This window comes from Verrucomicrobiia bacterium (genome assembly GCA_035574275.1).
Classification (GTDB): Bacteria; Zixibacteria; MSB-5A5; order DSPP01; family DSPP01; genus DSPP01.
Map to the genome: position 1 here is coordinate 1 of DATLYY010000060.1, position 57,230 is coordinate 57,230.

Consider the following 57,230-nt stretch of genomic DNA (forward strand, 5'->3'; position numbering starts at 1 on the left):
CGCCCCCGCAACCCCTCCAAAACTACTTTCGCTTTGGTCTTGCCATCAAAGACCCGCTTCCGCATCGCTGAATCCTCCTTGTGAATTCAGCCACAATCTACTCCATTCATCCTACCCTGTCACTAATGGGGAGCAGTATAATAGCCTGCTTTGTCCAGTTTGTGAAGAGCATAAAAACGTGGATATCGAGTCACCCCGGGGTCTTTACAATGTGACTAATCCGTCAACCAATTGTGTATCAGGCAATAATCAATTGGACCTCAATAATCCGAACGATTCTTTGGGAAGCGACAGCTTGGATCAGCAATGTTTCTTTGTGGGAACAGGAGATCGAAGTGGCGTTGGTTCCGGCGGTTTTTTCTGGAATGATTTGACCAAACAGAAATTTAACAAAAGCACCAATCCTTCCACGCGAGCTTATCAGTTTGTGGGCGGGTTGGGGTGGGTGCAAAATCGAGCCACGCAAGTGGCGGTTGAAGGGATAAAAGGTACTGGCGGAAATATGAGTGTTGAGTGGCTGCAGGGCTCCAGCGCTAATCGGGTTTCTACAAATACTACATGGGGCCCAGGGATTGTGCAGATTACCGGCGATTTGCTCGTGGACTCCGCCGTAACCTTGACCCTGCAGCCCGGCACCACCGTCAAGTTTACAAGCGACGGCGGTAATAAGAGCGAGTTAGTTATCAAAGGAACCTTGAGCTGTGTGGGGACAGTGGGAGACTCCATCATTTTTACTTCATCTTCGGCAACACCTGCAAATGGCGACTGGGGTGGTATGATAGTTCCTTTTCCGGGGCGCGCAAACATTGAATTTGCCCGTTTTAGTTATGCAGATACTGCCCTTGCCGTCCGGGGGGACACGGCCACGGTGGTGGTGTACAATTCCACTTTTACGCATTTCAGCAAGGCCGCGGTTTCCAGCCGAAGCGCCAAAACCCGGCTGGGCGGGATTGTGCCGGTTCCCAATCCGCCGGATTGCGGGAGAAACAACTTTTTGATGACCACGGCCACTTCCGGGGCCAAAGCAGTGATAAAGTCATCCTCCCCTACAGGCACTATAAAGGCAGAAGGGAACTGGTGGACACAGGACCCGCCGTCAAGCCCGCCGCCAAGCAGTTGGTTTTCGGGCAGTGTGGACCGCACGCCTTATCTGACGGGTTATGCCACACCCGATTCCTGCAATGCGGGCGGCCAGCAATTTTCCGGGCCGCCGCCCGAGGGACGGGTGGTTGCCATTTCCAGTTTGCCTGTCAGCTTTGAATTGGGACAGAATTATCCCAACCCGTTCAACCCGACAACCACCATTCAGTATGCCCTTCCGGAACCGGCCCAAGTGGAGTTGAAAATCTTCAATATGCTCGGACAGGCGGTTCGGACGCTGGTGAATGAGGAAAAAGGAGCCGGATATTACCAAGTGGTTTGGGATGGAAAAGACCAGACGGGACAGGCCGTTTCATCCGGCATTTACTTATACCAAATCAAGGCCGCGGATTTTGTGGAAACTAAGAAGATGCAACTGGTCAAATAGCCGTTCGCGCGCAAACAAAAAAGCCGCCCACCCTCGAGCGGCTTTTTTGTTGAAGCGACGTTTTTAATCCGGAATCCCAACCCGGTACAAAAGCCCCCACTGGCGGGAGTCGTAGTCGTTCAAGTCGTTACTGGAAAGGACGTGCCCCTTCAAAACATCCACCACCAAGTGCCAGCGGCCGTAAAAGCCGGCGTGGGAAGGGATTTTTATCCAGCCGGAAAAGGAGCCGTCGCCGTTGTTCGTAAACCGTTTGCGGCGGTGACTGGGGAGTGTTCCCATCTGCACGTGGGCGTGCAGGAAGACGGAATCGGTGGGGTCGCCGGTGAAGACCGTCAGGTTGACGGAATCCCCCTTGGCCAATTCGATGATGTCGTGCCGCAAGACGATGGCCAAAATGCTGTCGGCCGTGACCGTTTGGGCAACCGAGGCGGTCTGGATTTTAACCGAATCGATTTTGGCCGTGTTGGGAACAGAGACCAGCTCGACGGCGGAAACGCCGGCCAGAACCCAGCCCCGGTGACGGAAGCGGTCGGGATTGCGCTTTTCAAAATAAAGCTTGCGGGTGGCCACTTCGGTGAAGGGTTTCTGCAGATGGGTGGTGTCGGTCGAGTCGGTCCCCACGATGTGCAGAATTCCCCGGAGGGTGTCGGTCAACGTCACAGTAATGGAAGGAAAGGGATGGGTCGAGTCGGCCGGTTGGCGGACGCCCCAGCCGATAATCCGCCCGCGGCTTACGAGCTGCCGCCACCAAAGCTTGACCGTGTCAACGGCAACCTTGGAAAGGGTCTGGTCTGTGGGAGAGAGAACTTCCGGGCTGGAGTATTCAGGGGTTTCGCCGATTATGCGCAGAATGGCCGACTGGTCGGTGTCGGAACTGACGCTGTTTTCGGAGCAGCCGAAGGCCCCGACCATCAAGAGAAGACCGAGCGCCGCATACCAAAGAGTTCTGTTCATCGTTCCTCCTTTGCTTTCAAGCGTTGGACAAGCCGTCCGGGCCAAGAGTTTAATCTTTTCTCTTTATACAGAAAAAACTTGGGCGGGGTTCGAGCCGGTTGTATATTCCCGGGGCGTGAGAAGAATTTCGCTTTGGTTTTCCGGCCTTCTCCTTGTCGGCGCTATATGGATTTCCCCGGATGCCGCTTTCGCCAAAGTCATTCCGGATACCGTGCGGGAGGGGCAGTTTCTGGCCGGTTTGGAACTGGTGGCCGCGGAACGCTTCACCGAAGCGGACAGCCTGTTCCGCGCCCTCGTCAAGTCCGATCCGGGGGACCCTTGGGGGCATTTTTTCTGGGCGGTGGAAAAGGCCGCCCAAATGATGGATGCCGAGCAGGACAGCTTTTCCCCCGCTTTTTCCATTCAACTTTCAATCGCCCAACAGCTGGCGGAAAAGGAATTGAAGAAGCTGAAGAAGGCAAAACAGCCGGGGGCGCGGCCGGATTTGTTTTTATTGATGGGAAATATCTGGGGGTACCGGGCGATTTACGAACATCGAAGAGGATACTGGGGATCCGGGCTTACGGCCGGGCTGAAGGCCAAAAAGAACTTTGACCGGGCCTTGGAACTGGATTCGAGTTTGTACGACGCCTACAGCGGGCTGGGGAATTACAATTTCTGGAAATCGGCGCGGACGCGGAAGTTTCTAATCTCCGCGTTTTTTCCGGATGAGCGGAAAAAAGGGATCGAACAGCTGATATGGGCCAAGGAAAGGGGATACTTTTCCCGCCCGGCGGCGGCGGCCTCGCTTATGTGGGCTTTGATCAATCAAAAGGATTATGAATGGGCGCAAAAGCTGGCAGATTCCCTGACCGCCGCCTATCCGGAGGCCAAAAGCCCCCTATGGGCCAAGGGGACCATCTATCAGGAAAGACAACTGTGGGACAGCGCCGCGGCGGTATTTTCCGAACTGCTCCGCCGGCTAGAGTCCGACCCGGCGCAGAGCGGCTACAATTTTGTGGACTGCCGCGCCCGGCTGGCGAAGGCCTATTACCAGTCCGGCCGGTACCAGGATGCGCTTTTGGAATGCGAGGCGGCAAAAAAGAATCGTCTTTCTTCAAAGAGCAGAAAAAAACTTAAATCCCGGCTGGACGAACTGGCGGAGATTTCCAAAAAATCGAGACGGGCCCTGGCCCAAAAAGATTCTTGACCGGCGTTTTTCCACTTCAGCACCAAAGCCTTACGAGAACGATTCCTGATCCCGAGAATGAGAACGACTTTTGGTTTCTTTTTCAAATCTCTATATTGACTTGAATGGCTGACAGAAAAATTTTGATCGATAATATCGGACAGCTGGCTACCTGCGCAGGTGGAAAAGTGGGGCCGGTTGTAGGGGCCTTCGAAAAGGCGTTGGGATTGAAAAAGGGGGTTGCGATAGCCGTTCAAAACGGGAAAATCCTGGACATTGGCGACAAAGACGAACTGGCGGGGCGCCTTAACTTGAACGATTACGAGCATTTGGACGCAAACAGGGGGCTGGTCACCCCGGGCTTGGTCGATTGCCACACCCATCCGGTTTTCGCTGGGGACCGCAAAGAGGAATTCGAACTGCGCAATCAAGGGGTTTCCTACGAAACGATTGCCAAAAAAGGGGGGGGGATTTTTTCCACCGTCCGGGAGACGCGGGCGGCTACGGAGGCGGAGTTGGAGAGATTGCTACTACTGCGTTTGTCCCGGTTCTTGGCCGAAGGGACCACCACGCTGGAGGCAAAATCGGGATACGGGCTTTCCTTTGAAGATGAATTGAAACAGCTGGAAGTCATCCGCCGCGTCCGGGAAAGACAGCCCATTGAGGTAGTGGCCACTTTTTTGGGGGCGCATACCATTCCGCCGGAATTCAAGAGCAGGAGAAAGGGATATGTCCGGCTCCTGATTGAACGGCTCTTGCCGGAAGTGGCGAAGCGGAAGCTGGCGGATTTCTGCGATGTTTTTGTGGAGAAAATAGCCTTCAACTATGGGGAGGGGAAGGAAATTCTTTTGGCCGGAAGGAAACTGGGGCTTCGGCCCAAGCTGCATGCCGACCAGCTCTCCAATTCCAACGGGGCAAAACTGGCCGCCGAGGTGGGGGCGGTCTCCGCCGACCATCTGGAATTCATCTCGTATTCAGGGATAGCGGCCTTGAAAAAGTCGGGCACGATTGCCGTCTTGCTTCCATCGGCTTCTTTTTATTTACGTGCCCGTAAAGCGCCGCCGGTGAAAAAACTTTTAGCGACCAAAGTCCCGCTGGCCCTGGCCACCGATTTCAACCCCGGCACCTCCCCCAATTACTCCTTGACCTTCACAATGATGCTGGCCTGTGTGGAATGGGGTTTTTCGGCCGCGCAGGCGCTTTTGGCCGTCACCCGTAACGCGGCATACGCGCTCGGAAAAGGAGACGGGGCGGGACTTTTGGCTCCCGGAAAGCCGGCCGATTTGGTTCTCTGGGAGGCCGAGGATTACCGGGAACTTTCCTACTACTCGGGCGTCCGTTTGACCCGCTCGGTGGTAAAAGGAGGAAAGGTGGTATGGCAAGGATAGCCCGCAGATTTTCCGTTTTTTCCGCCGCCGTTGGTTTGGCGCTTGCTTTTTCCTGCGGGCCGTACTCCTTCAATCCGGGCGGAACGGGGGCCAAAACCGTTGCCGTGCCGCTTTTTGAAAACCAGACCACGCAATTCGGGGTGCGGGAAGCGCTCACCGATTCGGTCTCTTCCCGCTTTCTGCGTGACAACATCCTGAAGGTTACGCCGATGGCATCGGCCGAGCTTGTTTTGGCCGGCACCATCATCCGCTACGAACGGACGGCCCACACTTTTGACGCGAACCAGCAGGTGAAGCAGTACGTGGTGAACATCTGGGCGGACGTTTCGGTGACCAACCAGAAGGACAAAAAAATAGTCTGGGAGGAAAAAGAACTTCTGGGGTTCGGCATCTACGACGCGGGCCTGGAAACGGAGGAGGACGGCAAGGCCCGGGCGGTCTCCAAGCTGGCGGAGGATATCGTCAACCGGACCGTGCGGGGGTGGTAGGAATTTGAGTTGTCAGGGGGATTTTCGGGGTTATATTGTAGGGGTAAAAAAACGGAGCGATAAAATGAAAAAACTTCTGGTCAGCATCCTTCTCCCCCTGTTTCTGTCCGGTTCGGCGCGCGGCGCCTCCAACAACGAAAACGTAGGCACCAAGGTTTACCCGTTTCTTAAAAACGGCATCGGCGCGCGGCCGTTGGCGATGGGAGGGGCCTTCACCGGGCTGGCCGACGACGAGTCGGCCCTGTACTACAACCCGGCCGGAGTCGCCAGCATCCGCACCAAGGCGTTCGCCGCCAGCTACGTGAACTATTTTGGCGACGTCAATTCCGGCTATCTGGGTTTTCTGCACCCCTTGGGGGAAAACCAGACGGCCGGCGCGGCCCTGAACTACTTCAACTACGGCGAGTTTGTGGGGCTGGATTCCGCCGGCAACTTCATCGGCAATTTCACCCCCGGCGATTTGGCTTTTCAGCTTTCCTATGCCCGTCGGCTTCCAAAAGGGTTTTCGCTCGGGGTCACGGGCAAAATCATTTACGAAAAGCTGCAGGACTATTCCTCAAGCGCCCTGGCCTTCGATTTGGGGGTTTTGTACCATTTTCCCAGCGAACGGGGACGAGTCGGGCTCGTGGTGCAGCATCTCGGTTTTCAGATTTCCAGTTTCTGGGAAGCCCCCCGGGAGAATTTGCCCACCGTGGTGAAACTGGGCGGCTCGATCCATCCGGTGGGGCTGCCGATGAATGTCAGTTTGGACGTCGGCTTTCCCACGGACAACGATCTTTTCATCTCCGGCGGTCTTGAATATCTGAATTTAAACCCCGTGTTTGTGCGGGCCGGTTATTCCAGTTTCGGCAGGAACTACAAAGCCGGGCTGGAGTCCGGCAAGGATAATCTGGCCGGATTTTCCGGCGGAGTGGGGGTCGTCGTGCAGAAATTTCAGGTGGACTATGCGTTTTTACCTTATTCAACCTTGGGTTCGGCTCACCGATTTTCGGGCGCCTATCGGTTTTGACTTTGGAACTTTTCCCTTGCGCGGATTGTTCGTTTTTTTTCTTTTTGCGGCGGCCTGCACCGGGGTGGTCCCGGACCGGGCCGTTTACACGTTCTTTGACGCAATGACCCAAGGGGATGCCAACCGGATGGCGGCCGTTCTGGACTCTTCCGTTTTTCTGGGCCGCTCGGGCGCACCGGAACTGGATTCCCTTTTTCCGGGACAGCCGTTTGAGGCCCGGCGCAACCGGGTTCTTTTGGAGCTGACGGGGGGGAATCTGAAGGGGTTGTGGCTGTCCAAGAAAATCATCGTGGGACGGACAGAACGGCGGGGAGACACGGCTGGCGTGGAGGTCTCCTTTATCGACCAGGAGACGGACAAGCAGTATTTCACCCGCTTCCGGCTGGCAAAGAAAGCCGACGGCTGGAGGATTATCAGCTTCAAGTCGGAGTAAAAATTTTTAGGGGGCAAAGCTTGTCGAGCGCATCGATTCAACAATGAGCAAAAGCAAAAGAGGTGGAAGATGAAAATTTGTAACGTATGGAAGCTGAGTGCTTTGGCCAGTCTATTCTTTTCTCACGCCGCCTATTCCCAACCGGTCGGCGAGGTTCCAAGCGGGATGAGCGCGGCCGAAGTGGAGAGCTATCAATCCTCCAAGCCCTATAACGAACTCTTGCCGGCGGAGACTTACGGTTATCCCGATCCCCGGCGGGTTGTGGAGTGGCAGATTCAGCTGGAATTGACCGATGAGCAGTTGAAAAAGCTCCGGCCAATGGCCAACCGGATTGGAAGAGAGACGGCCCTCTACGGCAAAAAAATCATCGCCAACGAAAGGCTTCTGGATGATTTTTTCCGCAAAGGAGAAACCGACCCGATGGCTTTGGCCAACCGGGTGGAAAACATCGGGCTTCTGCGCTGGCGGCTCCGGTTCAACCTTCTTTCCATTTGCGTCAGCGCCCGCGCGATTTTGACCGAAGCGCAATTGAAAACCTACCGGGAACTACGAAACTCATCCCCGGGCGGTGGCGCCGCGAAATGAAATTTAGGGGCCGGTAGAATTTGGGCATGGGCCGGACCGATGGCGGATTCCGGCCCGGATACGGAGGCGTGTTTGTTGAATCAGATAGCAGGTCTGGCGGTCCGCCGTTTTACGGAATACCCGGTCACCAGCGTTTTTGTGGATATGCGCCCCCGCCGCACGCGCCGGCCGGGGTTGGTCTTCTTGAAAAAGGCGCTGGCAGGCCTGGAAAAATTAGCGGCTGCGCGCACGGCGGAAGCGAAAGCCGTGGCGGCGGACCTGCGCCGGATTGAAGCTGCGGCGGAGGAAGCCCGGCGAAAAGGGGCCAATCAACTGGCCGTTTTCAGTTCGGCCCGGGAGGATTTTCTGGAAAAATTTTTCTGGAATCTGTCGCCGGAAGCGGAGCTGCAGATCCCCCACTCGTTTGTGCGGGGTTTTCGTCCCCACCTGTATCCTGTGGCGCTTTTGCTGGATCGGTTGGAGAACTTCCTCCTTCTGGTGGCCGGTTTGCAGAAGGGGGAGCTTTTCCGGGTGGAGGCGGGGCAGGTTACCGAACGTTGGGAAAAAGAGGCCCCCCTTCCACAGGAAACTCGGCGGGAAAAAAGGGGAGCGTTTGACCGCCGGACGGGAAACATTCATACCACCTTTACCAAACGGGTGGAGGAGCACCTGAAAGTGCATGAGGAAAAATTTTTCAGGGTATTGGCGGAAAAAACAGCTGGCTGGGCGAAATCCCACGGCATCCGCTCCGTCATTCTGGGGGCCGATTCGGTCGCGGGTCCTCCGATAAAAGAGAAAATTCTTGAACAAAACAGCCGGATAGGGGTCGTTCTTGCTCCGATTGACGCCAAACTTTCACCCGCCAAAAAGTTGGCGCTGGGGATACGGGTCTTCCGCCAACGGGAACGGGAAGCTTCCCACCAGCGGGTGGAGGAGCTTTTATCCTCCGGCCGGAGGAAAACCACCTTCGGTGCCGTTCCTGTCCTCCTTGCCCTGCGCCAGTCCGTGCGCGGCGCGGTCCTTGTTCTGGACGAAGCCTTTCATCTAACAGCGCCCATCTGCGGACGCTGCTCGGCTGTGGCGGTCAAGCCCGAGTCCTGCCCTGATTGCGGGGGAGGGACGCAACTTTCGTCGCTTGAAAACGAGCTGATATGTTTGGCAGCCGCAACCGGTACAGAAATTGAATTTGTGAAAGATTCCGAGGCCCTGGCCCGCAGGGGGGGTGTGGGGCTTTTGATTTAGACTTTGTTGGATAAATCGGGGGGACGGATTATATTCTTCGGCCGGGAGTTTGCGTGGATGGATTTGCGCGGTTAAAAGGATACCTTTCCAAACATAAAAAAACGCTGTACAGGGGGCTTTTGGCGGTTTTTTTGACCAATTTCTTCACACTGCTCCCCCCTTGGTTCGTCAAGCTGGCGGTGGATGAAATCAAAGCAGGAACGACCGTCGGGATGCTTTTTTTGTACGGCTTTTGGATCGTTTTTACCACGGTCGTGCAGGGGTATTTCCGCTACCGGATGCGCCAGACCATCATCGTGGCCTCCCGGCGGGTGGAATGTGAATTGCGCAACGATTACTTCGCCAAACTCCTGCGGCTGCCGAAAAGTTTTTACAACCATTTCAAAACGGGGGAAATCATCTCCCGGGCGAACGCCGACCTGGAGGCCGTGCGGAACATGATCGGCCCCGGCATCATGCAGGCGGCCAACACCGTTTTGACGCTGGTGGGGAGCTTTGCCTTTATGCTGGCCTTGAGCCCCAGGCTTTCGCTTCTCACCCTTCTGCCCGTACCGTTTGTTTCGCTGGCCGTTTTCAAACTGGGAAAAAGCGTCCACCAAAAATTTTCCCGCATTCAGGAGCAGTACGCCCTATTGTCCAGCAAGGTTCAGGAAAACCTTTCCGGCGTGCGGGTGGTGCGGGCCTACGCCCAGGAGGAGAATGAAGTCCGCTCCTTTGAAAAAATTTCGCGGGAGCTGGTGGCGCGGACGATGGGGATGGTGCGGGTGCAGGCCCTGTTTTATCCGGTGCTCTATTTTCTGGCGGGGGGCTCGCTGCTTCTGGTTGTCTGGGTCGGCGGGCAGGAGGTGATTGCCGGCAAAATGACCTTGGGAGGCCTTTTGGCCTTTCTTTTGTATTTGCTCAATTTGACCTGGCCGGCGATCGCGCTCGGTTGGGTGGTGGGGCTCTACCAGCAGGGGAAGGCTTCGCTGGCCCGTTTGGAGGAAATATTTTCGGCTGAAGAGGAGCCGGCCGGCGGCGGCATTAATGTAGAGGAGCGGGAATTTCGCGGGGAGATAGAGTTCCGCAACTTGAGCTTCGGCTACGGGGGGGACAACCACCTCGTTTTGAAAAACATCAGCTTGACCGTACCGGCCGGCAAAACCGTGGCCCTGGTCGGCCGGACCGGTGCCGGGAAGTCCACGCTGGTCAGCCTGATTTCGAAAATCTATCCGGTCAAGGACGGAAAGCTTTTCATCGACGGCACCGACGTTAATTTGTATCCCACCGACCGGCTGCGGGAGCTGGTGGGGTTCGTGCCGCAGGAGCCGTTTCTGTTTTCCGCCACCATCGGCGAAAACCTCGCCTTCGGGCTTCCCGCCGTCGAGCCGGAAAAAATCGAGCGTGTCTCCCGCTTGGCCGGGCTGGAAAAGGATGTTCTGGATTTTCCGCAACAGTATCAAACGATGGTGGGAGAGCGGGGGATCACCCTCTCCGGCGGGCAGAAACAGCGGGCCACCCTGGCGCGGGCCTTGGCCGTCGATCCCAAGATTTTGATTCTGGACGACGCTTTTTCCTCCGTGGATACCGAAACGGAGGAGCGGATCCTTTCCGGCCTTCTGGGGGTGCGGCAGGGGCGGACGGTTATTTTGATTTCCCACCGGATCTCCACGGTCAAGGATGCCGATTTCATCGTCGTTCTGGAGGAGGGGGAAATTGCGGAGCAGGGGACGCACGAGGAGCTTCTGGCCCGAGGGGGGTACTACGCCGAGCTGCATTTAAAACAGCTTTTGGAGGAGGAACTGGAAAAAATCTGATGAGCGAAGCCGCCGGTTTCCACGACGACGATATTTTGGGGAAGGCGTACGACGGGGCGCTTCTGCGCCGGCTTTTGCGCTATTTGAAGCCGTACCGCTGGGCCGTGGTTTGCGGGGTTGCGCTTCTCCTTTCCTCCACCTTTTTGACCTTGAGCATCCCGTACTTGATCAAGGAGGCAATCGACTCCGGCATTGCCCTAGGGGATTCCGGCCGGCTCAAGGTTTTAATGGGGTGGGTGGTTTTGGTTCTGGTGGCCGACTTTGCCGTGCGCTATGCCCAAACCTATCTTGTGCAATGGATGGGGCAGCAGGCGGTTTTCGACCTGCGGCAGGCGGTTTTTTCCCATCTGCAGAAGCTTTCGCTCTCCTTTTACGATAAAAACCCCGTCGGGCGGCTTTTGACCCGGGTGACCTCGGACGTTTCCGTTCTGGGGGAGCTTTTCAGTTCCGGCGTGGTGGCGATTTTTGGGGATCTGTTCACCCTGATCGGGATCGTCGCCTATATGCTCTATCTCGACGTCGAGCTTTCGCTGGTGACTTTCACCGTTCTGCCTTTTCTCATTTACGCCACAATGGTTTTCCGCAAAAAGGCCCGGGAATCGTACCGCCAAGTGCGGCTGGGGATCGCCAAAATAAACGCCTATTTGTCCGAGCATATCGGGGGGATGACGGTGGTGAAGCTTTTTTCCCAGGGGGCGCGCTCGCGGGAGCGGTTTGACGGTCTTTCCGCCGGGCTGCGGGACGCCCACTTGAAATCGGTTTTGTACCACGCCGTTTTCTTTCCGGTGGTGGAAGTAATCGGCGCCGTTTCACTGGCGTTGATCATCTGGTACGGCGGAGGCGAGGTTTTGACGGGGGCTTTGACCTTCGGCACCATTGCGGCCTTCGTGCAGTACGTGGACCGGTTCTACCAGCCGATACGGGATTTGGCGGAGAAATACAACATCCTGCAGTCGGCGATGGCTTCCAGCGAGCGGCTTTTCAAACTGTTGGACACGCCGCCGGAGTTTGACACCCGGCCCGGCGCCCGCAAAATCGAAAACGTGCGAGGGGAAATTCGGTTCGAGAGCGTCCACTTTGCCTACCGCCCGGGGGAATGGGTTTTGAAGGATATCAATCTGACCATCCGCCCGGGAGAGAAGGTGGCGATCGTCGGCGCCACCGGCGCGGGAAAAACCTCACTTGTCGGGCTTTTGACCCGCTTTTACGATTACCAGAAAGGGAAAATCTATCTGGACGGGGTGGAGTTGAAGGAGCTTGACATCCAGTCCATCCGGCGCGCCATCGGGCTGGTTTTGCAGGATGTTTTTCTTTTTTCCGGGGATATTGCGTATAATATCCGACTGGGCGCCGCTTCCATAAGCGATGAAAAACTGGCGGAGGCGGCCCGCCGGGTCAACTTGGAGCGGTTCGTTCAACGACTGCCGGGAGGGTACGGCGCCATGGTGGAGGAGCGGGGTTCGACGTTTTCGGTCGGCCAGAAACAGCTTTTGTCCTTTGCCCGGGCTTTGGCCTTCGACCCGAAAATCTTGATTCTGGACGAGGCGACCTCCTCTGTGGACACAGAAACTGAGCTTTTAATCCGGGACGCTTTGGACAAGCTTTTGGCCGGACGAACCTCGCTCGTGATTGCCCACCGGCTTTCGACCGTGGAGAAGTCGGACCGGATCATCGTTTTGCACAAAGGAGAAATTCGGGAAACCGGGACTCATGCCGAACTTTTGGCGCAAAGAGGAATTTATTACCGCCTCTATTTGCTGCAATACAAGAATGCAGCAAACCAAGTAAAAACCCCGGCTTAGGGAGGACATATACAGAACGAACTGGTCAACCGGGCACTCGTAGCCGCCCAGAAAGCCGCCGTCGAAGCGGGAGCTTTTCTGCTCAAAACCCAGAAGAAGGGGTTTTCCATCGAGCTAAAAGGCGAGATCAACCTGGTCACGTCGGCGGACCAAAAAGCGGAAGCGCTGATTGCCACCCGGCTGAAGAAAGGTTTTCCGGGGTTTGATTTGCTGGCGGAAGAAACCGGGAAGAGCGCCGGACGGGCGGGCTCCGATGCCGTGTGGGTGGTGGATCCTTTGGACGGAACGACCAATTTCGCCCACGGGCTGCCGATATATGCCGTATCCATCGCCCTCTGGGAAAAAGAGAAGCCGGTTTTGGGGGTGGTATATCACCCGGCTTTGAACGAGCTTTTCTGGGCGGTGAAGGGGAAGGGGGCTTTTTTGAACAATAAACGTATGACCGTGTCCCGCACGGCGGACCCCAACTCGGCTCTTCTATCCACCGGCTTTCCATATGATTTGCGCCGGAGCCGTGAAAATAACCTGGATTATTTTGCCGCCTTTGCCACCCGCGTGCGGGCCATCCGCCGGATGGGAGCGGCGGCCCTGGACATTGCCTGGACGGCGGCGGGACGGTTTGACGGTTTTTGGGAGCTGAAACTTTATCCCTGGGATATTGCCGCCGCCGTCCTTTTGGTTGCCGAAGCGGGGGGAAAGCTTTCCGATTTTGAAGGAGAGGAGTTGGGGCTTTCCACTCCCAACGTGGTTGCTTCCAACGGCCGATTGCATACCTTTATTTTGAAGATAATTGAAGAATGCCGCCGCAAGACGCTTTTTGCAGGCGGCGATGAAACCACGATAAAGAAGGAGGTTCGCTCTTGAAACGGTTATTATTGACTTTTCTTGTTTTGATTCTGGGAGCCGGCTCCAGTTTTGCCATCCTGCCCGGCCCCATAAGTGACTTTTACACCCCCCGGCCGGGGGACACCACGGCCGTCGTTTTCGGCACGCGGGGGCTTTTGCCCGCCGTGGTCAAAAAACTGGAACTCTTGGCTCACCGCAACGCCGATTACCTGAAACAGAAAGATCCTTCGCGGATCGTTCAAGTGTATGCCGACACGTCTTTTCCCATGGCACTTTTCGGCCGCCGTTCGCTGGTGTTAATGGGCACCCCCAAGAGCAACACCTTTTTGGGAGAATGGCGGCACGTATTTCCCTTTATACTGCGGGACAGCCGTTTCAACATCAGCGGGCGCAAGCTGTATCAGGGGGAGGATTTGACCCTTTCCGCCATTTTTCCCAACCCGTTGGCCAACGACCGCTACGTCTATTTGCTGGTCGGCAGCGAAACGTGGGCCCAGCCCTCGCTGGCGGACTGGCCGGGGGATTACGATTATTACGTGGCCCAGCGCCATTCCTTCTGGGGGTGGCAGTTGAACCGGGGAAAGTTTCAAAAGAACTCCAGCACCTGGTCGCAGGAACTGGTGGAATACGAACGCTCGCCCCATGATACGACCACGGTGGTGGCTCTGGTTTATCCATACGGGCAGGTGTGGTACCCGGCGCGCTGGGAGGAGGATTCCCTGTGGGATGTTCCCCTCACCGACCGGATCGCGCTTCTGGCCGGTTTGCAAAGTCTTTTCACCGGTTTGGAACGTTCGATCGGGCTGCGCGTGCACGGCAACGTGGACTTTCAGCTTTCAGACCGGTATCCGGCCCCTTCCGCCTACGACCCTTTTGGGCGGGTTTTTCTGCGAACCCATCCGGACCTGATGGATTCATCGGTTTTTCTTTCCTGGGGGGGGCCCTTGGCCCGCGTTTTATTCCCCTGCGCCGACGCCCCCTTGGACTGGGAGCTTTTCGCCCACCGCTATCTTTTAACCCAGAACTTTTTCAAGCAGGCGGGGAAACTCCCGCGCGAGCTTGTGTCTGCCGGCGCCGGGCGGCGTTGGGCGGAGATTTTGACGGAAGGGGATTCCACTCACCTTTTGCTTTTGAGCCGGATGGTGGACCGGGGACTGGCCGGAACGATTGGGGAGATTTTGGATTCGGTTACTGATCGGGGGAAGAAGTACTCCTTTAAAATGAGCGAGTTTACCGCCGTGTTAGGGCGGATGGTTCAAGACACCCAAATTCTGCGTCTGGCCAAGCTCCCCCTGCGCCCCTCCCCCTATGAACGGAAGCCGGCCTTTGATCTTGGGGTGGAGAACATCAGGGAGATGTTCTTGCAAGAGGAGGTACGCGTGGCGGCCATTGGTGGAAAGGGGGCGGCGTTTGCCGCTGGTCTGCGAAAGGGGGATAAGATTATTTCCGTGGATGGTTTTCCGACCAACTACAACCGTTCCCGCGCCTATTTGGCCTGGCTGGGAAAGAAAAAAGGGGAGACTTTGAAACTGGTCATTGACCGCCAAGGGGTCCGGCGAACCTTGGTGATTCCCGTCAGTTAACCCCTTCTGCTTGATAAGAGGCCGGACTCTCATATTTGTTCCGGATTAAGCGCGTTCTACGGTAATAAAAAAACCCCCCGCCGAAATTGCGGGGGGTTTTGGTTTTTCGTCTCTTTAGCGGTTCGTGCTGTTGCTGGTGGTCGGCTTGCCGAACATCAAGGACAAACCGGCATTGGCCGCAATGTAGTTAATGGAGCTCGGATCGGAGAAGATGTTGTGGTAGGCACCTTCCACGAAGACCGAAGCGGTCGGCGAGACCGCAAAGCTCGCGCCCAGCCCGAGGTTCATCCCCAAATCGGTTTCGCTGGCGCTGGTGCCGCCGGAAACCGAGGTTTTGCCGTTGTAGAAACCCAAGCCGGCACGGACGTACGGGGCAATCGTCGGGTTCTGCATTTTGAACATATACTTGCCGAACGCGCCGAACTGCCAGATGTTGAACTTGGCATCGCCGACACCGGTCGTGTCGTCCACTTTGTTCTGGGAATAGGCACCGGTGGCGCCGACCTGAATCTGGTCGGTCACGAAATAACCCACGTTGGCGCCGGCTCTCCAGCCCATTTTGAACGCATCGCCGAAATCACCCATCGGCATCGTCAACACCCCACCCAGGTCCGCCCCGAACATCCCCTTCCGCTCCGTGGCGGACAGGCCGACGGCCAAAAAGGCCACCAAAGCCAAGGTCACGCCCAAGACAAGAAGTTTCTTCATTGCGTTACCCTCCTTTCAGTACCTGTTTCTTTTTTTTCTTGTTTAAATGGGAGTTTTACCCCCCATTCCTGCCCTTTTATTCGCCGGAACCCGTATGGGCCGCCGGCCTTTTTAATTATCGGCAGGCCGTATAAAAACTTAAGCCCCCCGAAAGGGGCTTTGGGAGGGGGTATTCAAAGAGGCATAAAAAAACCCCGCCTCGGAGGGCGGGGTTTCTGAAAAAAGACCGGTTACTCGGTGGTGCCTCCGGAAGACGAGCCGCCGAACATAAAGGCGACGCCGGCAGTGGCCGTGATGAAGTTATATGAATCCGGGTCGGAGAAAACGTTGTGATAGGCCCCCTCCACGAAAACCGCGGCGGTGGGGGAAACCTTGAAACCGACCCCCGCGCCGCCGTTTATCCCCAAGTCGGTTTCACTGGCGCTGGAACCGCCGGGGGCCGAGGCTTTTCCATTATAGAATCCCACTCCCGCCTTCACATAGGGGGCGACTTTTTCATTCTGCATCTTAAACATGTATTTGCCGAACGCGCCATAGTGAAAGATTTTGAATTTACTATCCGCAGGGGCTAATGTGGTGTCATCCACTTTGTTTTCTGAATAGGCGCCCGTAGCACCTACCATAATGTCGTTGGTCACGAAATACCCCACCCCCGCGCCGGCTCTCCAGCCCATTTTGAAGCCATCGCCAAAATCCCCCATCGGCAAAAGCAGGCCGCCCCCCACTCCCACCCCAATCATCCCTTTCCGCTCGGCGGCGGAAAGCCCGGCGGCCAACAACGCCACCAAAGCCAAGGCCACCCCTACGACAAGAATCTTTTTCATTGTGTTACCCTCCTTACTGTTTTTGTTTACCTGTTTACGTTACCGGTTCTTTTTTGCCCCTCAGTTTCTTTCCCGTTGCATCCCTCCTTTGGGGAAAGAGTCAACAAGAGGGGCGAAAATATAGTCACATTCCCGATTTGTCCAGCGTTTTTTCAAAAAAATCCCATATCCAAAACGGGTTAAGCGGGTTACGCTTTGCTTGAGTGATTCAAAACCCCATACAAATTCAAGTTTCAACGCCAGCAGGCAAGTCAAACTGCGGGGCTCCAGCGTGCGGAAGCCGACAGGCGGTAAGAAAGAGTTTTGCGGCCGGATTTAGGCGGGTATATTCCCGCCCGTGCGGATTTTGGGTGTCGATTTTGGCCGGAGGAAAATCGGGCTGGCGATTTCCGACCCCTTGGGGATGGCCCATCCTTTGGGGACGGAGAAGGTGACCGGCTTGCATAATACCGTGGAAATAATTCTGGAAGCGGTGAAAGGGAGGGAAATATCCAGGGTGGTGTTGGGTTACCCCTTAAAGCAGGACGGCACGGTGGGGGAGATGGCTTTGGAAGTGGAAAAACTGGCCGAACTATTGAAAAAGGAGGGATTGGATGTGGTGCTGGTGGATGAACGGTTCTCCTCCGAACGGGCCATCCGCTCGCTGCACATAATGGGTAAAAAGAAGGGGAAGAACAAACAGGATATCGACACGATGGCGGCGGCATTGCTTCTGCAGGAGTATCTCGACCGGAAGTCACGGGCGTGAAAAAAGAACTGAAGCAAATCTTATTTTTGACCGGGGGGCTGGTTTTAATCCTTTTGATTGCCGCCCTACACGTGGTGTTCGGGCCGGTCCGCTGGGAGGGCCCAAAAAAGACCATCGAAGTGCGCCAGGGGGAGGGAGCCCGGGCGGTGGCCGCCCGTTTGAAGGAAGCCGGAGTCATTAAAAGTGCGGCGGCCTTCCGCCGGCTGGCGCGGCTTTCCGGAACGGACAAAAAAATCAAGGTGGGGGCCTATTCCTTCATCTCCGGGATATCGCTCTACGGTGTTATGAAACATATGGCCTCCCCCAAGGCGGGGGTGGTTACGCTTTTTGTGCCGGAGGGGGCGACGGTAAAGAAAATCGGAGGATTGGTGCAGAGTTCGTTGGGAGTGGATTCGGCCCTTTTCGTGGCCTATTGCAAAAGCCGGGAATTTGTGCGCTCGCAGGGGGTGACGGCGACCTCGATGGAGGGATATTTGTTCCCCTCTTCCTACGAGTTTTACTGGAAGGTTCCGCCCGAAGAGGTCATCGAAAAAATGTATGCCGGTTTTACGGCCACCTGGAAGGAGGTGACGGCCGATTTTCCCCGCCGCGACACCCTCGACATCGTCAAAATCGTCACGATGGCCTCGCTGATTGAGGCCGAAACGGGGGTCGACTCGGAGCGGGTTCTGGTCTCCCAAGTTTTTCACCGGCGGCTGAAACTGGGGTATCCATTGCAGTGCGACCCGACCGTCATATATGCGATGGGAGAAACCCGGCGGCTTTTGTCGCGGGAGGATTTGAAGTTCAAATCTCCCTACAATACCTATGTCAATCGGGGGCTGCCTCCGGGGCCGATTTGTAACGTGGGGAAGGCCGCCCTGGCCGCCGCCTTGGCGCCGGCCTCCACCAAATACCTCTATTTCGTGGCCAACGGCGACGGCGGGCATATTTTTTCGGAGACCCTTGACCAGCATAATAGGGCGATTTACCGGTTGAAACGGGAAAGACGGTTGCTGCAGGCAAAACAGGGTTCGCCCCTGCAACAAAATCGTTAGACTTTCTTCAAAACTGCCACCATCTGGGAGGAGCGGCGGGAGTTGTCCAGCTTCCGCCCAAAGTTCAAGTCCCCTAAAAGAGCGGCAATCTTGAAGACGCCGGAGAGCCGCACCAATAGTTTCAATTCCGAAAGCGTGAGCATCCGTTCCGGGGCCACCGAGCGCAAACGGTGGATTTTTCCGTTTTCCCGGACGGTCAGCTCGGCTTTCATCCGCACCACCTGTGAAAGGGGGTCCAATTCCCGGTCGGTAAAGCCGCCCCAGTTGACGGTGACTTTAACCCCGTTTCTGCTGACTTTCCAGCGGGGGCCGAAGGAGATTTTTTCGGTGAAAAAATCGCGTGGATGCAAAAGCTCCAGGACAAAAAGCCCCCTTGGTTTCAAATTGGCGGCCACCGTCTTCAGGTGGGTCAGGATTTCCTCGTCGGTCAACAAATAGGTCAAGGAATCCATCATCGAAATCGCCAGATCCACTTTTTGGGGAAGGCGAAAACGGCGCATATCCTTTTTCAAAAAATGCACCCGGCTTCCGCTCTCCTTTGCTTTCCGCCGGGCATATGCCAGCATTTCCGGGGATTTGTCCAGGGCATAGACGGCCAGACCCCGGCGGCCGAATTCGACGGCGTGGGAGGCGGGGCCGGCCGCCACTTCCACCACGGAGCCGAGTTTCCTTCCGGAAAATTTCCGGACGCAGGCGGCCAGAAAATCGCAGTCCTTTCGGACGTCGCGGATGTCGAAGGCGATGTCGTACCAGCGGGGGTTTTTGTAAATGCCGGAATGCGGGCTCACCTTGGCTTTATCGGCGTGAAAGGGGGTCGGTTTACTTTTTTGGGGGGAGGGGAATTTTGACTTTTTGTTTTTGGGCGGTCTGCCAAGCTTCGGGATACCCGGCGTCGGCATGGCGAAAAACCCCGGTCATAGGATCGTTGGTTAAAACCCGGTTCAATCGCAGGTCCATTTCCTTGGTGCCGTCCGCCACAATCACCTGCCCCGCGTGAATGGCCAGCCCCACACCCACGCCGCCGCCGGAATGGACGGAAACCCAGGAGGCGCCGGAGACGGCGTTCAAAAGGGCGTTCAGAATAGGCCAGTCGGCGATGGCATCCGAACCGTCTTTCATCGTCTCCGTTTCCCGGTAGGGAGAGGCGACCGAACCAGCATCCAGATGATCCCGGCCGATGACGATGGGGGCGGTGATTTTTTTCTTCCGAATAAGAAAGTTCAGCTTTTCGCCAAAGAGGGCGCGCTCCCCTAGTCCCAGCCAGCAGATGCGGGCCGGGAGACCCTGGAATTTCACCTTTTCACCAGCCAGTTTAATCCAGCGGGCCAGCGGTTTGTTTTTGGGAAAGGTTTTCAAAACCAGTTCATCGGTGACGTAAATATCCTCCGCTTTACCGGAGAGGGCAGCCCAGCGGAAGGGGCCTTTTCCCTCGCAGAATAAAGGTCGAATATAAGCCGGAACGAAACCGGGGTAGTCGAAGGCGTTTTCCACTCCCGCTTTTCGGGCCTGGCCCCGAAGGTTGTTGCCGTAATCGAATACTACAGCCCCCTGTTTGAGGAATCCGAGCATCGCCGCGCAGTGTGCGGCCATCGATTCGTAGGAAAGCCGGATGTATTTTTGCGGGTCGGTTTTGCGCAGGGCGCGGGCCTCGTCCAATGAAAGCACGGCGGGGATATAGCCGTACAGCTCGTCGTGGGCGGAGGTCTGGTCGGTGACCACGTCCGGCCGGAAACCGCGGCGCAAAAGTTCGGGCAAAACCTCGGCGCAGTTGCCCAAAACGCCGATCGAAAGGGGTCTTTTTTGTTTTTTGGCTGTTTCGGCCAACTCGAGGGCGTGATCCAAGTTTTCGGCTTTGATGTCGAGGTATTTCGTGTCGAGCCGCTTTTGTATCCGTTCGGGATCAACCTCCACGCAGAGAGCCACGCCGCCGTTCATCGTCACCGCCAAGGGCTGGGCGCCACCCATTCCACCCAAGCCGCCGGTCAAAACCAAACGGCCGGACAAATCACCGTCAAAATGGGTGGCGGCAAGTGAAGCAAAAGTCTCGTAGGTTCCCTGCAAAATCCCCTGCGTGCCAATGTAAATCCAGCTCCCGGCAGTCATCTGGCCGAACATTATCAATCCGAGCTCTTCCAGTTCGCGGAATTTTTCCGCCGTGGCCCAGGCCGGAACCAGATTGGAGTTGGCAATCAGAACCCGGGGGGCCCATTCGTGTGTTCTGGCAATCCCCACCGGTTTTCCGGACTGCACCAAAAGTGTTTCGTCGTTATCCAGTTTTTTCAATGATTCGACAATGGCCCAAAAGGAGCGCCAGTCGCGGGCCGCTTTTCCCCGGCCGCCATACACCACCAGTTCCCTTGGATTTTCGCCGACCTCCGGGTCCAAATTATTCAACAGCATCCGCAGAGCGGCTTCCTGATGCCACCCCTTGCAGGTGATTTTGTTGCCGCGGGGTGCGGAAAGGGGCTTGTAGCCCGGCGCTTCAGCCGATTTGAGCTTCGATTGAGTTAAAGTAGTCATCGTTCAGTTTCTCCAAGGACAGCTCAAAATGGAAAGGGAAGGAAAAAGCCGTGCCGCCAACCGTTCCCAGTTTCAGAAACGGAAGATTTTCCTTTTTGGCCGCTTCCTCAAGCTTGTAAGCCAGTTGCGGTTTGACTTCAACTACGAAACGGGACTGGGATTCGGAAAAGAGAAACAAATCGGGGCGGAGGGTCGGTTTGGCTTCGAGCGTGAAGCCGAACTGCTTTTCGATATTGCCGATGCACATTTCGGCCAAAGCGACGCCCAGCCCGCCGTCCGAAACATCGTGGCAGGATTCAACGATTCCAGCGCCGATTTGGGCAAGCACAAAAATTTGAGTTTTCTTTTCGGTTTGCAAATCAAGAGCGGGAACTTCGCCGGCCACTTTGCCGGTCAGAACTTTGAGATACTCCGAACCGCCGATTTCCGCTTTGGTTTCACCAATCAGATAAACCCAGTTCCCCTCGGCTTGAAAGTGGGACGGTGTGGCCTGGTCGATGTCATCCAAAATCCCCAGCATCCCGATGGTCGGTGTGGGATAAACCGTGCGGGAGGGGTCTTCGTTGTAGAAGCTGACGTTGCCGCCGGTCACCGGCGTATCCAGCGCGCGGCAGGCCTCCCCCATTCCGGCAATCGCCTCGGCAAACGTCCAGTAAATTTCCGGGTCGTTGGGATTGCCGAAATTCAAACAGTTGGTGATTGCCGCCGGGCGGGCGCCGACCGCCACCACGTTGCGAGCCGCCTCGCAGACAGCGATGGCCGCTCCTTGACGCGGATTTAGATAACAATAGCGGGCGTTGCAGTCGGTTTTGACGGCGATTCCCTTCTTCGTGCCGCGGATTCTTAACAAACCCGCGTCGTAACCGGGGCCGAAAACCGTATTGGTGCGGACGGTGGAGTCGTACTGATGAAAAACCCATCTTTTGGAAGCGATGTTGGGGGAGCGTAGCAGGTCCAAAAGCACCTTTCCCGAATCCTTTGGCGCATCCGGAGTTTTGACGTTTCTGATGCCATTCTCAAGGTATGCCGGTTTTTTTGTCGGCGGATGATAAACCGGTGCGCCGCCTCCCAAAACCAAGCTGTCAGCCGGGATATCGGCCACCGTTTGCCCCAAAAACTTCACCACCACCCGGCCGGTGTTTGTCACTTCGCCAATTTTAACGCAATTCAAGTCCCATTTTTCAAAGGCCTCTTCGATTTCCGCTTCTTTCCCCTTTTTTCCGACCACCAGCATCCGCTCCTGCGATTCGGAAAGCATAATTTCATACGGGGTCATTCCCTTTTCGCGGAGCGGGACTTTATCGAGGTCGATTTCAATGCCGGATTTTCCCTTGGCGGCCATTTCGGAAGTTGAGCAGGTGAGCCCGGCGGCCCCCATATCCTGCATCCCGACAATCAAATCCTTTTCGATGATTTCCATCGAGGCCTCGAGCAGCAATTTCTCCGTGAACGGGTCGCCGATTTGCACGGAGGGGCGGTCTTCTTCCGACTCGTTCGTGATTTCCTTGGAGGCAAAGGAGGCGCCGTGGATGCCGTCCCGGCCGGTGGAGGAGCCGACGATGAAGACCGGGTTGCCTGCGCCTTTGGCAATGGCGCTCACCATCTTCCCTTTTTTGGCGAGGCCGACGGCCATGGCATTGACCAAGGGGTTGCCGGTGTAACAATCCTCAAAATAAACTTCACCGGCCACCGTCGGCACACCGAAGGAGTTGCCGTAGTCGCCGATGCCGCGCACCACGCCATCCAGCAAATAGCGCACGCGGGAATCGTTCAAATTTCCGAAACGCAATGAATTCAAAGCGGCAATCGGACGGGCCCCCATCGTAAAAATATCCCGCAAAATGCCGCCCACCCCGGTTGCCGCTCCCTGATACGGCTCCACGGCGGAGGGGTGGTTGTGGCTTTCGATTTTGAAGACGATTACCCGCTCGTCATCCAGCGCCACCGCGCCGGCGTTTTCCTCCCCCGCTTTGGCCACCAAAGCCGCCCCTTCGCGCGGGAGGGTTTTCAAAAGGGCAATCGAGTTTTTGTAGGAGCAATGCTCCGACCACATCACGGAGTAAATTCCCAGCTCGGTATAGGTCGGCGTGCGGCCCAAATAGTCCAAAATTTTCCGGTATTCCTCTTCCGTCAGCCCCAGCTTTTTGGCGAAAGCCAAGTTCACTTCTGGTTCTTTCATCTGAATTAAGTTAGCAAACGGTGGGATATAAGCAAGAGGTTAACAATCTAGTAAAAACCTACGGGTTGCTGCAAATGGAGGTTTGAAGACCTTTGCTATGCTGGAACGAAGAAACTACAGTTCGATTTTGGAGGCGGAGAGGTGGTCGAAGTAGTTCTGCGAGGTTAGAAGCAGGATTTGGTATTCGGAGGCCAGCTTGACCAGAAGCTCCCCGGCTTTCTGGCGGCGGGAGGGGTCGAAATTGCCGAAGGGGTCGTCCAGAATAAGAACCGGTTTTTGGTCCGGGAAGATGAACTTCAAAAGCGCCAGCCGGGCGGCTAGATAAAGCTGGTCGCAGGCGCCGGCGGAAAGGGTTTTGTGCGGGTTGACAAACTCCTCCCGTTCCTCGGAATAAACTTCGAAATTTAGATTTTCCTTGTCGAAACGTGCTTTGGTGTAGCGGCCGCCGGTGATTTCGGCCAGTTGCTTGGAAACCTCCTCGTCCAAAACGTCCGCCGCTCCGGAAAGCACCCGCTTGCGGGCCTCTTCCCAAAGCTCGTAGGTTTTCAAGCAGACAATGAGCTTCCGTTCCAAGTCGGCAATTTTTTTGTTCTCCTCCTCCAGCCGCTCTTCCAGGGCCACCTTCAACTCCACGCCGTCCTCGCTTTGCTCAATACGGCGTGCGATGGCGTTGCGGGCGGTCTCAAGGTTGTGTTTTTCCTCTTCCAAGGCAATCAGCTTTTCCTCCAGCACGTCCAGTTCATCGGAGCCGTGCTTTTTGGCCGGTTTTTCCTTCATCTCGGCCAGCCGGGCCTTGGTGGCCTCCAAATCCGCTTCCAGCTCGGCCCGGGTGTGGCCGCCCAACAAATTCTCGTAGCGCAGGGTGGCCTCGGTTATTTTTTGGGCGCGGGCGCGGGATTGCTCCACTTTGTTCCGCAATTCCGCGGCGGAGGTGACCCGGTAGCGGGCCAAAAGCTCGTTCAAATCCCGCTGGAGCTGCTCCAGACCGCTGATGACCCGCTCTTTTTTCCCGGAGGAACTTACCGCTTCCAGTTGTTTGCGGGCGGCATTTTGGACTTTCTTCAGGAAGGAGAAAACGGAGGTTCCCGTCCAGGCCAGCCCCGCAACGGCCCCCAGCCACCAGATTTTGTCAACCAGAAAGGCCGCGGCCATGCAGCCGAAGGCGGCCACCAGCCCCGCCAGAATCGGGAAGGGGCTGGGATAGCGGGGGGCATCGGCGCCGGCCGTTTCCGGGCCGTCCCGTTCCACTTCCAAAATCCGCATCCGGCCCTCGATTTCATCCAGCCGGGCAATGTCCTCGCGGGAAACATCCCCCCCCTTGGCCGCTTCCTCGCGCAGCAGTTTGACCAGTTCCTCGCTTTCCTCCAGATTTTTCAACCGGGCCGCAAGGTTGGTCTGTTTTTCCTCCAAAAGCAGCTTTTCCCCTTCCGTGGCAGGGGGCTGGCGGGTGGCTTCGATTCTTTTTTTCAACTCCTCCACCTGACGGAAAACGCCGCCGTAGGTTTTTTCAATCTCCGCCAGATCGGTGCGGTGGGCCAAAAGGTTTTTGACCTCCTCGGTCACCAGCGAAAGCTGGTATTCGATCTCTTTTTTGTACTTCCGGGAAGCCCCCAGTTCCCCCTCGTCGCCAAAGCGGGCCAGCCGGGAGGCAAGCTTTTCGGCCACCCCCTGCGCCAATACCTGCTCGTTGCCGCCGGTAACGGCCTCCTCCAGCTTTTCCCGCCAGGTGCGGGGGTTTTCGGAAACGATTGCCAGTTCCCCCTGGCGGATGAAGGAGGTTGACAAGTAGAGTTCCTTTTTGGCCAGCCCCAGATGCTTGGCTAAAATTTCGTCCACTTCGGAAAGCTCCTCCCACTTTTCGTGGGCTCCCAGCTTTTCCAGTTTGACCTGCCCCTTTTCAAAATCCTTGGAAAGCTGCCAGCGTTCGCCGCCGTCCTCCAGTTCCAAAACCAGCTCGAATTTTTTGTCCGAACCCCAGCTTGTCTTTTCCTTCACTTCCCGGCTGACATCCTGCGGGTCGCCGAAAAGCCCGGCCCCCAAGGCCTCCACGAGCGTGGTTTTTCCCGCCTCGTTGGGGCCTTTGACCAAATTCAATCCCGGGGCGAACTCCGCCTTGAAGTTTTTAAGCTTGCCGAACCGTTTGATTTCGCAGCGTTCGATTTTCATCGCTTATTTTCTCGCTTCCGCCGCGCCGGCGGCCAACGAAAGCCCCAAGGAAAGGGCCTCTTCGAGAAGCGCTTTTTCCTCGGCCCCCGCTTTTTTGGCCTGCTCTTCCGCCAGGTACACAAACTGCCCGGCGACGGTCTGGCGGGGGTATTTCTTGGACGGCTGGGTCTTTTTCCGTTCATCCACCACGGTCAGATAGAGGAACTGATCCTTGTATCCTTCGATTACATCCTCGGCCTCCAGCCAGTCGGCGTTCTTTTCGCCGGCCAGCTTGATGCGCAAAAGGCGGTTTTCCCCTTTTTCCTTTTCCAGCAAGTCGGGCAGGTTTTCGGTATTGCTTACCGCAACTTCCTTCCAGACCAAAACCCCGAGCGGCAAAAAGGTGATTTCCAGCGGGTTTTTCTCCAAATCCACCAGCACGACTCCGGCGGATTCGGTGGTGTTGAAATCCTGCGCTTCCGGCGGGCCGGAAAAAGCGTAGGCGGTGTTCTTTGCGTTGCCGCTTTTGAAGACCGGCAGCCCCCCCAAAGCCGCATAGGTGGCGCCGGTTTTGCCGATGTGCGACTCGGTTATCGGGAAATTGATCCCCTCCCAGATGCCGGAGGCGGCGACGACCGTATGGCCGGTTTTGGCCGCCTTGACCCCCTCCAGAAGGGATTCCTTGGATTTCGGCCCGGAGGCCGGATTGGCGATTACGGTCAAGTCCAGATTCTTGAATTCCAGCGTTTCGTTTTCCGCCGTGACCGGGTGCATATTTTCCGGCCGGTCAATCAAATCGAAATGATAGTAAAGGGAACCCTTCCCCAGATGGTCCCGCATCCCGGGGACCAGAATCACGGGCACCTTTTCCAGCCGGGCGATTTCCTTCAACACGAACTCCACCGCCGGGCGGGAGACCTCCGAGGAGTCGAAAAGCCCCCCCGCGACGATGACGGCATCCACCTTTTCGGCCAGGGCCGTTTCGATAATCGCCGTCCAGGCCCGCTTGAGTTGGGCACGGACTTTGTCCCCCGCCTTTCCCAGCCCCAGATATTTGGCCCCCAAACGCAAATCGGCCGTGTGCAGAATTTTTGGCATACCCCTTACAGTTATCGGAAACTTGCTCCAAACCTTAAAAGCCGGGACGGGGTTTAACGACAAGACCGGCCCGGCCTTGAGTAAAGCTTGGAACGGTGAAAGCCGATGATAGAGAATAGAATGCCCGAACCGGCAAAAATTTTGGTGGTGGATGACGACCGCCGCATCTGCGATCTGTTGGTGGAAACGCTCGAAGCAATCGGCTATCAGGCCTCCGGCGCCGGCTCCGCCCGGGCCGCGCTTTCAAAAATCGAGGCCGAGCGGTTCGATTTGGTCATTTCCGACATCGTGATGCCGGAGATGAGCGGCATCGAGCTTTTGACCGAACTGCAGAAGAAAAATGCCGCCCTGCCGGTGGTGATGATCACCGGCAACGCCTACGAGGATGTTTTGAAAGGGGCCCGCTCGGCGGGGGCCAGCGCGCTTTTGACCAAGCCGTTCCGCATCTCCCAAATCGAACAGGCGATGGAAGAGGCGTTGGGGAAGAAGGCGAATGCCTTGGCCGTTTTGGTGGTGGAGGATGACCCGATTTTTCTGGAGTTTCTGGGGGACAGCCTGAAAACCAAGGGATACGCCCCGCTAAAGGCCGCCAACGCCGCCCAGGCAATGAAGCTGGCCAAGGAGTTTCCGGTCTGTTTTGCCATCGTGGATTTGAACCTGCCGGATATCCACGGGGTGGAGCTTTTGAACCGGTTGAAAAAAGACAACCCCTATTTGCCGATAGCCCTCATCACCGGGCAGAGTTTTTCGGAAGCGGAGACCGTTTCCGCCGGGGCGGAGTGGCTTTTGAGAAAGCCGTTCCAGCTGCAGGAGCTTTACCGGGCGATTGAGTCCGTTCATCCGGCCAATTTTCAGCACGGCGAAGACGGCCCAGCCGCCTAACTTTTTCCGTTCAAGTTTCGATTCTTTCTATTGCCATCCAAAACCGCTTTTCTTATATAAATCCTGTGCCGATTAAGCCGGAAATTCTGGAGGCGTTTGAGAACCAATATCCCGGGCGGGACTACACGATTTCCATCTCCTGTCCGGAGTTCACCTGCGTCTGCCCCCGTTCCGGCCTGCCTGATTTTGCGGTCATCAAAATCGACTACGTGCCGGATAAAAAATGCATAGAACTGAAAACGCTCAAGTTTTACATCCAGAGCTACCGGGACGTGGGGATTTTTCACGAAAACGCCGTCAACAAGATTCTGGAGGATTTGATCAAGGTCTGTTCCCCGCGCAAAATGACTGTGGTGGGAGATTTCAACCCCCGCGGCAACATCCACACGGTGGTGACGGCCAGTTATCCGGATAAGGCGTAGGGGCGGTTTACAAACCGCCCTGTGTCTGGAAAATGAAATTCAACCCCGGATTACACTATAGGCGTTCGATTCGCCTACCTGAATATGATTATACGAGAAGCGGCGCCTATTTCGTCACAATTTGCACCGCCAACCGTGAGTGTCTTTTTGGCCAAGTATTGGGGGACGAGATGCACGTCAATGAATTGGGGGCCGCTGTTTTGGAGTGCTGGGAATGGCTTTCAAAGCAGTATACCTATGTGACATTGGATGTGAAGATCCTGATGCCCAATCATCTCCACGGAATTATCATCATTGACGATGATTTGGGAAAGGGCGGTTCACGAACCGCCCCTACAATGGTTTCCAAGAGAAAACCGCTGGGCCGTTTAATTGGTGCTTTCAAAACCGTGTCAACAAAACGGATTAATGAAATGTGCCAAACGCCCGGAGCGATACTTTGGCAGCGCAATTATTGCGAACATATTATTCGCAACGAGGATTCGTTAAACAAGATACGGGATTATATCTTGGGCAACCCAACCGGATGGATTCTTGACCAGGAAAATCCAGATATAACCGCAAATCGAGCAAACCGCGACAAGGCGGCGTGTTACGAGAAAACCTTTTTTGAAGAATTAAAAAAATTGGAATTGTAGGGGCGGTTCGTGAACCGCCCTTTTTGCGGGGAACCCGCAAAATTAAAAGCCCCTCGGCATTTGCCGAGGGGCTTTTTTGTTTCGGTGTATTCGGTTTAGTACATATCTCCGCCGCCGTAACCGCCGCCACCGGGCATCGCCGGGGCTTTCTTTTCCTCCGGCTTGTCGGCAATCACCGCTTCGGTGGTGATTAAAAGCGAAGCGATGGAAGCGGCGTTTTCCAAAGCCGTGCGGGCGACCTTGGTGGGGTCAATCACGCCGGCCTTGATCAAATCCTCGTATTTTTCGCTATCGGCGTTGAATCCGAAGGCGCCGTCCTTCGAACGCACCTCGTTCACCACCACGCTGCCTTCGTGGCCGGCGTTGGCGGCAATCATCCGCAGGGGCTCTTCCAACGCCTTGCGGACGATCTCCACGCCGATTTTCTCGTCCCCCGCCACTTTGACTTTGTCCAAAGCGGGCAGGGCGCGCAGAAAGGCGACGCCGCCGCCGGGGATGATCCCTTCCTCCACCGCGGCGCGGGTGGCGTGCAAAGCGTCCTCCACGCGGGCTTTCTTTTCCTTCATTTCGGTCTCGGTGGCCGCCCCGACGTTGATGACCGCCACGCCGCCGGCCAGCTTCGCCAGCCGCTCCTGCAGCTTTTCGCGGTCGTAGTCGGAGGTGGTGTCTTCAATCTGCTTTTTGATGGAAGTGATGCGCCCCTTGATGTCGGCCTGTTTGCCGGCCCCCTCGACAATGGTGGTGTTGTCCTTGTCGATGGTGACTCGTTTGGCTTTCCCCATATCGTTAATCTGGGTGTTTTCCAGCTTGAAGCCGAGCTCCTCGGAAATCACCTTGCCGCCGGTCAACGTGGCGATGTCCGTCAGCATCTCCTTGCGGCGGTCGCCAAAGCCGGGGGCCTTTACCGCGCAGACCTTCAAGGTGCCGCGCAGCTTGTTGACCACCAAAGTGGCCAAGGCCTCCCCTTCAACCTCCTCGGCGATGATTAACAAAGCCCGGCCGGACTGGGCGATTTTCTCCAACACCGGCAGGAGGTCCTTCATCGAGGAGATTTTCTTGTCGTGAATCAGAATAAGCGGGTCTTCCAAAACCGCTTCCATCGTGTCCGGGTTGGTGATGAAATAGGGGGAGAGGTAGCCCCGGTCGAACTGCATCCCTTCAACCACTTCGAGGGTGGTGTTGGTGGTCTTGGCTTCCTCGACGGTGATGACGCCGTCTTTCCCCACTTTTTCCATCGCCTCGGCAATCAAATCGCCGATGGTCTTGTCGTTGTTGGCGGAAATGGTGCCAACCTGGGCGATTTCGGTCTTCCCCGCCACCGGTTTGGAAATCCGTTTCAGTTCCTCGATGACCACCGCCACGGCTTTCTCAATCCCGCGCTTCAAATCCATCGGGTTGGAGCCGGCGGTTACGTTCTTTAGCCCCTCGCGATAAATCGCCTGGGCCAGAACGGTTGCGGTGGTGGTGCCGTCCCCGGCCACGTCGGAGGTTTTTGAAGCAACCTCCTTCACCATCTGGGCCCCCATGTTTTCAAAATTATCTTCCAGCTCGATTTCCTTGGCCACCGTCACGCCGTCCTTGGTCACGGTGGGGGAACCGAACTTTTTGTCGATGACCACGTTGCGGCCCTTGGGACCCAAAGTCACCTTCACCGCATCGGCCAGCTTGTCGACCCCTCTTTTCAGCTTCTCGCGGGCCTGCGAGTTGAATTCCAACATCTTTGGCATAGCTATTTTCTCCTTTTCGTTCGTTCAATCAGAACGGGATAATCCCGTCTTACTTTTCCACTACCGCCAGAATGTCCGCTTCGCGCAGAATCAGATAGTCGTTGTCCCCGACGGAGATCTCCGTCCCGGAATACTTTCCATACAGCACCTTGTCCCCCTTTTTCACTTCGAGGGAGATTTTCTTGCCGTCGTCGGTAATCCGGCCGGGGCCGACTTCCACAATTTCCCCTTCCTGCGGTTTTTCCTTGGCGGTGTCGGGGATGATAATCCCGCCCTTTTTGACCTCGGTCTCGTCAATCGGCTTGATTACGACCCGGTCAGCTAAAGGTCTTATCTGCATATACCTCCTCCTTTTTAGTTTATCTTGTTGTTGTTCAACAACTTAGTTTTTCTTGTTAGCACTGCCTTTTACCGAGTGCTAACATTATATACAACCAAACGGCCAAAAAATCAAGGGAATTTTTTTAACAATTACCTGTAGGGGCGGGGTTTCCTCGCCCACGGGCAGGGGGACCCCGCCTCTACAAATGGTTTCTAATTCTTGCAAATGAAGCAGAAATCCTCTAATTTCTTCGCCCAATGCCAAAGAAAAAAATTCAGCCGATGATTGTCGTCCACGGCGGGGCGTGGGATATTCCCAAATCGACTTGGCCGGAGCATATCGAGGGTTGCCGGAAAGGGTGCCTTGCCGGGCTGGAGGTTTTGAACTCGGGTGGCACGGCTTTGGACGCTGTGGAAGCGGCCGTCCGTCAATTGGAATCCGACCCCACCTTTGACGCCGGATGCGGGTCATTTTTGAACGAAGACGGGGAAGTGGAACTGGATGCCTCCATTATGGACGGCAAAACGCTAAAAGCCGGGGCGGTGGCCGCCGTGCGGCGGCTGCTCCATCCGGTCAGTTTGGCGCGAAAGATAATGGAGGAAACCGACCATCTTTTGCTGGTTGGAACCGGGGCGGAGAAATTCGCCAAGAAGATGGGGATGAAATTTTCCCCAACCACGACACTCTTGACCGGGCGGGAGCTGGAGCTATGGAAAAAGCTAAAAGGAAAAAAATCGTTTCACGCCAAAACGGTTTTTTCCGGCCATCCAAAGGGTACCGTCGGGGCGGTAGCCCTCGATTCCAAAGGCAGTCTGGCGGCCGCCACCTCCACGGGAGGGACTCCCCGCAAAATGGCCGGCCGTGTCGGTGACACGCCGGTCATCGGGGCCGGAACCTACGCGGATAATTTGCTCGGCGCGGTAAGTTGCACCGGTTGGGGAGAGGGGATTATACGTATCGGACTGGCCAAGCGGGTTCTGAATTATCTCGAAAATGGAGTTTCGGTTTCGAATGCCGTCCAAAACGCCGTTGAAGAAATGCGCCGCCGGGTGGATGGCTACGGCGGAGCGATTTTGGTCACCCCCAAAGGCCAAATCGGCCTTTACCACAACACGCCGAGGATGGCGTTTGCCTATTCGGATAAAACCGGCGACATAAAAGCTGGAATCAAAGTTTAAATTTTTTCTGCTTTTTTTTAGTTTCTATTCCACTATATTATTTACACCCAGCGGGAGAGACAGCCAATGACCCGCCTTTCAAAATTTCCGGCCAAAATCGCCCTCTCCTTTTGCACCCTGTTTTGCCTGTGGCCCTGCTTTGCATTTTCTGACGATGTCGATACCGCCTGGGTACGGCGCTACAACGGGCCGGGGAATGGGGATGACAAGGCCGTGGCAATTGCTGTTGACTCCAGCGGCAACGTGTATGTCACCGGCTCCAGCTTCGACAGCACCACCGGCTATGATTACTGCACCATTAAATATCTGCCGAACGGGGATACGGGGTGGGTGCGAAGATACGACGGGCCGGGGCGACCGGACGGCTTGGAAGGTCAAAATGATTTTGCCGTGGCTCTTGCTTCAGACAAGGAGGGGAATGTTTATGTAACCGGCACTGCTGCTACACCACTTTGCTTGGGGGGGTATGGAAGCTCGGATATTGTTACCATAAAATATTTACCAAATGGAGAGACTGGGTGGGTAAGAAGCACCTCTGCTCCTTTTTGTGATCGTGCCGATTTAAGTGCCTTGGGGCTTGCTATGGATTCTCGCAGTAATCTCTACATTGCCGGTCAGGGCTTTCACCCCTTGTATGGATGGTATGGCTTCGCACTTAAATATGATTCCGCGGGAAACGATATTTGGGGTGCTTCAAGATGGTTTTCAGAACCTTCCAATGTTTTATCACCAATTGCGGTGAATTCAACAGGAAGCAATGTTTGCATTATCGACTATGATGGGATCTTTAAATACGATTCGCTCGGCAACGAGGTTTGGGCGGAATCTTTCCCCGCTCGGTCACGCTCAGTAGCGGTGGACAATAATGGAAACACTTTTGTGGTTGGTGCTGACGACAGTAATTTTGTCGTGATTAAGTATGACCCTTCCGGAGATTCGCTCTGGGTCAGGCGTTCCAACAGCAGGTCGGAAGAGTGGCAAGGTGCGTCGTTTGTTGCCGCCGACAAACAAAACAATATTTATGTAGTGGGTAATTACGCTTCAATTCCCGACGATGTAGCTTGGACGGCGACAAAATACGATTCAATGGGAAACCAATTTTGGTATCGGGCGTATAGAGGAATCAATTTCGGGCAATTACGAGAACCAAGAGCTATGGTTTTGGACACCACAGGGAATCTTTATGTTACTGGGTATGACGCTTGGTTTGCTGCCACCTTAAAGTATGACCCTCAAGGAAATTTGCGGTGGGAGAAAAAATTTGGCGACGCCAATCACCCGGCCGAAATGCGAGGCATTGGGATTGACCAAAAAGGAAATGTTTTCGTTGCCGGTTTCAGCCAGTCGGATTTCCTAACAATAAAATACTCTCCCCTCCCTCAATTAAAAGGGGATTTGAATTTGGACGGGGTTTTGGGGTTGCAGGACGTGATTTATGCGGTGAACTACACTTTTATGGGGGAGCTTCCACCGGCGGCGCCTTCGGCCTGCGACATCAATTGCGATGTGAAGATTACACCGGCGGATGTGGTGGTTTTGCTGTTGATGGTTTTTGCGGAAATACCGGCCCCGTGTTAATAACGCAGGGGCACAATAAATTGTGCCCGTTTATCTAATACGGGAAATCTATTTTAAATGTAGTGCCAACGCCGGGGGTGGAGTCCACGTCAATTCTTCCGCCGTGGGCTTTCACAATGCGGTCGACAATCGCCAAACCCAAACCGGTGCCGGAGTCCTTGGTGGTGAAATAGCGCTCGAAAATCCGGCTCAAATTCTCCGGCGCAATGCCGGCCCCCTCGTCCGAAACGGTAAGCCGGACGCACTTTTCCGCCCCTTTTTCCACCGGGGAAAGCGCAATGGAAATCCGTTTGCCGTCCGGGATGCTTTCCAAAGCGTTCAAGACCATATTGAGAATTAACTCCACGATTTCGTTCTCGTTGACCAAAACCCGCGGCAGCTCCTCCGGCGCGGAAAACTCCAGGCGAATGTTTTTCTTGGCCAAATCCCCCTCGATTAACTTGAGCGCCCGCTTGACCAAATCGGCCAGGTTCTTGGGCTGGCGCTCGTACTTGCGGGGGTTGGAAAAGTCCAAAAGTTCCTTGACCATGTCGGAAAGCCGCATCGCCTCCTGCTCCAGCGAGGCCAGAATCTTGTCCTTTTCATCCAGCTCGTCCCATTTGTCCCGCAATATCTGCAGCCCCCCCCGCACGTTGGTCAAGGGCTTTTTCAAATCGTGCGTTATTTCGGTCATCATGTTCCCCATCGTCACCAAGCGGGCGGCGTTCAAAATGGAGCGCTGGCGCTCGAACACCGTGGCGGCCTGCGAGGTCACAATGGAGGCCAGCCGCTCCTCCTCCTCCGTATAGCGTTTCCGGTCGGAGCGCCCCAAAACCAAAACCCCGTCCAAAAGCTTCGGGCCGAACAGAGGGAGTAAAAGAAAATGCATCTCCGGCCCGTAGGCCTTCTCGATTTTTTGCGAAAGGGTGGCATGGGACAACGTCCGGTTTTCGGCCTCGGATCTGGAAAGGGAAAGTTCAAGGATGGCGCGTTTCGGCCGGTGGTTCTGCCCCACTTCGGAGGCCAGAAAAAGCTTCTCCTTTTCCGGGTCGTAGGTTAACCACAAACCGGTCTGGATTTCCATCAGCTTCCCCAACGTCTCCACCACGATGCGGGTCATCTCCTCGTAGCGGTCGAGATTCGAAAGGCGGCTGGCAATCTGGTACAGGGCGGAAAGCTCGGCCACCTTGGCCTGGCTGGCCCGGTAGTTCTGGGCGTCGGACAAAGCCAGCGAAGCAAGCGAGGCAAAAGCGGAAAGAAGATTCAAGTCCTCTTCGGAAAAAGAACTCGCATCTTTTTTATCGGCGAGGTTCAAAACCCCCAACACTTTTTCCCCCAGCTTCAGCGGCACGCACAAAAGGGACTTGGTTTCGTACTTTTCGCGGCTGGCGCGGGCAAAACGGGGATCGGTTTCCAAATCCCGCACCAAAATCGGCTGGGCGGTCTGGGCCGCCTGCCCGGCGATGGAAACCCCCACCTCGAGGCGGGTGGATTCAATGACTTCCCGGGAAAGTCCCAAGGCGGCGCGAATGGTCAAATATTTCCCCTCCGGGTCCAAAAGCATGATCGAGCCGACCTTGGCCCCCAGAACGCCGGCCGCCAAGGTCACGATGCGCCCGAGCAAATCATCCAGCTTTTCGCTGGAGGAAAAGGAGAGGGCGGCCTGGTAGAGCGCCTCCTTTTGGGAAATCTCCCGCTTCAGGCGCTGGTTGGCCTCGGAGAGTTCGGCCATCAAGGTGCGCTTGGCCATATCCACTTCCCGCTTGTCGATCGCCCGCTTGACCAGCCGCTTCAAATCGTCGATATCCACCGGTTTTAAAATGTACTCGTACGCCCCGGCGGAAACGGCGGCCATGGCGGACTCCAGCGAGGCGTAGCCGGTCATCAAAACCACCAGCGCGTCGGCGTCCTTCGCGCGGGCTTTTTTCAAAACGCTCATCCCGTCGGCTTTGGGCATTTTGATGTCGGACAAAATCAGATCGTAGGGGGTGGTCTCGATTTTCGAGACGGCGGCCTCGCCATCGGTCGCCGTCTCGATGGTGTATCCCTCCCCGCCCAAAAGCGCGGTCAGGGATTGGCATATCCGCTCCTCGTCATCGACAATCAAGATCCGCTTCATAATTATAATTTCTCTTTGACCGGCAGCCGGACAATGAAGGCGGCCCCTTTCGGCGTGCGGTTTTGGGCGCGGATGATGCCGCCGGTTTTGCTCACGATCCCCAAACAGACGGAAAGCCCCAGCCCGGTTCCCCCCTTGTCCCGTTTGGTGGTGAAAAAGGGCTCAAAAATCTTTTCCAGATTCTCCGGCGCAATCCCTTCCCCCGTGTCGGCCACCTCGGCCTCCACGTAGCCGTTTTCGGCGCGGGTGGAAACCTCCAGTTTTCCGCCTTCCGGCATCACCTCGCGGGCATTCATCAGCAAATTCAAAAACACCTGCTTCAGCTGGGCCGGGGAGGCCTCGATTTTCGGCAGGGAACGGGGGAGGTTTTTCACCACCTCGATATTGGAGGAGGCCAGCTGTTTTTCCAGAAGCACGACGGTCTCCTCCAAAACCTGGGAAAGGTCCACGTGGGCCATCTCCTCCGCTTTGGGGCGGTAGAAATCCAACAACTGGCGGACGATTTTGGCGATGCGGTCCACCTCTTCCTTGATCACCTGGTAGAAGGGGTAATTGGGATCCTCCGGCTGAAGCTGGGGGGCAATCAGGGCCAGGTAATTTTTTATGATTCCCAGCGGGTTGTTCACTTCGTGGGCGATGGTGGCGGAAAGCTCCCCCAGGGCGGCCAGCTTTTCCAGCCGGATCAGCTGGTTCTGGGTGTCCCGCAGCTGGGCGTTCGTGTTTTTTTCCATCTCGTACAGCCGGGCGTTTTCCACGGTGACCGCCAGCTGGTTGGCCAGGATGGAAAGAAACTCGATGTCGTTTTCCGAAAAGGGAAGCCCGGAGATTTTGCCGGTCAAAACCAAAATCCCCTCCAGCCGGTTCTTGACGGAAAGAGGAATCACCAGTTCCGCCTCGACGGCGGCGAGCTTCTCCACCTCGCCGGTCTGGCCGCCGATTTTTTCCTTCAGCTCCGCAAACAGGATGGCCTGGTTGCGGCGGAGCAAAAACTGGCACAAAACGCCGCCCGCCTCGCAAAAGACTCCCTCCCAGCGGCCGGCGGCAATCCCCTTGGCCTTGACAAAAACGAGCTTTCCTTCCTCCGGATTTTGCTGGATGGCGATGGCCGCGCCGGAGGTTCCCATCTGGCCGATGGCCGTGAGCAGAATGGAGTCCAAAAGTGACTCCGTTTCCAGCATGGCGTTCAAATGGCGGGAGATTTCGAAAATGGTGTATAAATCGAAGATTTTCCGCCGGTGGGCGCGGTTGGCCTCCGTCAACTGGGTGATTTTGGCTTCCACCGCCTGGCGCAAAAGCTCCACTTTTTCGGGGAGCTTTTCGGGCGTGTCAAAATCGGGCATACGCATCCATTTCTAACTTCGGCAGTTTTTCTTTCTGGATTGAACCATCGCCTCCCGGAGAGGGCCAAAGCCGCCCCTCCCCGCTTCGTCCGCTACCCGTAAAGCTAAGCTTTGGGGCCGCCCAAGTCAATCCGAAAGGGGGATTAAAAATTGTTTCACGCGAAACAATTTTCCCAAGGCGAAACCCCGATTTGCGTTACCCGGAGGCAAAACGGGTTTTTGGCGCCGGGCGGCTTTTGGGGGCCGGCAAAAACGGCGTTTTTGCGACGTTGATTATGGCACCCCAAGCGGTATATTGGGGTTGCAAAAACAATGGAGATTTATGCCGCAAATTGATTTCGCCAAAGCCGGGGAAGAGGGAAACAAAATACTTTCGGACGTCATCCGCATCAACACGACGAACCCGCCCGGGGATGAGCTGCCGGCGGCGCTGTACTACAAAAAGCTTTTTGAAGATGCCGGATTGAAACCGGAGATTTTAAAACCTTCGGAAATGCGGGCCAATCTAATCGTCCGCTTGAAGGGTTCGGGGAAAGCCGGGCCGCTCATTCTGCTTTCGCATCTGGACGTGGTCGGCGTCGAAAAGGAAAAGTGGAAATATGACCCCTTCGAGGCGGCCGTCGACGACGGTTTTCTCTACGGCCGGGGGGCGATCGACGATAAAGGGATGGGGGCGCTTTTTGCCGAAATCGTTCTGCAACTGGTTCGCAACAAAATCCCGTTGAAGCGGGAGATACTCTTTGTTGCCTGCGCAGACGAGGAAGCCGGGGGGAAGCAGGGGATTTGCTGGCTGATTGAAAAACACCGAGACAAAATCGCCGCAGAAGCGGCCATCAACGAGGGGGGTCGGGTCAAACAGAACAACGGCAAAGTGGAGTATGTGGCCATCCAGAACGCGGAGAAGGTGCCCTATCACATTCATCTGAACGTGAAGGGGACGCCGGGGCATGCCTCGGTTCCCCTCCCGGACAACGCCATCTTCCGGCTGGCCAAAGCGGTCGCCAAAATCGAGGAATACAAAACCCCCTTGAAATTGAACCAAACGACCCGGGCGGTTTTTAAGGGGATTGCCGAATTGGACCCCGCTTCCCCCACCGGGTTTTTTGCCCGCAACATCGACGACCCCCTCATCGGCGCCTATGCCCGGGAACAATTGACCAGGCATCCCTATTTCAATTCCATTCTGCGCAACTCGATTGCCCCGACCATTTTCAAATCGGGGATACGGGAAAACGTTTTGCCTTCGGAAGCGGAGGCGACTTTGAACTGCCGGCTTTTGCCCGGCGAGAAAATCGAGGAGTTCGTGGCCGAAATTAAAAAAGCCGTGGCGGACGATTCGATTGAAATCTCCTACCGGCAGGGGAAGGCGGCGGGAGTGGATCCCTCGCCGGTCTCGCACGAGCTTTTTCAAGCGCTGTCCTCTTCGGCGAAAAAAACCTGGCCAGGGGCCGTGGTTTTCCCCTTCATGTCCACCGGTGCCACGGACTCGGCGGAACTTCGTTCCATCGGGGTTGCCTGCTATGGTATTCTTCCCTTCCCCTTGACCGAGGCGGACGAAGCCCGGATGCACGGGCATGACGAACGGGTTGCGCTCAAAAGTTTTACCGAAGGGTTGGTGTTTATTTATCACGCATTGGAGGAAGCGGCCTTTGCGTAGCCGCTGGAAACAGCTGGCCATTGTGGCCGGGCTGGTGGCGGTTTTTTCGATCCTGCATTATATAACGCCCGCTTCCCGGCCGATTCTGCATGACGTCTGGCGGAAACTGTACTTCGTTCCCATTCTTTTGGCGGCTTTCTGGTTCGGGATGCGGGGAGGGCTTGCCTCCTCCGTTTTGATTTCGATCATTTATCTGCCGCACGTTTTGCACCAGTGGGCGCACATTCACACCCAAAGGGAGGATGCCATCTTCGACATCCTGCTCTATAATATTGTGGGGGGGCTGACCGGCTTTTTGGCGGCCCGGGAGCGGGAGCAGCGGGAGAAATTGGAACAGGCGCAAAAGGAGCTTCTGCGGGCCGACCGGCTCAAGCTTTTGGGGGAGCTTTCGGCCGGGATGGCGCACGAAGTGCGCACCCCTTTGGCTTCCGTATTGGGCTCCGTTGACATTTTGTCCAAGGAGAGCGCCCGCCCGGAAGAGAAAAAAGAGTTTCTGGATATTTTGAAAAAAGAGGTGCACCGGCTGGAGCGGGTGGTGAACGATTTTTTGAACTACTCCCGCATCGAGAAGAAAGATTTTACCTCTTGTGATTTAAACGACGTGGCCCGCCAGGCGGAGGGGATTTTGCGTTCGCATCCATTGGGAAAGCGGGTGCGGGTGGCGCTGAATTTGGAAGGTGAGCTGCCAAAAATTCTGGGGGATTCCAACCAGCTTTGCCAGGCGGTTTTGAATTTGGCGGTGAACGGCATGCAGGCCGTGGGGGAAGGAGAAATCAAAATCTCCACCGGTATAAACTCCGGCGGCCGGCGGGTTTTTCTTTCCGTCTCCGACCGGGGGCCGGGCATTCCGCCGGAAAATCTGGAAAAAATCTTTACCCCGTTTTTCACCACTCGGCCGGAGGGGGTGGGGCTCGGTTTGGGGATTGTGGAACAAATCAGCTCGCTGCATAAAGGGGAAGTGAAAATCGAATCGAAGCCGGGAGAAGGTACAACGGCCATCTTGTTTTTTCCGGCGTTGGAGCCGAAATGAAAGAGCCGTTGGAAATCGTTTTGGTCGAAGACGATCCCTCATTTCTGCGGGTGATGGAGTTTTCTTTAAAAAAAGAGGGATTTGCCGTCACCTCCTTCCCGGACGGCGGGAAGGCGCTGCCCTATCTATTGAACAACAAGGCGGCCATCTTCATCACCGATTTGGCGATGCCGAACGTCGGCGGCATCGAGCTTTTGCGCCGGCTCTCCGGGCAGGGTTCAAAAGCCACGCCGGTGGTCATCACCGCCTACGGCACCGTCGAGACGGCGGTGGAGGCGATGAAGCTGGGGGCCTTCGATTATCTGACCAAGCCGTTTTCGCCGGAGGAGCTGGTTTTGGTCGTCCGTCAGGCGCTCAAGATGCGCTCGCTGGTTTCCGAAAACCAGCGGCTCAAGGAGCAGCTGGCGGAAAAATTCCGGCCGGAGAATTTCGTCGGCTCCTCACCGGCCATGGAAACGGTATTCGCCTGGATCGCCAAAGCGGCCGGCTCGACGGCCAATGCTTTAATCACCGGGGAGTCCGGCACCGGCAAGGAGCTGGTGGCGCGGGCGCTGCATTTTCATTCCCCCCGCGCCTCCGGCCCTTTTGTGGCCATCAACTGCGCGGCGATCCCCTCCAACCTTTTGGAAGCGGAACTTTTCGGCTACGTGCGGGGGGCCTTCACCGGGGCGATCCGGGACCGGGAGGGGAAATTCGAAGAGGCGGAGGGGGGGACTTTATTTTTGGACGAGGTGGCGGAACTGCCGCTCGAAATGCAGGCGAAGCTTTTACGCGTTCTGGAAGACAAGAAGATTTCGCGATTGGGCGGCAAGGGGGAAGCGGCGGTCGATTTCCGGCTGGTGGCTTCCACCAACAAGAAATTGGAGCAGTTGATTGTCGAAAAAACGTTTCGCGAGGATTTGTACTACCGGCTTTCCGTGCTGCCGGTCGAACTCCCCTCCCTGCGGGAACGGCGGGAGGATATCCCGTCTTTGGTCTCCCATTTTTTCAAAAAGTTCGGGGCGCCGGAGCTGCGGATTTCGGCGGAGGGGATGGCGCTTCTTTTGGCCTATCCATTTCCCGGCAACGTGCGGGAATTGGAAAATATCTGCGAACAAATCTCGGTGCTCCGGCGTTCGAATGAAATCGGTGCGGCCGACCTGCCGGAAAAGGTCCGCCGTTACAGACCGGAAAAGCCGAAACTCTTTTTCGAGCCGCCGGAAGAAGGGGTCCATCTGGAGGAACTGGAAAAGGAGCTCATTCGGTTCGCGCTCGAGAAATTCGGCGGCAACCAGACCAAGGCGGCCCAATATTTGGGCATCACCCGCCCCACATTAATATATAGACTGGAGAAGTACGGCTTTGTTAAAGGGAGGAGCGGTTAAAAAAGCGCTTGTGGGGCGGGGTTCTTTTTAGTTAAATGCGGATATGGAGAAGATAATCTGTTCTTCCTGCGGAAGTGAGAATTTGAAGGAGGCGCGGTTTTGCGCTTCCTGCGGGGCGGCTCTGTCGGAGCCCAAAATTTCGGCCTGCCCGCAATGCGGAAAGGAAGTGAGCGGGGAGGAAAACTTCTGCCCGGCCTGCGGGGTGAAATTGAAGGGGGCCGTGCAGCCAGCGGATTTTCACAGGATTCCGAAAAGTGCGCCGTGGGTGGCCTTGGGGCTGGTGGCGGCCGGGCTCATATTTATTTTCGTTTTCGTTTCCTCGCAGTCCCCCCCGCCCGGCGGCGGCTCCGGCAACATGCCGGCCGCATCGCAAGGAGAGCCCCCTTTGCCCCAGCTTTCGGACGAGGAAGTTGCCAAACTGCCGAAGGATTTTGCCAAACTGGTGGAGATGGGGAACCATTACTTCGACCACCAGCAGTTTCACGACGCCATGGTGATTTACAAGAAGGCCTTGGAAATCGACTCGACCGCTTTGGACGTGCGCACGGACTACGCGGCGGCGCTCAACTTCATGGGGGATTTTGCGGGGGCCAAACGGGAGCTGGAAAAAGTGCTGGCCCAAAACCCCAAGCATGTGGTGGCCACTTTCAATCTGGGGGTCGTTTACATCAACACAGGGGACAATACCCGCGCGCGCAAGTACTGGAATAAATATCTGGAACTTGACCCCAACTCCCCCCGGGCCGGGGAGGTGCGGAAAATGCTTGCGGAGTTGAAATAATTTTATAAATTAAGGGAACCAAACGGCCCCTTCGGGCGTTTAAAGGATTAGCTGATCAGGGGGTTTAACTTTTTGGTCAGCAGAAAACGGCTAAGACCGGAAACGGCGCAACCACATTCTGAGTTTCCTGCCCCCCTCTCAGAATTTTGCGACCCTCCATCTTAGCCGTTTTTTATTTTCCCCTGCATCACATGGAGGTCTAAAGACCTCCGCCTTGCCGTCCCCTTGGGCCCACCTTCCTTTTTGCGGGGGGCTGCGGCCCCGGGCCGGGGGTATGGCAAAATGCAAAAAAAAACTATTGACAAGTTCGGGGGGGCTTTTATATTGATAGTGCCTCGGTGAAAGAAGCTTAAGTAAAGTTCCAAATTTATGGACTTGAACAAGCGGTGAGGCAGAATCAGCCGGGCCTCTTTGACAGAAGAGGACGACAGCACGGTTGGTCTGAGGGGGCCAACAGCATCCCGGACGTACAGCAGTAGGAAGAACCTGATACCGTAAAAGGAACTGTATCGCCATGCGGGACGTTTGTCCCTGCGCAGGTTCTTTTTGGCGTTTAAACGAAAGACATTCGGGCCTTCGGGAGGAAAAAGAGCGGGTTTCTTGCTAAAGAGTGTTGGCAGTGAAAGCAAGTAATGGCTCTTTTTCCAAATAGGAGGCACGCGATGTCGGTCAAAAAAACGGTACTCGGATTGGGGTTTGCAACTCTGATGTGTACGAGCGGAGCATTCGGCGGCACGCCGCAGGTTTTTCTTTCCGTGGTGGACACGGTGCTCTACCCCAACATCTCCGATCCGAACGGGGCTTTGGGAACAAGACTCTTGACGGTGCGGATGAACAACCCGGTGGTCCATGTGGGAGGATATAGCATCTCTTTGTCCAGCTCGGAACCTTCCATCATCAATTTCGGCTACAACAGCATCGACACCATTCCGCCGGACACGGTCATTTACTGGGACTGTACTCCGGCTCCATGTCACTGGGATACCCTCATCACCTGCCCCACCAACTGTTACAACTACAATACCCAGGTTTACACTTCAGGAACCCGCTCCGCCAATTTTGATTTCATGGACGGCGGCCGGCTTTCCGAAATCGTCGTTCAGGTGACCGGCCAGGCCCAAACCAACGCCGGGCCGGTGATGCAGCCGGGGAACGGCGTTTTGTTCCGCGTGCCTTTGGTCATCTTTCCCATTTCCGACAGTATTCCTTTGGCCCAAAGGCAGGTGGAGATTTACCTGGATTCGATTTATTCGACGGTTTCCGATTCATCGGGGAACACCATCTGGAAGGCTTCGGATACCACGCTTTCCCTCACGCACGGCACGGTGACCATTCCGTATTCGATGAAAGGGGACTGCAATTTCGACGGGGTATACTCCCCGACGGACGTGGTGATTTTGCTGGGATGGGTTTTTGCCGGCAGCCCGCAGCCGCTTCCATCCCCTTCCGTGGGGGACGTGAACTGCGACGGGCAGTGGACCCCGTCCGACGTGGTGATTTTGCTTGGAAAAGTTTTCAGCGGCAATTCATTGCCCTGTTAAAGAACGAACGATGACCTATAAACCTTTAACCGGAAAGGAGGTGCCCCGCTTAAACGCTCGAGCCGTCTGTAAGCACGAGGCCAACGCAAACGGACAAGGCTGTTTCATTGAGCCGGAACAGCCAGGCTTACCAAACGGAGGGGGAAATCGCCCAAAGCGATTAGAGCTAATAGGGTACACAACTGTTAACGCTTCTTTCGATTTGAAAAGGAGTAACGAATTATGAAGAGTAAACGCATTTTAACCTTGCTGGTGGGTCTTCTGCTGGTAGTGCCCGCTCTGGCTTGGGGACAGGCGAACCCGCAGGATTCGATGATTCTCGAATCCAAGACGGTTTCAACCGGCCTGAACGCCCCCAACGCCGTTCTTCTGCGGCTGGCGATTACCAACCGGGACTCGCTGACGTTCATGACGTGGGCGTGCACGGAATACACCCTTTCCGGCACCGCCTACATGCTGTTCAACAACGGCCCGGGCGCGACCGGCAGAACCTATACGAATTTGATCAATCCGTTGACCAATACGTTACGGTTCTTCTCGGCCGCCGCCTTTGCCAACTACAACGATGCCTCTCCGGACCGCTTCCTGCTTGCGGCCGGTTTCGATCCTGCTGATCCTTCCACGATCGAGCCGCCCAACGCCAGCCGGAAAGATGTATGGGAAGCCCGTTTCAAGGCGACCTCCGGTCTGGGACAGGTTATCTTTGACACCGGCACGGTTTCCGGGCTGCGGAACACCTTCACCAACACTGCTCCGGCTGACTTTCCGGTGAACTATGTTCCCGGCATCGTCACCATTAGTGAGCCGTTCGACATAATAAACTGCTCCGGTGCGGGCGGAAACGTCCTCTATGGCCGGCCGTACACGTATGATTTCAACGAAGATCCAGCCGGGGCACCGGCGGTTTCTTGGGCGGTAGTCGTCGGCCCGGGCTCGATTAGCCCGACCGGCGTTTATACCTTCTCCGGGCAGTGCCCGTTGGGCGCCATTCCGGTGACTATTGAGGCGAGAACGCAAGCCGGTACCGTGCGGCAGTGCCAGTTCACGCTGAACATCATCGACAACGCTCCTTCCTGCACGCCGGCCCAGCCGACCGTTACTGTGTCGCACGGCCAGCTTGCCACCAATCAGATTAACACCTCTGATCCGGATCAGGGCGATGTCGTTTCCGTGGCCCAGACCTCCGGTCCGGGCAGCACCACCGCCGGCGGGGCTTGGTCCTACCAGACCTCCTGCCAGGACGTTGGCGCCTCCCCGCAGACCGTTCAGGAACAGGTTGTGGACGGCTTCGGCTCCTGCCAGCCCGGCCCGCTTTCGGCCACCTGCCAGTTCCAGTTGGTGGTGACCAACGCGCCGCCGAGCATTCAGTGCCCGCCGAACGCGCAGGTTCAGGCCGGCAGCAACTACAGCGCCCAGGCGAACGGCTCGGATGCTGACCCGGCCGATGCCGGCAATTTGAGCTTCGCTTTGGTTTCCGGTCCCGCCGGTTTGACGGTTTCCGCCTCCGGCCAGGTTAACTGGAGCCCGACCGTGGCGGATGCCGGCGCCCACAACGTGACCATCAGCGTCACCGATTTGTGCGGCGCTTCCGCGCAGTGCAGCTACACTATCACGGTGGTCGTCGGGCAGCGCTTCCACATCTGCATCGACACGCTTACCGCGTACCAGAACACCGACGTGGAAGTGGCCATCAACAACCTGGTGCAGGCCGAGGATCCGAACACGGCCTCAAGCGAAAACGTGGGCGGGTTCTCCTTCCTGCTTTCGTATGACTGCGCCTGTTTGCAGTTCCTCTCCGCCCGCAGGGGCGCGATGCTGGTTGCGCAGGACTGGGAATTCTTCACCTACCGCTACGGCGCCGTGGGTAACGGCAACTGCGGTTCCGGGTGTCCTTCCTGCTTGATTCGGGTCGTGGCGATCGCCGACGTCAACAACGGCGCGGACCACCCGAATTTCAACGGCAACAACCAAGGGGAATGGGTGGTGTTGAAATTCCGCACCTCCAACGACCGCACCCTGGCCGGGCAGTGCTGCCCGATTTCCTGGTACTGGTTTGACTGCACGGACAACACCGTGTCGGATGAAACCGGTAACGTGACTTGGGTGGTCGAGGCGCTGTTCACCTCGTCCGGTCTGCCGATTCCCTTGAACGACCCGAGCGTTTCTCCGGGCGACATCTCCAACTGCGACCAGTCCTCCGGCGGCCCGGGGAAACCCTCGCCGCGGAAGTTCCTGGAGTTCTGCAACGGGCACATCTGCCTGCCGACTCCGGAACAGATCGACGACCGGGGTGATTTGAACCTGAACGGTCTGGGATACGAGACCGGCGACGCGGTTCTGTATGAGAACTACTTCATCTACGGGCCGAGCGTGCTCTCCTCCAACCCGACGCACCGGCAGTCGCAGATTGCGGCTTCCGACGTCAACGGGGACGGCATTGTGCTCTCCGTTGGTGACCTGGTGGCCCTGATTCGCGTGCTCACCGGCGACGCCAACCCGCTGCCCCGGATGAACCCGGCGGCCGGCGCCGTTTCCGTGGCGCTTTCCAACGCCGGTTCCGAGTGGACCCTTTCGGCCAGCTCGGCCTCCGATTTGGGCGGTCTCTACCTGAAGTTCCGGGTGGACGGCTCCGTCGCGGCGCCGGTTCTGACCGAAGCGGCTGAAGGGATGACCGTGAAGAGCAACTTGGTCGGCAACGAGCTTTCGGTTCTGGTTTACTCCGAAGCGCGCGACCGGATGATTGCTCCGAACGCGGGCGCCATCTTCACCATGAACGTGGAAGGTTCCGTCGAGCTGATCGAGACCGAAGCGGCCGACTACTACGGCATCGCTTTGCCGGCTCAGGCCAAAGTTTCGGCCCTGCCGACCAAGTTCGGCTTGTCGCAGAACTATCCGAACCCCTTCAACGGCAAGACCAGCTTTGTTCTGGCTCTGCCGGTGGCTTCCGACTACACCGTCACGGTTTACAACGTGGCCGGCCAGGTCGTGAAGCGCTTCGAGGGTTCGGCTCCTGCCGGCAACAAGGTCATCACCTGGGACGGCACGGACCACAACGGCACGCCCGTTTCTTCGGGTATCTACTTCTACAAAGCGGCGGCTAAGGATTACAGCGCCACTTTGAAGATGCTCTACCTGAAGTAATTTGATTCACCGGTTTTGGGAGTTCCCGCCCTTCGGGGCGGGACTCCCGGAATCGTAAAACGCAAACCGGACGAAAGGAGGATTGAAAAGAGAGATCGCCAACGGGTAGTTAAAAGGAATGAAAATGAGCATGACGTTAGTTGGCAGAGGCAGTAAGAAGGAAGTCGAACTGCTTTTTTTGTTTGTAATGGGAAGGTTCCCGGATAGTTGGAGCCGCCAGCAGACGCCGGGATGGTCGCCGCCGGTAAAAGCTGAAAAAGGGGCAGGTTGCAGGGGATTGCATAAGCTGGACATATTAGTCGCAGGGGGGAGTTCCTTAACTTCGTAGGTCTCGCTACCGCTTGGTAAGGGCCCCGGGCCGTCACGGGTGAAGGGGCCGGAACTGAATGTAAAGCAAGGCGTTATGCGGGCCGGTTTGGGCCTTTCATAATGTCGGTGCACCCAAGTTTGGCATGGGTGCGGTATGAGGTTTGCGCAATGAAGGACAGACGGGGTCTTGCGCCCCAAAAAACGATGGTTGCTGGAGGGTTATCATTTTGAATGCCGGTTTTCCTGGAATGACCGGTTATCGGCTTGCGGCACGGCCGGGTCTGATTTTGCCCGGGCGCTTACCCAAAGCCGGTGCAGCCCGCACGGGTGCGGGGCCTTCCGCTCAATTTATTTTTGCCGCCCGGTTTCCGTGGGATGCCCGGCACGGTTTGGAAAGCGCGGTTTCGGCCGGATGAGGAGCCAACGGTCAATGGAAGGAAAAAAGATGGGAAAAAAACTGGTTTTTTTGGTTTTTTTGTTTTTCGTTATCAGCACGGCCTGGAGCCCTTCGGGCCATGCGCAGATTGTGCCTTCCACCACCGAGTCGCTAATCGTCAATTCGGCGACCGTTCCCAACGTGGTCGGCACCACTTTCTCCATCCCCGTCACGCTGGCGAATGCAAGGCCGGTCACCGGAATTTCCGGGCGGCTGGTTTTCGACCGGAATCTTATCGAGCCGATAATTGTCGACAGCACCGTCGATACGACCAAGGATACCGTGTTTTACACCTATTCAATGGTCCGGGTCGGCCGGGGGACGGCGCTGCCGGCCTTTAATGCGGGGGATGCGGGGCCGGGGGCGGTCGGGTTCGTTCTTTTTTCCCTGGACATCGCCGACCGGATCAATCCGGGGAGCGGGCCGATTTGCCTTTTGAATTTCCGGGTAAAAACGACGCTCGATACCACCATTTGCATCCGGCTGGTGGATGACACCGCGGCGGGAGGGCTTCGAAATGCGCTTTCCGATACAAACACGCTCATAATCAATCCCACACTGGAACATGCAAGTCTGCAAATCGGTGCGGGGAGCATAAACGGAGGGTGCGGGCCGGTTACTCCTCCTCCGGGGCCGGGCAATGACCCGCCCACAATCAATCTGATTGCGGCGCAGACGGTGCCGCAGGGTTCAATTTTGTCGTTTACGGTAACTGCTTCCGATCCGGACGGGGATAACGTCACCCTCTCGGCGACCACGCTCCCCCAAAACGCGACTTTCACCACGGTCACCGGCGACTCGGTGGTTTCCGGCACGTTCACTTTTTCCCCCTCCCTTTCGCAAGTGGGGGGTTTTACCGCGGTTTTCCGGGCGGTGGATGATTCCGGCGCCTCGTTTACGCGCACCGCATCCATCACTGTAACGGAAGTGCTGAAGGATGTTTTGTTCTCCTCCTCAGTCACCGGCAAGGCCCCCACAGGGGCTATTCCCGGCAAAAAGCCGGCCTTTTTCCCTATTGATTTGACCGCCCGAGCGCAGGTGTACGGCGTGCAGTTTGACTTGAAGTTTGATACGGCCACCATCCAAATAGATTCCCTTGTCCCGACCGCGCGGCTGGAGAATTTTCTTATCGAATACCGCAATCTGGGGGGCCAGGCGGATCGGATACGGGTTTTGGCCTTTTCGCTTTCGGGGGACTCGGTGCGCCCGGCCACCCTCCCCACCATTATGAACGTGGCCTTAAGCGTTTCACCTCTTGCCCTTCCCGGAAAAAGCGACATCGTCATAGACAGCGGTTTTGAATCGGTCAATCCGGACCCGCGGGTGCCCTCGCAAAGCATGCTGACCCAGAGCGGGGAATTTTTCATCGACCGGTTCGGGGACGCCAATTTGGACACCCTTGTAAATGTGGCGGACGCCGTGGCCCTGGTGGGATTCATTTTGGGGAACTATTCTTTTTCCGTCAGGCAGTTCGATGCCGCCAACACGAACCAGGATTCGCTGGCCAACATCATTGATTTGGTCAACATCATCAATTTGATTTTCGGCGTTCCCCTGCCGCCCGCGGTTCCCGAATATATTGGGCCGCCCGCCAATCTGGCGTTGAACGCAAGGCCTTTTGCCTTCAATTCCAGCGAACCGATCAGGCTGGAAGCGGAACTGCCCGCCGACATCGCCGGCGTACAGGTGCATGTGGCGTACAATCCGGCGGAGGTCCGGCTGGACGTTCCCCAGAAAACGGCTGCCAGCAACAACCTCATCCTGAAATACTTGGAAAACGCCCCCGGAAAAATGAGTTTCGTTTTGTACAACATGGGGGATTCCCGAAACGAGATTCCAACTGGCAATAGCACGATTCTGGAAATTCCGGCCACCCGCCTTTCCGGCATCGGCGACACGATTCCTCCCAAGCTGACCATCACCCGGGCGTTTCTTTCCACGGGGAACGGACAGGGGATTCCGGTGGCCGGGGTGGGGGCCAACGTGCCGCGGCAGTTCGAGCTTTCCCAGAACTATCCCAATCCGTTCAACCCCAAAACCACCATCCAGTTCAAGGTGGCCTCCGCCGACGCCGACGGCTCGCCCGTGCCGGTGAAGCTGGAGGTTTTCAACATCCTCGGGCAGTCCGTCCGGACTTTGGTGGATGACCGGCGCGCCCCCGGCACCTACACGCTGGAATGGGACGGAACGGACCGGAGCGGAAACCGGGTTTCCTCCGGTGTTTATCTTTATCGATTGACCTCCAAGGATTTTTCGGTGACCAAGAAGATGGTGTTTCTGAAGTAACGGCTTTGGGAAAAGCGGGCTTAGCAGAGGAGCAGGTAAAATGATGGGCAGGACTTTAGGAAGGTTAGGGGGGGTTGTTGGCAGCGGGCGGCTTATTGTTGCCGTCGGCTTGCTTTTGTTTTTTGGCGTTTTTTCATCGATTCAAGCCGCCTCCGTGAAATCGGTGCAGCGGGGGCAGGCGACTTTCGCCTCCGGCCAGAATACCCTGCCGGTGACCCTCACCGCCGTGGATCCGACCAAGACCATCGTCTGGGGGGGAATCAACTGGGGGGGCGGGCGGATCAACTCCTCCACCGCCAACTCCAACCGGGTCGGTTTTCAGCTTTCCGGCGCCACCACCCTCAATTTGCAGCGGCTCGGTTCCCCCACGCAGGCCACTATTGTGGACTGGCAGGCGATTGAGTTCAATTCCGGCGTTTCCGTTCAGCGCCGGGACACCACGTTCGGAACCGCCACCACCACCGTCAACGTTCCGATTGCGGCGGTGAATTTGTCTGAAAGTTTCGTCTTGATTTCGGTCGCCACGCCTTCGGGCACCCAAAACACGGACGAGGAGTGGACCGTGCGGGCCCATCTGACCTCCAGCACGAACCTTGAACTATCCCGCAACCAGAGCGGAACGGCCATCACCGTCTACTGGCAGGTGGTTACGTTTACCGGTGCCTCCGTGCAGCGCGGCTTGACTTCCATCGGTGCCGGGGCCTCCTCCGCCGCGGCGGCCATTTCTTCCGCCAATCCAGCCACCAGCTTTCTGCTGTTGACCCAGCGAGGGGACGCCGCGGTCAACGGTATCGAATCGCAATACATGGTTCGCGGTCAGATTACATCTCCGACTTCGCTAAACTTTGACCGGATTTCCACCACCAACAGCGTGGAGATTGCCTGGCAGGTGATCACCCTGACCGACGGTTCCAGCGTGCAGGCCGGCAGCATTCCGTTGGGGAGTGCCGCTTCTTCCGGCACGGCCACCCTTTCGGCCGTCAATTTGTCGCGGAGCGCTTCCTTTATTAATGTGCGGGGAGGCTCCGGTACTTCTACTGCCAACTTGGATGAAACGGCCCTGACACACAGCTTGACGGCGGCGACCACGCTTTCTGTTTTCCGGGGAGCCACCGGCACGGCGGCGGACGTGGGATGGTTTGTCGTGCAGTTTGCCTCCGGCCAGCCTCCCGTACTGGCCGCCATCGGGGCAAAATCCACCAACGAGAACCAGCTTCTCCAGTTTCGAGTTTCGGCCACCGACCCGGATGCCACCACACCTACGCTTTCGGCGGTCGGACTGCCTTCCGGCGCCACCTTTGTGGATTCCTTGAACGGGGCCGGTTCATTCAGTTGGACGCCCTCTTTCACCCAGTCCGGAAGTTACAACGTTACTTTTATCGCTTCGGACGGCACATTGGCGGACAGCGAGGTTGTCGCCATCACGGTCAACAACGTCAATAGAGCCCCGGTACTGAACGCCATTGGTGCCAAAAGCACCAATGAAAACCAACTTTTGCTATTCAGGGTTTCCGCCTCCGATCCAGATGGAACCATCTCCGGTTTGAGTGCCGTTGGTTTGCCCTCGGGAGCCGTGTTCGTCGATTCCACCAATGGCGCCGGGTCCTTCACTTGGACGCCGACGTTCACCCAGTCCGGGGTTTATAATGTGACCTTTATCGCTTCCGACGGCTCTCTGGCGGACAGCGAGGTGGTTGCCGTTACCGTCAACAACGTCAACGCCCCGCCGGTTTTGGCGGCCATCGGCGCCAAATCGGTCGATGAAAACCAGCTCTTGCAATTCCGGATTTCCGCTTCGGACCCGGATGGCGGAATTCCGGCGCTTTCGGCCGCCGGTTTGCCTCCGGGGGCCGCCTTTGTTGATTCCTTGAACGGCGCCGGTTCCTTCAACTGGACACCTTCATTCACACAGGCTGGCACGCACAACGTGACTTTCATCGCCGGTGACGGCGGCTTGGCGGATAGTGAAGTGGTCGCCATTACGGTGAACAACGTCAACCGTCCGCCCGTTTTGGATCCGATTGGGGCCAAATCTACCAATGAAAATCAGCTCCTGCAGTTTAGGGTTTCCGGTTCGGATCCGGATTTGACCACGCCGGTTCTTTCGGCCGCCAATCTTCCCTCCGGAGCGGCGTTGATCGACTCCTTGAACGGCGCCGGTTCCTTCAGCTGGACGCCGACGTTCACGCAGGCAGGCAGTTACAACGTTACCATTGTCGCCTCGGATGGCTCCTTGGCGGACAGTGAAGTGGTCGCCATTACAGTGAATAACGTGAACCGGGCGCCCGTGCTGAACGTCATTGGAGCCAGAAGCACCAACGAGAACCAGCTTTTGCAATTCAGAATTTCTGCTTCGGACCCGGATGGGGGGGTTCCGGTACTCTCGGCCGCCGGTTTGCCCCTTGGAGCCGCTTTTGTTGATTCTTTGAACGGGGCGGGGTCGTTCAGCTGGACGCCCTCCTTCACCCAAGCTGGCAGTTATAATGCAACCTTTATCGCCTCCGACGGTTCTTTGGCGGACAGCGAAGTCGTTCCGATTACGGTCAACAACGTAAACCGGGTTCCGGTTTTGAATGCGATTGGCGCCAAATCTACCAATGAGAACCAGCTTCTGCAATTCGGGATTTCGGCAAGCGACCCGGACGGCACCGTGCCGACACTTTCGACCGTTGGCGCGCCGAGCGGGGCCGTTTTTGTTGATTCGCTGAACGGAGCCGGCTCTTTCACTTGGACGCCGACCTTCTTCCAATCCGGAACGTATAACGTGACCTTTATCGCCTCGGACGGTGCTTTGGCGGATAGTGAAGTGGTTGTCATCACAGTCAACAATGTGAACCGAACGCCTGTTCTTAATGCCATTGGGTCCAAGTCCACGAATGAGAACCAACTTTTGCAGTTTCGGGTTTCGGCCACCGATCCAGATTTGACCACTCCTGCGCTTTCCACGGCTGGTCTGCCTTCCGGGGTGGTGTTTGTGGATTCGACGAACGGCGCAGGGTCTTTTTCCTGGACGCCAACGTATTTCCAAGCCGGGACCTATAATGTCACCTTTGTTGCGTCCGACGGCTCATTGGCGGACAGCGAAGCGGTTACCATCACGGTCAATAACGTCCCGCAGGCCCCCATACTGAACGGAATAGGGGCCAAAAGCACGAACGAGAATCAGCTTCTCCAGTTCCGGGTCTCGGCCGTTGATCCGGACGGCACCATTCCCGCACTTTCCATCGTCGGCCTGCCTTCCGGGGCCGTATTTGTGGACTCGACCAACGGGGCCGGTTCGTTTACTTGGACGCCGGATTTCTTTCAATCCGGCAATTACAATGTAACCTTTATCGCCTCGGACGGCTCGCTGGCGGATTCGGAAGTTGTAACGATTACCGTGAACAACGTGAACCGGGCGCCGCTTTTGAATGCGATTGGCGCGAAATCCACCAACGAGAACCAGCTTCTGCAATTCAGGGTTTCCGCTTCCGATCCGGATTTAACCACGCTTACGCTTTCTACGGCTGGTCTGCCTTCCGGGGCGGTGTTTGTGGATTCGACGAACGGCGCGGGGTCTTTCAGTTGGACGCCTTCCTTTACCCAGGCCGGCAGCTATAATGTGACCTTCATTGCTTCGGACGGCTCTTTGGCGGACAGTGAAGTGGTCGCCATCACGGTGAACAACGTGAACCGGGCGCCGGTTTTGAATACTATCGGCTCAAAAACCGAAAATGAGAATCAGCTTTTGCAGTTTAGAGTTTCGGCCAGCGATCCGGATTTGACTACACCGAGTTTAAACGCGGTCGGTTTGCCAAGCGGAGCTGCCTTTGTGGATTCCACAAACGGGGCGGGTTCTTTCAGTTGGACGCCTTCTTTCACCCAGTCCGGAAGTTACAACGTTACTTTTATCGCCTCGGACGGCTCTTTGGCGGATAGTGAAGTGGTCGCCATCACCATTAATAACGTGAATGCGCCGCCGGTGTTGAATGCCATTGGGGCCAAGAGCACCAACGAGAATCAGCTTTTGCAGTTTAGGATATCGGCCTCGGATATCGATGCCACCGTTCCGACCTTGTCGGCAGCCAATCTTCCCACTGGGGCCGTTTTGACCGATTCTTTGACCGGGGCGGGTTCGTTTAGCTGGACGCCTTCGTTCTTCCAATCGGGGACTTATAACGTCACCTTCATTGCCTCGGATGGTTCTCTGGCGGACAGTGAAGTCGTCACCATTACCGTCAACAATGTCAATCGAGCACCTGTTCTTAATGCCATTGGGGCTAAGAGCACCAATGAGAATCAGCTACTGCAGTTTAGAATCTCGTCTTCTGACCCGGATTTGACCACGCCCACGCTCTCAGCCGTCGGTCTGCCCACCGGAGCGACATTTGTAGACTCGCTCAACGGAGCTGGGTCTTTCAACTGGACGCCAACGTTTTTCCAGTCGGGTAGTTACAACGTGACCTTTATCGCGTCGGATGGGTCCTTGGCCGATAGTGAAGTCGTCGCGATAACCGTCAACAACGTGAACCGGGCACCGGTATTGAGTGCCATTGGGGCAAAGTCGGTCAATGAGAATCAATTGTTACAATTCCGGGTTTCGGCCAGTGATCCGGACTTAACCACGCCGGCACTGTCAACGGTCGGGCTGCCCACGGGCGCCACTTTCGTGGACTCACTCAACGGAGCCGGTTCTTTCAGTTGGACGCCTTCTTTCACCCAGTCCGGAAGTTACAACGTTACTTTTATCGCTTCGGACGGTTCCCTGGCGGACAGTGAAGTGGTGACTATTACGGTCAACAACGTCAATCGAGCGCCTGTTCTTAACGCCATCGGAGCCAAGAGCACCAACGAGAATCAGCTTTTGCAGTTTAGGGTTTCGGCCAGTGATCCGGACTTGACCACGCCGACGCTGTCAACGGTCGGTTTGCCCACCGGGGCTACTTTTGTGGACTCGCTCAACGGCGCCGGTTCTTTAAACTGGACGCCAACGTTTTTCCAGTCGGGCTCCTATAACGTCACTTTCATTGCCTCGGACGGCTCCCTGGCGGACAGCGAAGTCGTCACCATTACCGTCAACAACGTCAATCGTGCACCTGTTCTTAATGCCATTGGGGCCAAGAACACGAACGAGAATCAGCTTTTGCAATTCAGGGTTTCGGCCACCGACCCGGATTTGACCACACCCGTGCTTTCCGCCGTTGGTTTGCCGGCCGGAGCCGCGTTTGTGGACTCTACGAACGGGGCTGGTTCGTTCAACTGGACGCCTTCGTTTTTCCAATCGGGCACCTATAACGTCACCTTCATTGCTTCGGACGGTTCCCTGGCGGACAGTGAAGTGGTGACCATCACGGTTAATAATGTCAATCGTGCACCCGTGCTCGCGGCCATCGGCGCCAAATCCACGAATGAGAATCAGCTTTTACAGTTCAGGGTTTCGGCTACTGATCCGGATTTGACGACGCCGGTACTGTCAACGGTCGGTTTGCCCACGGGTGCCACCTTTGTGGACTCTGCGAACGGGGCCGGTTCTTTCAGTTGGACGCCCTCTTTCACCCAGTCCGGAAGTTACAACGTTACTTTTATCGCCTCGGATGGCGCTTTGGCAGACAGCGAAGTGGTCACCATTACCGTCAACAATGTGAACCGGGCACCGGTGCTGAATGCAATCGGGGCAAAGTCGGTCAATGAGAATCAATTGCTGCAATTCAGAGTCTCTTCTTCAGACCCGGACGGTACCATATCCGCTCTTTCAACGGTCGGTCTGCCAACAGGTGCTATTTTCGTCGATTCCACCAACGGAGCCGGTTCTTTCAGTTGGACGCCTACGTTCTTCCAATCGGGCGCCTATAACGTCACCTTCATCGCTTCGGACGGTTCGCTGGCGGACAGTGAAGTGGTGACCATCACGGTTAATAATGTCAATCGTGCCCCCGTACTCGCCGCCATCGGCGCCAAATCCACGAATGAGAATCAGCTTTTACAGTTCAGGGTTTCTGCCAGTGATCCGGATTTGACCACCCCGGCTTTGTCGGCCGCCGGGTTGCCGGCCGGGGCGATTTTTACGGATTCGCTGAACGGGGCCGGCTCTTTCAGCTGGACGCCGACTTTCTTCCAAGCGGGAACGTACAACGTCACGTTCATCGCCAGCGACGGAGGTTTGGCCGATAGCGAGACGGTCGTTATTACGGTTAATAATGTTCCACGGCCGCCCATCCTTGACCCCGTTGGAGCCAAGAGCACGAACGAGAACCAGTTGCTGCAATTCAGGGTTTCAGCCACAGACCCCGATTTGACCACGCCGGCGCTTTCTGCGGTCGGTTTGCCCGGCGGCGCGACGTTTGTCGATTCCACGAACGGGGCCGGTTCATTTTCCTGGACACCTTCCTTTACACAGGCCGGCGCATACAACGTGACCTTTATCGCCTCGGACGGCGCGACGGCGGACAGCGAAGTGGTTGCGATTACTGTAAACAATGTGAACCGGGCACCGGTGCTCGCTGCCATTGGAGCCAAGAGCACGAACGAGAATCAGCTTCTGCAATTCCGGATTTCCGCATCCGATCCGGACGGGCCCATACCCACCCTGTCTGCCGCCGGTTTGCCCACCGGAGCAACCTTTGTGGACTCCACAAACGGGGCCGGGTCTTTCAGTTGGACGCCGACGTTCTTCCAATCCGGGACATACAACGTCACTTTCATCGCTTCCGATGGTTCGTTGGCAGACAGTGAAGCGGTTACAATCACAATCAACAATGTGAACCGGGCACCGGTGTTGAACCCGATAGGCGGCCGCTCCATTGTGGAAGGCAACAACCTGGCTTTCAACATAAGTTCCAGCGATCCGGATTTGACCACCCCTTCGCTTTCTACGGCGAATCTGCCTTCCGGCGCGAGCTTCGTTGATTCGTTGAACGGCAGGGGGCGGTTCTCCTGGACGCCAGGTTTTACGCAGGCCGGGACGTACAACGTCACCTTCATCGCCTCCGACGGCAACTTGGCGGACAGCGAAATTGTCGCAATCACCGTTTTCGACGCCGGCAACCAGCGTCCCGTTCTGGCCCCGATAGGTGCCAAGAGCGCGGATGAAGGGCAGAATTTGACGTTTGGATTTTCCGCCACCGACCCGGACGCCACCATACCGGCCTTTATCATCCAGAACGTTCCGGCCAACGCCAGCTTTGTCGATTCCGGGAACGGCCGGGGGTCCTTCACCTTCAACCCCGACTTTTTCCAGGCCGGAACCTACAACGTCCGCTTTATCGCCACCGATGGCGCACTGACGGATACCGAGCTGGTGGCCATTACGGTCAACAACGTCAACCGCAAACCGGTCTGGATCGCCATCGGCAACAAGGTGACCAATGAAGGGCAGCTTTTGGCCTTCAACGTCTCCGCCAGCGATCCCGATTTGACCATTCCGGTTCTTTCCGTTTCGGGGCTTCCGAGCGGAGCTGTGTTTGTCGATTCTTTAAATGGGCGCGGGAGGTTTACCTGGACGCCCACCTTCACCCAGGCGGGCGTTTACAACACGAGATTTTTGGCCTCCGACGGGCAGTTGGTGGATACCCAGAACATCACCATTACAGTCAACGATGTGGGGAACCAAAGGCCGGTTTTGGCCCCCATCGGTGCCAAAAGCACCAATGAAAACCAGCTTTTGTCTTTCCGCATTTCGGCCACCGATCCGGATACCGATCCGCTGACTTTGAGCGCAGTTGGATTGCCGAGCGGCGCCGTGTTTGTGGATTCCACGAACAGCGCCGGTTCATTTAGTTGGACGCCGTCTTTCACCCAATCCGGCAGTTACAATGTCACCTTCATCGCCGCCGATGCATCGTTGTCGGACAGCGAAGTGGTTACCATTACCGTTAACAATATTAATCGCGCGCCGGTGTTCGCCGCCATTGGGGCCAAGAGCACCAATGAGGGTCAGTTGCTTTCGTTCCGGGTTTCCGCCACCGACCCGGATTTGACCACGCCCGTTCTTTCGGCCGTCGGATTACCCTCCGGTGCAACTTTTGTTGATTCCTTGAACGGAGCCGGCTCCTTCGGCTGGACACCCTCGTTCACGCAGGCGGGCAGTTACAACGTCACCTTTATCGCTTCGGATGGTTCCTTGGCGGATAGTGAAGCCGTTGCAATAACCGTCAACAACGAGAACCGTGCTCCGGTTTTGAATGCAATCGGAGCGAAGTCGGTCAACGAGAACCAGCTTTTGCAGTTCAGGATTTCATCTTCCGACCCGGACGGCACCACGCCCGTTCTTTCGGCCGTCGGATTACCCTCCGGTGCAACTTTTGTTGATTCCTTGAACGGAGCCGGTTCCTTCACTTGGACACCGACCTTTGCACAAGCCGGAAATTATAATGTGACTTTTATCGCTTCGGACGGTACACTCGCGGATAGCGAAGTCGTTACCATCACCGTCAACAACGTGAACCGTGCTCCGGTTTTGAAT

At 56.4% G+C, this 57,230-nt stretch carries 39 protein-coding genes; 27 read left to right on the forward strand and 12 right to left on the reverse strand.

Going from position 1 to position 57,230, the window contains the following annotated elements; all coding sequences use genetic code 11:
• The first annotated feature begins 502 nt into the window (after positions 1–502).
• Positions 503–1,528 (forward strand): FlgD immunoglobulin-like domain containing protein, encoded by a 1,026-nt coding sequence (locus VNL73_08195; protein ID HXF49386.1) that lies wholly within the window; start codon positions 503–505, stop codon positions 1,526–1,528.
• A 63-nt stretch (positions 1,529–1,591) separates the two neighbouring features.
• Here the strand turns inward: VNL73_08195 and VNL73_08200 are convergent, their stop codons facing one another.
• Positions 1,592–2,482, reverse strand: coding sequence for a hypothetical protein (locus VNL73_08200; GenBank protein ID HXF49387.1), 891 nt, complete (start codon positions 2,480–2,482; stop codon positions 1,592–1,594).
• A gap of 115 nt (positions 2,483–2,597) precedes the next feature.
• Here VNL73_08200 and VNL73_08205 point away from each other — a divergent pair, with 115 nt between their 5' ends.
• The 11 genes from VNL73_08205 (at position 2,598) to VNL73_08255 (ending at position 14,801) form a co-directional block, all read left to right on the forward strand.
• Positions 2,598–3,671, forward strand: coding sequence for a tetratricopeptide repeat protein (locus VNL73_08205; protein ID HXF49388.1), 1,074 nt, complete (start codon positions 2,598–2,600; stop codon positions 3,669–3,671).
• Between the two features lie 104 nt (positions 3,672–3,775).
• Positions 3,776–5,038 (forward strand): imidazolonepropionase, encoded by a 1,263-nt coding sequence (gene hutI / locus VNL73_08210; protein ID HXF49389.1) that lies wholly within the window; start codon positions 3,776–3,778, stop codon positions 5,036–5,038.
• Positions 5,026–5,526: an LptE family protein gene (locus VNL73_08215; protein HXF49390.1), complete on the forward strand. Its 501-nt coding sequence runs from the start codon at positions 5,026–5,028 to the stop codon at positions 5,524–5,526. Before hutI ends, VNL73_08215 begins: the two co-directional genes overlap by 13 nt.
• 64 nt (positions 5,527–5,590) lie before the next feature.
• Positions 5,591–6,535 (forward strand): PorV/PorQ family protein, encoded by a 945-nt coding sequence (locus VNL73_08220; GenBank protein ID HXF49391.1) that lies wholly within the window; start codon positions 5,591–5,593, stop codon positions 6,533–6,535.
• 25 nt (positions 6,536–6,560) lie between these two features.
• On the forward strand, positions 6,561–6,968 hold the full coding sequence (locus VNL73_08225; protein HXF49392.1) for a hypothetical protein: 408 nt from the start codon (positions 6,561–6,563) through the stop codon (positions 6,966–6,968).
• A gap of 69 nt (positions 6,969–7,037) precedes the next feature.
• Complete coding sequence (locus tag VNL73_08230) at positions 7,038–7,553, forward strand: hypothetical protein (protein HXF49393.1); 516 nt, start codon at positions 7,038–7,040, stop codon at positions 7,551–7,553.
• A 39-nt stretch (positions 7,554–7,592) separates the two neighbouring features.
• Positions 7,593–8,774, forward strand: a complete 1,182-nt coding sequence (locus tag VNL73_08235; GenBank protein HXF49394.1) for a hypothetical protein — start codon at positions 7,593–7,595, stop codon at positions 8,772–8,774.
• A gap of 53 nt (positions 8,775–8,827) precedes the next feature.
• Positions 8,828–10,570: an ABC transporter ATP-binding protein gene (locus tag VNL73_08240; GenBank protein HXF49395.1), complete on the forward strand. Its 1,743-nt coding sequence runs from the start codon at positions 8,828–8,830 to the stop codon at positions 10,568–10,570.
• Complete coding sequence (locus VNL73_08245) at positions 10,570–12,372, forward strand: ABC transporter ATP-binding protein (protein ID HXF49396.1); 1,803 nt, start codon at positions 10,570–10,572, stop codon at positions 12,370–12,372. The genes VNL73_08240 and VNL73_08245 overlap by 1 nt, the downstream gene beginning before the upstream one ends.
• A gap of 21 nt (positions 12,373–12,393) precedes the next feature.
• Positions 12,394–13,236 (forward strand): inositol monophosphatase family protein, encoded by an 843-nt coding sequence (locus tag VNL73_08250; protein ID HXF49397.1) that lies wholly within the window; start codon positions 12,394–12,396, stop codon positions 13,234–13,236.
• Complete coding sequence (locus tag VNL73_08255) at positions 13,233–14,801, forward strand: PDZ domain-containing protein (protein HXF49398.1); 1,569 nt, start codon at positions 13,233–13,235, stop codon at positions 14,799–14,801. Before VNL73_08250 ends, VNL73_08255 begins: the two co-directional genes overlap by 4 nt.
• 114 nt (positions 14,802–14,915) lie before the next feature.
• Here the strand turns inward: VNL73_08255 and VNL73_08260 are convergent, their stop codons facing one another.
• Together VNL73_08260 and VNL73_08265 are read right to left on the reverse strand one after the other, a co-directional pair.
• Positions 14,916–15,509: a porin family protein gene (locus VNL73_08260; protein ID HXF49399.1), complete on the reverse strand. Its 594-nt coding sequence runs from the start codon at positions 15,507–15,509 to the stop codon at positions 14,916–14,918.
• 230 nt (positions 15,510–15,739) lie between these two features.
• Positions 15,740–16,333 carry a porin family protein gene (locus VNL73_08265; GenBank protein HXF49400.1) on the reverse strand — a complete coding sequence of 198 codons (594 nt, stop codon included), beginning with the start codon at positions 16,331–16,333 and terminating at the stop codon, positions 15,740–15,742.
• 337 nt (positions 16,334–16,670) lie between these two features.
• Here VNL73_08265 and ruvX point away from each other — a divergent pair, with 337 nt between their 5' ends.
• Both ruvX and mltG read left to right on the forward strand, forming a co-directional pair.
• Complete coding sequence (gene ruvX / locus VNL73_08270) at positions 16,671–17,081, forward strand: Holliday junction resolvase RuvX (protein HXF49401.1); 411 nt, start codon at positions 16,671–16,673, stop codon at positions 17,079–17,081.
• On the forward strand, positions 17,078–18,118 hold the full coding sequence (gene mltG / locus VNL73_08275) for an endolytic transglycosylase MltG (GenBank protein HXF49402.1): 1,041 nt from the start codon (positions 17,078–17,080) through the stop codon (positions 18,116–18,118). The genes ruvX and mltG overlap by 4 nt, the downstream gene beginning before the upstream one ends.
• On the opposite strand, the gene VNL73_08280 is transcribed toward mltG, so the two are convergent.
• From VNL73_08280 to VNL73_08300, 5 genes are all read right to left on the reverse strand, one after another.
• Complete coding sequence (locus VNL73_08280; GenBank protein ID HXF49403.1) at positions 18,115–18,906, reverse strand: class I SAM-dependent methyltransferase; 792 nt, start codon at positions 18,904–18,906, stop codon at positions 18,115–18,117. The genes mltG and VNL73_08280 overlap by 4 nt on opposite strands.
• 31 nt (positions 18,907–18,937) lie before the next feature.
• A complete protein-coding gene (hutU, locus tag VNL73_08285) occupies positions 18,938–20,638 on the reverse strand; it encodes a urocanate hydratase (protein HXF49404.1) in 1,701 nt (566 codons plus the stop codon).
• Positions 20,601–22,817, reverse strand: a complete 2,217-nt coding sequence (gene purL, locus VNL73_08290; GenBank protein ID HXF49405.1) for a phosphoribosylformylglycinamidine synthase subunit PurL — start codon at positions 22,815–22,817, stop codon at positions 20,601–20,603. The genes hutU and purL overlap by 38 nt, the downstream gene beginning before the upstream one ends.
• Before the next feature lie 114 nt (positions 22,818–22,931).
• The gene (locus VNL73_08295; GenBank protein HXF49406.1) at positions 22,932–24,983 is read right to left on the reverse strand and encodes an AAA family ATPase; all 2,052 of its coding nucleotides are present in this window, start codon (positions 24,981–24,983) and stop codon (positions 22,932–22,934) included.
• A 3-nt stretch (positions 24,984–24,986) separates the two neighbouring features.
• Positions 24,987–26,060, reverse strand: coding sequence for a metallophosphoesterase (locus tag VNL73_08300; protein HXF49407.1), 1,074 nt, complete (start codon positions 26,058–26,060; stop codon positions 24,987–24,989).
• A gap of 105 nt (positions 26,061–26,165) precedes the next feature.
• Here VNL73_08300 and VNL73_08305 point away from each other — a divergent pair, with 105 nt between their 5' ends.
• The 3 genes from VNL73_08305 (at position 26,166) to VNL73_08315 (ending at position 28,002) form a co-directional block, all read left to right on the forward strand.
• Entirely contained in the window at positions 26,166–26,942 is a 777-nt protein-coding gene (locus VNL73_08305) for a response regulator (protein HXF49408.1), read from the forward strand.
• Between the two features lie 71 nt (positions 26,943–27,013).
• Complete coding sequence (queF, locus tag VNL73_08310) at positions 27,014–27,364, forward strand: preQ(1) synthase (protein ID HXF49409.1); 351 nt, start codon at positions 27,014–27,016, stop codon at positions 27,362–27,364.
• Between the two features lie 32 nt (positions 27,365–27,396).
• The gene (locus tag VNL73_08315) at positions 27,397–28,002 is read left to right on the forward strand and encodes a transposase (protein HXF49410.1); all 606 of its coding nucleotides are present in this window, start codon (positions 27,397–27,399) and stop codon (positions 28,000–28,002) included.
• Between the two features lie 95 nt (positions 28,003–28,097).
• On the opposite strand, the gene groL is transcribed toward VNL73_08315, so the two are convergent.
• Both groL and groES read right to left on the reverse strand, forming a co-directional pair.
• A complete protein-coding gene (gene groL, locus VNL73_08320; protein HXF49411.1) occupies positions 28,098–29,729 on the reverse strand; it encodes a chaperonin GroEL in 1,632 nt (543 codons plus the stop codon).
• 49 nt (positions 29,730–29,778) lie between these two features.
• Positions 29,779–30,069 (reverse strand): co-chaperone GroES, encoded by a 291-nt coding sequence (groES, locus tag VNL73_08325; protein ID HXF49412.1) that lies wholly within the window; start codon positions 30,067–30,069, stop codon positions 29,779–29,781.
• 239 nt (positions 30,070–30,308) lie between these two features.
• Here groES and VNL73_08330 point away from each other — a divergent pair, with 239 nt between their 5' ends.
• Positions 30,309–31,229: an isoaspartyl peptidase/L-asparaginase gene (locus VNL73_08330; GenBank protein ID HXF49413.1), complete on the forward strand. Its 921-nt coding sequence runs from the start codon at positions 30,309–30,311 to the stop codon at positions 31,227–31,229.
• Between the two features lie 66 nt (positions 31,230–31,295).
• Entirely contained in the window at positions 31,296–32,807 is a 1,512-nt protein-coding gene (locus VNL73_08335; GenBank protein HXF49414.1) for an SBBP repeat-containing protein, read from the forward strand.
• Between the two features lie 34 nt (positions 32,808–32,841).
• Here the strand turns inward: VNL73_08335 and VNL73_08340 are convergent, their stop codons facing one another.
• The gene (locus tag VNL73_08340) at positions 32,842–34,905 is read right to left on the reverse strand and encodes a GAF domain-containing protein (GenBank protein HXF49415.1); all 2,064 of its coding nucleotides are present in this window, start codon (positions 34,903–34,905) and stop codon (positions 32,842–32,844) included.
• A gap of 2 nt (positions 34,906–34,907) precedes the next feature.
• Positions 34,908–36,245: an ATP-binding protein gene (locus tag VNL73_08345; protein ID HXF49416.1), complete on the reverse strand. Its 1,338-nt coding sequence runs from the start codon at positions 36,243–36,245 to the stop codon at positions 34,908–34,910.
• Between the two features lie 322 nt (positions 36,246–36,567).
• Here VNL73_08345 and VNL73_08350 point away from each other — a divergent pair, with 322 nt between their 5' ends.
• The 8 genes from VNL73_08350 to VNL73_08385 form a co-directional block, all read left to right on the forward strand.
• Complete coding sequence (locus VNL73_08350) at positions 36,568–37,902, forward strand: M20/M25/M40 family metallo-hydrolase (GenBank protein HXF49417.1); 1,335 nt, start codon at positions 36,568–36,570, stop codon at positions 37,900–37,902.
• Complete coding sequence (locus tag VNL73_08355; GenBank protein ID HXF49418.1) at positions 37,895–38,932, forward strand: ATP-binding protein; 1,038 nt, start codon at positions 37,895–37,897, stop codon at positions 38,930–38,932. The genes VNL73_08350 and VNL73_08355 overlap by 8 nt, the downstream gene beginning before the upstream one ends.
• The gene (locus tag VNL73_08360; GenBank protein ID HXF49419.1) at positions 38,929–40,296 is read left to right on the forward strand and encodes a sigma-54 dependent transcriptional regulator; all 1,368 of its coding nucleotides are present in this window, start codon (positions 38,929–38,931) and stop codon (positions 40,294–40,296) included. The genes VNL73_08355 and VNL73_08360 overlap by 4 nt, the downstream gene beginning before the upstream one ends.
• Positions 40,297–40,339: 43 nt before the next feature.
• The gene (locus VNL73_08365; GenBank protein ID HXF49420.1) at positions 40,340–41,077 is read left to right on the forward strand and encodes a tetratricopeptide repeat protein; all 738 of its coding nucleotides are present in this window, start codon (positions 40,340–40,342) and stop codon (positions 41,075–41,077) included.
• 662 nt (positions 41,078–41,739) lie between these two features.
• Positions 41,740–42,618 carry a hypothetical protein gene (locus VNL73_08370; GenBank protein ID HXF49421.1) on the forward strand — a complete coding sequence of 293 codons (879 nt, stop codon included), beginning with the start codon at positions 41,740–41,742 and terminating at the stop codon, positions 42,616–42,618.
• A gap of 222 nt (positions 42,619–42,840) precedes the next feature.
• Positions 42,841–45,759, forward strand: a complete 2,919-nt coding sequence (locus tag VNL73_08375) for a putative Ig domain-containing protein (GenBank protein ID HXF49422.1) — start codon at positions 42,841–42,843, stop codon at positions 45,757–45,759.
• Between the two features lie 754 nt (positions 45,760–46,513).
• Positions 46,514–48,790 carry a FlgD immunoglobulin-like domain containing protein gene (locus tag VNL73_08380; GenBank protein ID HXF49423.1) on the forward strand — a complete coding sequence of 759 codons (2,277 nt, stop codon included), beginning with the start codon at positions 46,514–46,516 and terminating at the stop codon, positions 48,788–48,790.
• Between the two features lie 40 nt (positions 48,791–48,830).
• The coding region (locus VNL73_08385; GenBank protein HXF49424.1) for an Ig-like domain-containing protein at positions 48,831–57,230 on the forward strand (8,400 nt) is incomplete at its 3' end.

What these genes read in the sequence shown, in the direction of transcription:
- VNL73_08195 (HXF49386.1), top strand. Translation starts at nt 503, where the DNA reads ATGAGTGTTGAGTGGCTGCAGGGCTCCAGCGCTAATCGGGTTTCTACA.
- VNL73_08200 (HXF49387.1), bottom strand. Translation starts at nt 2,482, where the DNA reads ATGAACAGAACTCTTTGGTATGCGGCGCTCGGTCTTCTCTTGATGGTC.
- hutI (HXF49389.1), top strand. Translation starts at nt 3,776, where the DNA reads ATGGCTGACAGAAAAATTTTGATCGATAATATCGGACAGCTGGCTACC.
- VNL73_08215 (HXF49390.1), top strand. Translation starts at nt 5,026, where the DNA reads ATGGCAAGGATAGCCCGCAGATTTTCCGTTTTTTCCGCCGCCGTTGGT.
- VNL73_08220 (HXF49391.1), top strand. Translation starts at nt 5,591, where the DNA reads ATGAAAAAACTTCTGGTCAGCATCCTTCTCCCCCTGTTTCTGTCCGGT.
- VNL73_08230 (HXF49393.1), top strand. Translation starts at nt 7,038, where the DNA reads ATGAAAATTTGTAACGTATGGAAGCTGAGTGCTTTGGCCAGTCTATTC.
- VNL73_08235 (HXF49394.1), top strand. Translation starts at nt 7,593, where the DNA reads ATGGCGGATTCCGGCCCGGATACGGAGGCGTGTTTGTTGAATCAGATA.
- VNL73_08245 (HXF49396.1), top strand. Translation starts at nt 10,570, where the DNA reads ATGAGCGAAGCCGCCGGTTTCCACGACGACGATATTTTGGGGAAGGCG.
- VNL73_08260 (HXF49399.1), bottom strand. Translation starts at nt 15,509, where the DNA reads ATGAAGAAACTTCTTGTCTTGGGCGTGACCTTGGCTTTGGTGGCCTTT.
- VNL73_08265 (HXF49400.1), bottom strand. Translation starts at nt 16,333, where the DNA reads ATGAAAAAGATTCTTGTCGTAGGGGTGGCCTTGGCTTTGGTGGCGTTG.
- hutU (HXF49404.1), bottom strand. Translation starts at nt 20,638, where the DNA reads ATGACTACTTTAACTCAATCGAAGCTCAAATCGGCTGAAGCGCCGGGC.
- purL (HXF49405.1), bottom strand. Translation starts at nt 22,817, where the DNA reads ATGAAAGAACCAGAAGTGAACTTGGCTTTCGCCAAAAAGCTGGGGCTG.
- VNL73_08295 (HXF49406.1), bottom strand. Translation starts at nt 24,983, where the DNA reads ATGAAAATCGAACGCTGCGAAATCAAACGGTTCGGCAAGCTTAAAAAC.
- VNL73_08300 (HXF49407.1), bottom strand. Translation starts at nt 26,060, where the DNA reads ATGCCAAAAATTCTGCACACGGCCGATTTGCGTTTGGGGGCCAAATAT.
- VNL73_08305 (HXF49408.1), top strand. Translation starts at nt 26,166, where the DNA reads ATGATAGAGAATAGAATGCCCGAACCGGCAAAAATTTTGGTGGTGGAT.
- VNL73_08315 (HXF49410.1), top strand. Translation starts at nt 27,397, where the DNA reads ATGAAATTCAACCCCGGATTACACTATAGGCGTTCGATTCGCCTACCT.
- groL (HXF49411.1), bottom strand. Translation starts at nt 29,729, where the DNA reads ATGCCAAAGATGTTGGAATTCAACTCGCAGGCCCGCGAGAAGCTGAAA.
- groES (HXF49412.1), bottom strand. Translation starts at nt 30,069, where the DNA reads ATGCAGATAAGACCTTTAGCTGACCGGGTCGTAATCAAGCCGATTGAC.
- VNL73_08330 (HXF49413.1), top strand. Translation starts at nt 30,309, where the DNA reads ATGCCAAAGAAAAAAATTCAGCCGATGATTGTCGTCCACGGCGGGGCG.
- VNL73_08335 (HXF49414.1), top strand. Translation starts at nt 31,296, where the DNA reads ATGACCCGCCTTTCAAAATTTCCGGCCAAAATCGCCCTCTCCTTTTGC.
- VNL73_08340 (HXF49415.1), bottom strand. Translation starts at nt 34,905, where the DNA reads ATGAAGCGGATCTTGATTGTCGATGACGAGGAGCGGATATGCCAATCC.
- VNL73_08345 (HXF49416.1), bottom strand. Translation starts at nt 36,245, where the DNA reads ATGCCCGATTTTGACACGCCCGAAAAGCTCCCCGAAAAAGTGGAGCTT.
- VNL73_08350 (HXF49417.1), top strand. Translation starts at nt 36,568, where the DNA reads ATGCCGCAAATTGATTTCGCCAAAGCCGGGGAAGAGGGAAACAAAATA.
- VNL73_08360 (HXF49419.1), top strand. Translation starts at nt 38,929, where the DNA reads ATGAAAGAGCCGTTGGAAATCGTTTTGGTCGAAGACGATCCCTCATTT.
- VNL73_08365 (HXF49420.1), top strand. Translation starts at nt 40,340, where the DNA reads ATGGAGAAGATAATCTGTTCTTCCTGCGGAAGTGAGAATTTGAAGGAG.
- VNL73_08370 (HXF49421.1), top strand. Translation starts at nt 41,740, where the DNA reads ATGTCGGTCAAAAAAACGGTACTCGGATTGGGGTTTGCAACTCTGATG.
- VNL73_08375 (HXF49422.1), top strand. Translation starts at nt 42,841, where the DNA reads ATGAAGAGTAAACGCATTTTAACCTTGCTGGTGGGTCTTCTGCTGGTA.
- VNL73_08380 (HXF49423.1), top strand. Translation starts at nt 46,514, where the DNA reads ATGGGAAAAAAACTGGTTTTTTTGGTTTTTTTGTTTTTCGTTATCAGC.